The 56,167-nt window shown below is 63.2% G+C and carries 52 protein-coding genes and 1 other RNA gene (2 of these 53 only partly in view); 42 read left to right on the forward strand and 11 right to left on the reverse strand.

Annotated elements, in window-relative coordinates:
- The 5 genes from ACX3P0_RS00225 to ACX3P0_RS00245 form a co-directional block, all read left to right on the forward strand.
- Positions 1-263, forward strand: partial view of an ABC transporter ATP-binding protein gene (locus ACX3P0_RS00225; protein ID WP_459085841.1) — the 3' end only. It extends 568 nt beyond the left edge of the window; the window shows 263 of its 831 coding nt (coding positions 569-831); its start codon lies beyond the left edge, outside the window; it ends in the stop codon at positions 261-263.
- 124 nt (positions 264-387) lie between these two features.
- On the forward strand, positions 388-1,266 hold the full coding sequence (locus tag ACX3P0_RS00230; protein WP_459085842.1) for an ABC transporter permease: 879 nt from the start codon (positions 388-390) through the stop codon (positions 1,264-1,266).
- Positions 1,266-2,372 (forward strand): ABC transporter permease, encoded by a 1,107-nt coding sequence (locus ACX3P0_RS00235; RefSeq protein ID WP_459086835.1) that lies wholly within the window; start codon positions 1,266-1,268, stop codon positions 2,370-2,372. Before ACX3P0_RS00230 ends, ACX3P0_RS00235 begins: the two co-directional genes overlap by 1 nt.
- 25 nt (positions 2,373-2,397) lie before the next feature.
- Positions 2,398-3,363 carry an ABC transporter substrate-binding protein gene (locus ACX3P0_RS00240; protein WP_459079471.1) on the forward strand — a complete coding sequence of 322 codons (966 nt, stop codon included), beginning with the start codon at positions 2,398-2,400 and terminating at the stop codon, positions 3,361-3,363.
- Positions 3,364-3,533: 170 nt separating this feature from the next.
- Positions 3,534-4,814: a cystathionine gamma-synthase family protein gene (locus tag ACX3P0_RS00245; protein ID WP_459085843.1), complete on the forward strand. Its 1,281-nt coding sequence runs from the start codon at positions 3,534-3,536 to the stop codon at positions 4,812-4,814.
- Here the strand turns inward: ACX3P0_RS00245 and ACX3P0_RS00250 are convergent, their stop codons facing one another.
- From ACX3P0_RS00250 to ACX3P0_RS00260, 3 genes are all read right to left on the reverse strand, one after another.
- A complete protein-coding gene (locus ACX3P0_RS00250) occupies positions 4,815-6,464 on the reverse strand; it encodes a thiamine pyrophosphate-binding protein (protein ID WP_459085844.1) in 1,650 nt (549 codons plus the stop codon).
- Positions 6,461-7,633 (reverse strand): CaiB/BaiF CoA transferase family protein, encoded by a 1,173-nt coding sequence (locus tag ACX3P0_RS00255; RefSeq protein ID WP_459085845.1) that lies wholly within the window; start codon positions 7,631-7,633, stop codon positions 6,461-6,463. Before ACX3P0_RS00255 ends, ACX3P0_RS00250 begins: the two co-directional genes overlap by 4 nt.
- Before the next feature lie 85 nt (positions 7,634-7,718).
- Positions 7,719-8,648: an alpha/beta fold hydrolase gene (locus ACX3P0_RS00260; RefSeq protein ID WP_459085846.1), complete on the reverse strand. Its 930-nt coding sequence runs from the start codon at positions 8,646-8,648 to the stop codon at positions 7,719-7,721.
- A gap of 224 nt (positions 8,649-8,872) precedes the next feature.
- Here ACX3P0_RS00260 and ettA point away from each other — a divergent pair, with 224 nt between their 5' ends.
- The 4 genes from ettA to ACX3P0_RS00280 all read left to right on the forward strand — a co-directional run bounded on the left by ettA (position 8,873) and on the right by ACX3P0_RS00280 (position 13,210).
- Entirely contained in the window at positions 8,873-10,522 is a 1,650-nt protein-coding gene (gene ettA, locus ACX3P0_RS00265) for an energy-dependent translational throttle protein EttA (RefSeq protein ID WP_459079476.1), read from the forward strand.
- A 14-nt stretch (positions 10,523-10,536) separates the two neighbouring features.
- Complete coding sequence (gene tam / locus ACX3P0_RS00270) at positions 10,537-11,307, forward strand: trans-aconitate 2-methyltransferase (protein WP_459085847.1); 771 nt, start codon at positions 10,537-10,539, stop codon at positions 11,305-11,307.
- A 157-nt stretch (positions 11,308-11,464) separates the two neighbouring features.
- Entirely contained in the window at positions 11,465-12,586 is a 1,122-nt protein-coding gene (locus ACX3P0_RS00275; protein WP_459085848.1) for a beta-ketoacyl-ACP synthase III, read from the forward strand.
- 6 nt (positions 12,587-12,592) lie between these two features.
- A complete protein-coding gene (locus tag ACX3P0_RS00280; protein WP_459085849.1) occupies positions 12,593-13,210 on the forward strand; it encodes an MOSC domain-containing protein in 618 nt (205 codons plus the stop codon).
- Positions 13,211-13,222: 12 nt separating this feature from the next.
- Here the strand turns inward: ACX3P0_RS00280 and ACX3P0_RS00285 are convergent, their stop codons facing one another.
- From ACX3P0_RS00285 to tsaA, 3 genes are all read right to left on the reverse strand, one after another.
- Positions 13,223-14,170 carry an aminotransferase class IV gene (locus ACX3P0_RS00285; RefSeq protein WP_459085850.1) on the reverse strand — a complete coding sequence of 316 codons (948 nt, stop codon included), beginning with the start codon at positions 14,168-14,170 and terminating at the stop codon, positions 13,223-13,225.
- Between the two features lie 89 nt (positions 14,171-14,259).
- Entirely contained in the window at positions 14,260-14,577 is a 318-nt protein-coding gene (locus tag ACX3P0_RS00290; protein ID WP_459085851.1) for a DUF2293 domain-containing protein, read from the reverse strand.
- Positions 14,574-15,071 (reverse strand): tRNA (N6-threonylcarbamoyladenosine(37)-N6)-methyltransferase TrmO, encoded by a 498-nt coding sequence (gene tsaA, locus ACX3P0_RS00295; RefSeq protein ID WP_459085852.1) that lies wholly within the window; start codon positions 15,069-15,071, stop codon positions 14,574-14,576. The genes ACX3P0_RS00290 and tsaA overlap by 4 nt, the downstream gene beginning before the upstream one ends.
- A gap of 117 nt (positions 15,072-15,188) precedes the next feature.
- On the opposite strand from tsaA, the gene ACX3P0_RS00300 reads away from it, so the two are divergent.
- Positions 15,189-16,211 carry an ArsR/SmtB family transcription factor gene (locus tag ACX3P0_RS00300; protein WP_459085853.1) on the forward strand — a complete coding sequence of 341 codons (1,023 nt, stop codon included), beginning with the start codon at positions 15,189-15,191 and terminating at the stop codon, positions 16,209-16,211.
- Positions 16,211-17,125: a methylenetetrahydrofolate reductase [NAD(P)H] gene (gene metF / locus ACX3P0_RS00305; RefSeq protein ID WP_459085854.1), complete on the forward strand. Its 915-nt coding sequence runs from the start codon at positions 16,211-16,213 to the stop codon at positions 17,123-17,125. The genes ACX3P0_RS00300 and metF overlap by 1 nt, the downstream gene beginning before the upstream one ends.
- A 398-nt stretch (positions 17,126-17,523) precedes the next feature.
- Here the strand turns inward: metF and ACX3P0_RS00310 are convergent, their stop codons facing one another.
- The gene (locus tag ACX3P0_RS00310) at positions 17,524-18,702 is read right to left on the reverse strand and encodes a lytic murein transglycosylase (protein WP_459085855.1); all 1,179 of its coding nucleotides are present in this window, start codon (positions 18,700-18,702) and stop codon (positions 17,524-17,526) included.
- A gap of 72 nt (positions 18,703-18,774) precedes the next feature.
- Positions 18,775-19,566: a glycoside hydrolase family 25 protein gene (locus tag ACX3P0_RS00315; protein ID WP_459085856.1), complete on the reverse strand. Its 792-nt coding sequence runs from the start codon at positions 19,564-19,566 to the stop codon at positions 18,775-18,777.
- Positions 19,567-19,784: 218 nt separating this feature from the next.
- On the opposite strand from ACX3P0_RS00315, the gene ACX3P0_RS00320 reads away from it, so the two are divergent.
- From ACX3P0_RS00320 to ACX3P0_RS00355, 8 genes are all read left to right on the forward strand, one after another.
- Positions 19,785-21,164, forward strand: coding sequence for a serine hydrolase domain-containing protein (locus ACX3P0_RS00320; RefSeq protein WP_459085857.1), 1,380 nt, complete (start codon positions 19,785-19,787; stop codon positions 21,162-21,164).
- 141 nt (positions 21,165-21,305) lie between these two features.
- Positions 21,306-21,530, forward strand: a complete 225-nt coding sequence (locus ACX3P0_RS00325) for a hypothetical protein (RefSeq protein ID WP_459079487.1) — start codon at positions 21,306-21,308, stop codon at positions 21,528-21,530.
- A gap of 160 nt (positions 21,531-21,690) precedes the next feature.
- Complete coding sequence (locus ACX3P0_RS00330; RefSeq protein WP_459085858.1) at positions 21,691-22,410, forward strand: TerB family tellurite resistance protein; 720 nt, start codon at positions 21,691-21,693, stop codon at positions 22,408-22,410.
- Entirely contained in the window at positions 22,407-23,177 is a 771-nt protein-coding gene (locus ACX3P0_RS00335; protein ID WP_459079489.1) for an N-acetylmuramoyl-L-alanine amidase, read from the forward strand. The genes ACX3P0_RS00330 and ACX3P0_RS00335 overlap by 4 nt, the downstream gene beginning before the upstream one ends.
- A gap of 178 nt (positions 23,178-23,355) precedes the next feature.
- Positions 23,356-24,069 (forward strand): lytic transglycosylase domain-containing protein, encoded by a 714-nt coding sequence (locus ACX3P0_RS00340; protein WP_459085859.1) that lies wholly within the window; start codon positions 23,356-23,358, stop codon positions 24,067-24,069.
- 63 nt (positions 24,070-24,132) lie between these two features.
- Positions 24,133-24,556: RNase P RNA component class A (gene rnpB, locus ACX3P0_RS00345), an RNA gene on the forward strand.
- 177 nt (positions 24,557-24,733) lie between these two features.
- Positions 24,734-25,018: a type II toxin-antitoxin system ParD family antitoxin gene (locus ACX3P0_RS00350; protein ID WP_459085860.1), complete on the forward strand. Its 285-nt coding sequence runs from the start codon at positions 24,734-24,736 to the stop codon at positions 25,016-25,018.
- Positions 25,015-25,308: a type II toxin-antitoxin system RelE/ParE family toxin gene (locus tag ACX3P0_RS00355; RefSeq protein WP_459085861.1), complete on the forward strand. Its 294-nt coding sequence runs from the start codon at positions 25,015-25,017 to the stop codon at positions 25,306-25,308. Before ACX3P0_RS00350 ends, ACX3P0_RS00355 begins: the two co-directional genes overlap by 4 nt.
- Before the next feature lie 4 nt (positions 25,309-25,312).
- On the opposite strand, the gene ACX3P0_RS00360 is transcribed toward ACX3P0_RS00355, so the two are convergent.
- Positions 25,313-26,425, reverse strand: coding sequence for a cystathionine gamma-lyase (locus ACX3P0_RS00360; RefSeq protein ID WP_459085862.1), 1,113 nt, complete (start codon positions 26,423-26,425; stop codon positions 25,313-25,315).
- A 403-nt stretch (positions 26,426-26,828) separates the two neighbouring features.
- On the opposite strand from ACX3P0_RS00360, the gene mraZ reads away from it, so the two are divergent.
- The 23 genes from mraZ to ACX3P0_RS00475 all read left to right on the forward strand — a co-directional run bounded on the left by mraZ (position 26,829) and on the right by ACX3P0_RS00475 (position 53,783).
- Positions 26,829-27,281 (forward strand): division/cell wall cluster transcriptional repressor MraZ, encoded by a 453-nt coding sequence (mraZ, locus tag ACX3P0_RS00365; protein WP_459079494.1) that lies wholly within the window; start codon positions 26,829-26,831, stop codon positions 27,279-27,281.
- Positions 27,278-28,294, forward strand: a complete 1,017-nt coding sequence (rsmH, locus tag ACX3P0_RS00370; protein WP_459085863.1) for a 16S rRNA (cytosine(1402)-N(4))-methyltransferase RsmH — start codon at positions 27,278-27,280, stop codon at positions 28,292-28,294. The genes mraZ and rsmH overlap by 4 nt, the downstream gene beginning before the upstream one ends.
- Before the next feature lie 6 nt (positions 28,295-28,300).
- Complete coding sequence (ftsL, locus tag ACX3P0_RS00375; protein ID WP_459079496.1) at positions 28,301-28,669, forward strand: cell division protein FtsL; 369 nt, start codon at positions 28,301-28,303, stop codon at positions 28,667-28,669.
- The gene (locus tag ACX3P0_RS00380) at positions 28,669-30,378 is read left to right on the forward strand and encodes a peptidoglycan D,D-transpeptidase FtsI family protein (RefSeq protein WP_459086837.1); all 1,710 of its coding nucleotides are present in this window, start codon (positions 28,669-28,671) and stop codon (positions 30,376-30,378) included. Before ftsL ends, ACX3P0_RS00380 begins: the two co-directional genes overlap by 1 nt.
- Positions 30,379-30,439: 61 nt before the next feature.
- On the forward strand, positions 30,440-31,894 hold the full coding sequence (locus tag ACX3P0_RS00385) for a UDP-N-acetylmuramoyl-L-alanyl-D-glutamate--2,6-diaminopimelate ligase (RefSeq protein WP_459085864.1): 1,455 nt from the start codon (positions 30,440-30,442) through the stop codon (positions 31,892-31,894).
- On the forward strand, positions 31,891-33,315 hold the full coding sequence (locus tag ACX3P0_RS00390) for a UDP-N-acetylmuramoylalanyl-D-glutamyl-2,6-diaminopimelate--D-alanyl-D-alanine ligase (protein WP_459085865.1): 1,425 nt from the start codon (positions 31,891-31,893) through the stop codon (positions 33,313-33,315). Before ACX3P0_RS00385 ends, ACX3P0_RS00390 begins: the two co-directional genes overlap by 4 nt.
- Positions 33,316-33,339: 24 nt before the next feature.
- On the forward strand, positions 33,340-34,422 hold the full coding sequence (gene mraY, locus ACX3P0_RS00395; RefSeq protein ID WP_459079499.1) for a phospho-N-acetylmuramoyl-pentapeptide-transferase: 1,083 nt from the start codon (positions 33,340-33,342) through the stop codon (positions 34,420-34,422).
- 10 nt (positions 34,423-34,432) lie between these two features.
- The gene (murD, locus tag ACX3P0_RS00400) at positions 34,433-35,833 is read left to right on the forward strand and encodes a UDP-N-acetylmuramoyl-L-alanine--D-glutamate ligase (protein WP_459085866.1); all 1,401 of its coding nucleotides are present in this window, start codon (positions 34,433-34,435) and stop codon (positions 35,831-35,833) included.
- Positions 35,833-36,990: a putative lipid II flippase FtsW gene (gene ftsW, locus ACX3P0_RS00405; RefSeq protein WP_459085867.1), complete on the forward strand. Its 1,158-nt coding sequence runs from the start codon at positions 35,833-35,835 to the stop codon at positions 36,988-36,990. The genes murD and ftsW overlap by 1 nt, the downstream gene beginning before the upstream one ends.
- Positions 36,991-36,997: 7 nt before the next feature.
- A complete protein-coding gene (gene murG, locus ACX3P0_RS00410; RefSeq protein ID WP_459085868.1) occupies positions 36,998-38,125 on the forward strand; it encodes an undecaprenyldiphospho-muramoylpentapeptide beta-N-acetylglucosaminyltransferase in 1,128 nt (375 codons plus the stop codon).
- Complete coding sequence (gene murC, locus ACX3P0_RS00415) at positions 38,122-39,519, forward strand: UDP-N-acetylmuramate--L-alanine ligase (protein WP_459085869.1); 1,398 nt, start codon at positions 38,122-38,124, stop codon at positions 39,517-39,519. Before murG ends, murC begins: the two co-directional genes overlap by 4 nt.
- Positions 39,516-40,481 carry a UDP-N-acetylmuramate dehydrogenase gene (murB, locus tag ACX3P0_RS00420; RefSeq protein ID WP_459085870.1) on the forward strand — a complete coding sequence of 322 codons (966 nt, stop codon included), beginning with the start codon at positions 39,516-39,518 and terminating at the stop codon, positions 40,479-40,481. The genes murC and murB overlap by 4 nt, the downstream gene beginning before the upstream one ends.
- 254 nt (positions 40,482-40,735) lie before the next feature.
- Entirely contained in the window at positions 40,736-41,662 is a 927-nt protein-coding gene (locus ACX3P0_RS00425; RefSeq protein WP_459085871.1) for a D-alanine--D-alanine ligase, read from the forward strand.
- Entirely contained in the window at positions 41,650-42,588 is a 939-nt protein-coding gene (locus ACX3P0_RS00430; protein ID WP_459085872.1) for a cell division protein FtsQ/DivIB, read from the forward strand. Before ACX3P0_RS00425 ends, ACX3P0_RS00430 begins: the two co-directional genes overlap by 13 nt.
- Positions 42,585-43,889 carry a cell division protein FtsA gene (gene ftsA / locus ACX3P0_RS00435; protein WP_459085873.1) on the forward strand — a complete coding sequence of 435 codons (1,305 nt, stop codon included), beginning with the start codon at positions 42,585-42,587 and terminating at the stop codon, positions 43,887-43,889. The genes ACX3P0_RS00430 and ftsA overlap by 4 nt, the downstream gene beginning before the upstream one ends.
- Positions 43,890-43,956: 67 nt before the next feature.
- Positions 43,957-45,624, forward strand: coding sequence for a cell division protein FtsZ (gene ftsZ, locus ACX3P0_RS00440; protein WP_459079508.1), 1,668 nt, complete (start codon positions 43,957-43,959; stop codon positions 45,622-45,624).
- A 323-nt stretch (positions 45,625-45,947) separates the two neighbouring features.
- Positions 45,948-46,898, forward strand: a complete 951-nt coding sequence (lpxC, locus tag ACX3P0_RS00445) for a UDP-3-O-acyl-N-acetylglucosamine deacetylase (RefSeq protein ID WP_459079509.1) — start codon at positions 45,948-45,950, stop codon at positions 46,896-46,898.
- A 193-nt stretch (positions 46,899-47,091) separates the two neighbouring features.
- Positions 47,092-47,979, forward strand: coding sequence for an outer membrane protein assembly factor BamD (locus ACX3P0_RS00450; RefSeq protein ID WP_459085874.1), 888 nt, complete (start codon positions 47,092-47,094; stop codon positions 47,977-47,979).
- A 6-nt stretch (positions 47,980-47,985) separates the two neighbouring features.
- The gene (gene recN / locus ACX3P0_RS00455) at positions 47,986-49,662 is read left to right on the forward strand and encodes a DNA repair protein RecN (protein WP_459085875.1); all 1,677 of its coding nucleotides are present in this window, start codon (positions 47,986-47,988) and stop codon (positions 49,660-49,662) included.
- A gap of 131 nt (positions 49,663-49,793) precedes the next feature.
- The gene (gene ligA / locus ACX3P0_RS00460) at positions 49,794-51,944 is read left to right on the forward strand and encodes an NAD-dependent DNA ligase LigA (RefSeq protein WP_459085876.1); all 2,151 of its coding nucleotides are present in this window, start codon (positions 49,794-49,796) and stop codon (positions 51,942-51,944) included.
- 2 nt (positions 51,945-51,946) lie between these two features.
- Positions 51,947-52,636: a DUF2461 domain-containing protein gene (locus tag ACX3P0_RS00465; protein ID WP_459085877.1), complete on the forward strand. Its 690-nt coding sequence runs from the start codon at positions 51,947-51,949 to the stop codon at positions 52,634-52,636.
- Between the two features lie 110 nt (positions 52,637-52,746).
- Positions 52,747-53,490, forward strand: coding sequence for an AzlC family ABC transporter permease (locus ACX3P0_RS00470; protein ID WP_459085878.1), 744 nt, complete (start codon positions 52,747-52,749; stop codon positions 53,488-53,490).
- Entirely contained in the window at positions 53,487-53,783 is a 297-nt protein-coding gene (locus tag ACX3P0_RS00475) for an AzlD family protein (protein WP_459079515.1), read from the forward strand. The genes ACX3P0_RS00470 and ACX3P0_RS00475 overlap by 4 nt, the downstream gene beginning before the upstream one ends.
- A 235-nt stretch (positions 53,784-54,018) precedes the next feature.
- Here the strand turns inward: ACX3P0_RS00475 and ACX3P0_RS00480 are convergent, their stop codons facing one another.
- Positions 54,019-55,863 (reverse strand): aminopeptidase P family protein, encoded by a 1,845-nt coding sequence (locus ACX3P0_RS00480; RefSeq protein ID WP_459085879.1) that lies wholly within the window; start codon positions 55,861-55,863, stop codon positions 54,019-54,021.
- Positions 55,864-56,006: 143 nt separating this feature from the next.
- Positions 56,007-56,167: the 3' portion of a 50S ribosomal protein L11 methyltransferase gene (locus tag ACX3P0_RS00485; RefSeq protein ID WP_459085880.1), read on the reverse strand. Its footprint extends 715 nt past the window's final position; 161 of the gene's 876 nt are visible here — the last part of the coding sequence; the start codon falls outside the window, past its right edge; the stop codon is at positions 56,007-56,009.

Raw genomic sequence — 56,167 nt, forward strand, 5'->3', positions numbered from 1 at the left:
GCGACCACCTCAATGGGCAGTTGCTCGAATTGTGGGCGCGCACCGACAAGACGATCTGCTTCGTCACGCACTCCATTCCCGAGGCGGTCTATCTGTCGACCCGCATCGTCGTCATGTCGCCGCGTCCGGGGCGTGTCACCGACATCATAGAATCGACGCTGCCAAGGGAGCGCCCGCTCGATATTCGCGAGACGCCTGAATTCCTGGCGATCGCGGCGCGGGTTCGCGATGGCTTGCGGGCAGGGCATAGCTATGAGGATTGACGCGGCAATGTTGTGCGTCCTTCGAGGCTCGCTGCGCTCGCACCTCAGGATGAGGGCTGTTGTGGCATTCGAGCCCATGGTGTTGCGCGCTCGATGCACAAACGGAAGAGCGTTGGACGCTTAGATGGATCGCCTTCGCGACAAGATCGTCCCTGTCACCACGCTTCTGGCGCTGCTGGTTGTAGGCTGGTACGCGTTTGCCGTGGTGCTCAACGGCCCGTTCCAGCGCGATCTCGACAGGCGTGCTGGCGAAACGCCGAGCTATTCCGAGTTCCTGGTCAAAACGTGGTCGCAGCCGAAGCCGACGCTGCCTGCGCCGCATCAGGTGGCGCAGAATTTCTTCAAGACCACGTTCATGGTCAAGCCCTGGAGTGCGCGCAGCCTCATTTATCATTCGTGGGTGACGCTGTCCTCGACCTTTGTCGGCTTCGTCTTCGGGGCCGCACTTGGCATCTTGATCGCAGTCGGCATCGTGCATTTCGCCTCGCTCGACCGCAGCCTGATGCCGTGGATCATTACCTCGCAGACCATTCCCATCCTCGCCATCGCGCCGATGGTGGTGGTGGTGTTCGCCGCCATCGGCATTACCGGCCTGTTCCCGAAGGCGCTGATTTCCACCTATCTGTCGTTCTTCCCGGTGGCGGTCGGCATGGTGAAGGGGCTGCGCTCGCCGGACCTGCTCTATCTCGACCTGATGCACACCTATAACGCCAGCAAGCCGCAGATTTTCTGGAAGCTGAGGGTGCCGGCGTCGATCCCGTATCTGTTCGCTTCGATGAAGGTGGCGGTTGCCGCAAGCCTGGTCGGGGCCATCGTCGCCGAATTGCCGACCGGCGCGGTCGCGGGCATCGGCGCCAAGCTGCTGGCCGCTTCCTATTACAGCCAGACCATCGAAATGTGGGCAGCGCTTGTTGCCGGCTCGCTGGTCGCGGTGATCCTGGTGGCGCTGGTCGGCATTGCCGGGCGGATCACCGACCGCGCCATGGGCGGGAGGCCGGCATGATGTGGGGTTATTCCTGGCAAGCGATGGCTGCGCTGGTACTGGCACTTGCGGGCGCGGCCTTCGAAGCCGGTGCCGTGCAAGGGGCGGCCGATGTGTGGCCGTCGCTCGGTCTTGTCGCGGTGACGGCGGTTGTCTCGGCCCTGGCGACGGCTCGCCCGCGCGCCGAGGCGATGGCGCTTTTCATCGGCGCGCATCTGGCGGCCTGGCTGCTGCTTGCCGGGATCACCGGCCATGAGGGCAATGCGGGCGTTTCTTTCTACTTCGCGCTGGCTGGTGCGTGGTTGCTGGCTTGGCGCTGCGCGACGGTGCTTTCTTCGCTCAAACCGTCGGGCAGGGCAGAGTCCATCGCGCTCACGCTCATCATCCCGATCATCTTCGGCGCGTGGATACTGATCCTGTGGGAAGCCATTGTTCGCGGCGCGGGCATCCCGTTCCTGCTTTTGCCGCCGCCAAGCGCGATTGCGGTGCGGATGGCGGCTTCGGCTTCGGTGCTGGCCGCCGACGTTCGGCAGACGATCTTCAAGGCGGTGATCGCCGGCTATGTGATCGGCTGCGCTTCAGGTTTTGCTGCGGCGATTGCCGCCGACCGTTTCGTGTTCCTGCGGCGCGGGCTTTTGCCCATCGGCAACATGGCGGCAGCGCTGCCGATCATCGGCGTGGCGCCGATCATGGTGATGTGGTTCGGCTTCGACTGGCAGTCGAAGGCGGCCGTCGTCGTTGTCATGACCTTCTTCCCGATGTTGGTGAACACCGTTGTCGGCCTGACCGCATCCGGCCACATGGAGCGCGACCTGATGCGCACCTATGCGTCCGGCTACTGGCAGACGCTGTTCAAGCTCAGGCTGCCGGCGGCGATGCCGTTCATCTTCAACGCGCTCAAGATCAATTCGACGCTGGCGCTGATCGGCGCCATCGTCGCCGAATTCTTCGGCACGCCGGTCGTCGGCATGGGCTTTCGCATCTCGACCGAGGTCGGTCGCATGAACATCGACATGGTGTGGGCGGAAATCGCGGTTGCAGCCGTCGCCGGTTCGGTCTTCTATGGCGCAGTCGCCCTGGTGGAGAGGGCAGTGACGTTTTGGCATCCGTCTATCCGTGGTGGCTAGGCGAACTTCAGAGGTGGAAAAAACAATGAAAAGACTGATTGTTTCCATGCTGGCCGGCGCCATGTCGCTGGCGGCGGTACAGGCCTGGGCCGCGGACCAGGTGACGCTGCAGCTCAAATGGGTGGCGCAGGGTCAGTTCGCCGGCTATTTCGTGGCCAAGGACAAGGGGTTCTACAGCGACGAAGGCCTCGACGTCGACATCAAGCTCGGCGGGCCGGATATCGCGCCGGAGCAGGTGATTGCCGGTGGAGGCGCGGACGTCATCGTCACCTGGATGGCGGCAGCGCTTGCGGCCCGTGACAAAGGCGTCAATCTCGTCAACATCGCCCAGCCCTTCGCCAAGTCCGGCCTCGAACTGATCTGCCCCAAGGACGGCCCGGTCAAGACCGAAGCCGACTTCAAGGGCCATACGCTGGGCGTCTGGTTCTTCGGCAACGAATATCCGTTCTATGCCTGGATGAACAAGCTTGGGCTGCCGACCGAAGGCGGGCCGGACGGCGTCACCGTTCTCAAGCAGAGCTTTGACGTGCAGCCGCTGATCCAGAAGCAGGCGGATTGCATTTCGGTCATGACCTACAATGAATACTGGCAGGCGATCGATGCCGGCTTCAAGCCCGAAGACCTGATCGTGTTCAACTATACCGCGCTCGGTAACGACCTGCTCGAAGACGGGCTTTATGTCCTGGCCGACAAGCTCAAGGACCCGGCCTTCGACGACAAGATGGTCCGCTTCGTGCGCGCCTCGATGAAGGGCTGGCACTATGCCATCGAGCATCCGGACGAAGCGGCCGGCATGGTCATCGACGCCGGCGGGCAGGATGAGAACCACCAGAAGCGCATGGTCGGCGAAGTCGCCAAGCTGATCGGCTCAGGCAAGCTCGATCCAGTTACCTATGAGCGCACGGCCAAGGCGCTGCTCGACCAAAAGATCATCGCCAAGGCACCGGAAGGCGCCTACACGACGGAGATCACCGACAAGGCGCTCAAATAAGGCGCTTTATACCTGATACATAGGAACGGCGCTTCTGGCCATCGGTCAGAGGCGCCGTTCTTTTTTCGGGCAATGATTTGCGTGAAATCGGCTCCGGTTAGGCGCAAATAGCAGGACGATCCGTCACCAGTGGCGTAGCTTGGCGATGTTCAATTTCGAAGGACCCTGCCATGCCCGCGCCAAAACCGTCCCGAACCCATATCGGCAACCACCGTCTGCATCCGGAAACCATGATGCTGGGCTATGGCTACGATCCGCTTCTGTCGGAAGGCTCGGTCAAGCCGCCGGTGTTCCTGACCTCGACCTTCGTGTTCAAGAGCGCGGAGGAGGGCAGGGATTTCTTCGACTACACATCGGGCCGCAAGGAACCGCCGAGCGGCGGTGCGGGGCTGGTCTATTCGCGCTTCAACCACCCCAACAGCGAGATCGTCGAGGATCGGCTGGCGATCTACGAGGAGACGGAAAGCTGCATCCTGTTTTCGTCGGGCATGTCGGCCATCGCTACCGCCGTGCTGGCTTATGCGCGGCCGGGCGACGTGGTGCTGCATTCGCAGCCGCTTTATGGCGGCACGGAAACACTGATTTCGCGCACGCTGGCCGGTTTCGGCATCGGCGCGGTTTCGTTCTCGAACGGCGTTGACGCGGATGAGGTGCGCAAGGCGGCGGATGAGGCGGCTGCCAAAGGGCGGGTGTCGATCATCCTGGTCGAAACGCCGTCGAACCCGACCAACAGCGTCATCGACATCGCGCTTATGCGCGTGATTGCCGACGAGCTTGGCGAAAAACAGGGAAGCCGCCCGGTGGTGATGTGCGACAACACGCTGCTTGGGCCGGTGTTCCAGCGCCCGGTCGGGCTAGGGGCGGACCTGTCGCTCTATTCGCTGACCAAATATGTCGGTGGCCATTCGGACCTGATCGCCGGCGCTGTCATGGGTTCGAAGACGGTCACCCGCCCGATCAAGCTCTTGCGCGGGGCCATCGGCACGCAACTCGACCCGCATTCCTGCTGGATGCTCGGCCGCTCGCTGGAGACGCTGTCGATCCGCATGGAACGCGCCAACAGTAACGGCCGTCTGGTCGCTGAATTCCTGCGCGACCATGCCAAGGTCGGCAAGGTGCATTACCTGCCGTTCCTGGAGGAAAACACGCCGGCGGCGCGCGTCTTCAGGGCGCAGTGCAGCGGTGCCGGCTCGACCTTCTCCTTCGACATCGTCGGCGGGCAGGCGGCGGCATTCGCGTTTCTCAACGCGCTTCTGGTGTTCAAGCTGGCGGTCAGCCTTGGCGGCACGGAATCGCTGGCCAGCCATCCGGCGGCGATGACGCATTCGGGTGTGCCGGCAGATGTGCGCGAGCGCATCGGCGTGCTGGACTCGACCATCCGCCTGTCGATCGGCGTCGAGCATCCCGACGATCTCATCGCCGATCTGGCGCAGGCGCTGGTTAGCGCCTGATTACCGCTTGTCGCGGATGTCCGACAGCGTCCTTGTCGGCGTGATGGCTTCCGGGTCCAGCTTGATCTCGATCAGCGCCGGCTTGCCGCTGGCCAGCGCGCGCTCAAAAGCGGGTGCGAAGGCGTCGGTGGTTTCCACCGTCTCGCCATGGCCGCCATAGGCGCGGGCAAGGGCGGCGAAATCGGGGTTGTTGAGCGATGTGCCGGAAACCCGGCCCGGATAGTCGCGCTCCTGATGCATGCGGATGGTGCCGAAGATGCCGTTGTTGACGACAATGACGATGATCGGCAGCCCGTACTGCACGGCGGTGGCGAATTCCTGCCCGTTCATCATGAAACAGCCGTCGCCGGCAAAGGCGACCACTGTGCGGTCGGGATAGAGTGCCTTGGCCGCGACCGCTGCCGGCGTGCCGTAGCCCATCGAGCCGGAGGTCGGGGCCGATTGCGTGCCGTAGCCGCGGAAGCGGTGGTACCGGTGGATCCAGGTGGCGTAGTTGCCCGCGCCGTTGGTCAGGATGGCGTTTTCGGGCAGCGCCTTTTCCAGATAGTTCATGATCGGCCCCATATGGACCGCGCCGGGGCCGCTTTCTGGCGGGATCGACCAGCCGAGATAGTTCTCGTGCAGCGTTTTCGTCGCCTCGGCCCAGACCGGAGTCTGTGAAGGCTTCCTCTTGGCAAAAGCTTCCACGAAGGCGGCAGGCGATGCATTGATCGCCAGCGTCGGGCGGTAGACGCGGCCGAGTTCGCCGGCGTCCGGATGGATATGCACCAGCGGCTGATCCGGATAGGGGCTTTTCAGCAGCGTATAGTCGGAAGACGGCATTTCGCCGAAGCGGCCGCCCAAAAGCACCACGAGATCGGACTGCTTGATATAGTCCGACAGTTTCGGGTTGATGCCGATGCCGACATCGCCGGCATAGTTCGGATCGAGATGGTCGAACAGCATCTGGCGGCGGAATTCGACGCCGACCGGCAAGGCCCAGTCATGCGCCAGGGTGCGCATGGTCTCGAAGGCTTCATAGCCCCAGCGCGTACCACCAAGGATGAAGAACGGCCGCTTGGCCTTTGCGAGCAACGCCTCGAACTGGTCGAGTTCAGCGGTGCCGGGACCTGTTTCGACCGGCGTGAAGGGGAGGGCTGCAGGCGCGTCGACCAGATCGGTCAGCATGTCTTCCGGCAGCGCGATGACCACCGGACCCGGCCGCCCGGAGGTGGCGACGGAAAAGGCGCGCGTCAGGATTTCGGGGATGCGTGCGGCATCGTCGATCTCGGTCGCCCATTTGCAAATCGGGCCGTAGAAGGCGCGGTAATCGACCTCCTGGAACGCTTCTCGCTCGCGCGCCTTTCTGGCGATCTGGCCGATGAACAGGATCATCGGAATGGAATCCTGTCTTGCGATATGGATGCCCGGCGAGGCGTTTGTGGCGCCTGGACCGCGCGTGACGAAGCAGATGCCGGGCTTGCCCGTCAGCCGGCCCTCGCTGTCGGCCATCATGGCGGCCCCGCCTTCCTGGCGGCAGATGATGGTTTTTATGGCCGAATCGTGCAGCGCGTCGAGAACGGCGAGATAGGATTCGCCCGGAACGCAGAAGACCCGCTCCACTCCGTTTGCTTCAAGCGCTTCGACAATCAGTTTTCCGCCGGTCTTCATTTTCCGGTTTTCTCCAGTTCGGCAAGGATTTCCTGCGTGTGTTCGCCCAGCCGGGGCGAGGGGCGGTCGTACGCAAGCGTCGTCGCCGACATCAGCATGGGCGCGCGCACCGAAGGCAGCGCATTGCCGTGGCCGTCATCTAGGTCGAGCCGCATGCCGCGCGCGATCGTCTGCGGATCGGCAAATGCCTGGCCGATGGTGTTGATCGGGCTGGCCGGAACGTGGGCCGCTTCCAGTTTGGGCAGCAGTTCGTCGCGCGTGAGGGCGGCAAGTGGCGCAAGGATCGCTTCGCGCAACGCCGCGCGGTTGGCGACGCGGGCGGCATTGGTAGCGAAATCGGGATTATCGGCCAGGTCCTCAAGCCCGATCACGCCGCAGAATTTGCGGAACTGGCCGTCATTACCGACGGCGAGAATGAAATGGCCGTCCTTGACCGGCAGTACCTCGTAGGGCGCGATATTGGGGTGGGCATTGCCCATCTGCACGGGCGGGATGCCCGATACGAGATAATTCAGGTTCTGGTTGGCCAGCACCGAGATTTGCGCATCGAGCAGGGCCATGTCGATTTGCTGGCCTTCGCCGGTTTTTTCGGCATGGCGAAGGGCTGCCTGGATGGCGACGACCGAATAGAGCCCGGTGAAAAGATCGGTAACGGCAACGCCCACCTTTTGCGGCTCGCCGCCCGCCGGGCCGGTAATCGACATCAGGCCGGACATGCCCTGCACGATGAAGTCATAGCCTGCGCGCGGCGCATACGGGCCGGTCTGGCCGAAGCCGGTGATCGAGCAATAGACGAGGCGCGGGTTCGCCGCCTTCAGGCTGTCATAGTCGAGCCCGTATTTCTTCAGGCCGCCAAGCTTGAAGTTTTCGATCAGCACATCGGCGGTTGCGACCAGCTTGCGCACGGTTTCCGCCCCTTCAGGCGTCGAGAAATCGACGACGATCGAGCGCTTGCCGCGATTGCAGGCATGATAGTACGCGGCCGAGAGGTTCTCGCCGTCATGGCCGGTAACGAAAGGCGGGCCCCATTTGCGGGTGTCGTCGCCATCCGGGCTTTCGACCTTGACGACATCCGCGCCGAGATCGGCCAGCAACTGGCCCGCCCACGGTCCGGCAAGGATGCGGGCGAGTTCGACGACACGGACGCCTTTCAGCGGGGAATCGGCCATTTGACACCAGACGAGCGGGCGAAGGTTGAAGCCAAGGCTCTATCAACCCGGCACGAGGATGTCACGGTCCTTGAACTGTACCAGCCTATTTCAGTATTCGTTCGGCCCATGCCGCGAAATCCGCCATGATGGCATCGCGGTTCACCTCGTTCAGGCTTTCGTGGCGGGTTTCGGGGTAAACCGTTGAAACCAGATTCGAAAAGCCCATTTGCCTCATCCGCGCTGCGAGGTGTTCGACGGCCTTGCCGCCGTCGGTCGCCGGGTCCTTTGCACCGCCGACGAGATGGAAAGGCAATGCCTTGGCGACCTGGACAAAATTGGCGTCGTCGGCACCCTCGAAGATGAAGCCGAACAGGTCACGCCACAGCGACACCGACGCGTCGAAACCGCAGAGCGGATCGGCGATGTATTTCTGCACCTCCGCCGTATCGCGCGACAGCCAGTCGAAAGGGGTGCGGTGCCCGGGGATGGCTTTGCCCCATGCCTGGAAGGTCAGCTTCGGAAGCATCCGCGACGGCACGTCGGAGCCGAGCCGGAAGCGCTCCCATGCAAGCATGGCAAGTGCTGCGCGGCCGGCGAGCCCGGCCGAAAAATTGGCGTTCCAGATGGCGGCAGCATGGACGCGGCTTGAGTGACGCAGCACGAAATCGAGCGCGATCAGCCCGCCCATGGAATGGCCGAAGACGATGACCGGCAAATGGGGGTGTTGCTTTTCGATCAGGTCATGCACGGCAACGACATCGGAGATGACTTTTTCACTGCCGTCCGCCTGGGCGAAGCGGCCAAGTGGTGCGTCGGGGGCCGTGGTGAAGCCGTGGCCGCGATGGTCGTGCGCATAGACATGAAAGCCGCTATGGGCAAGAAAATCGGCGAAGCGCCCGTAGCGCAGCGCATGTTCGGCCAGGCCGTGGTTGATCTGGACGACGCCGCGGCCGATCCCCTCAGCAGGTTTGACGTAAAGATTGAGAAGCGCGCCGCTCGGTGACGCAAGCTTCATCTGGCGCTCGAACGGCATGCGGCGCTCCTCCCCTACTGACTTTTGGAGATGGCAAAGCCGCCGTCAAGCGCGGCGGGCTTCGCCGGTATCAAATCCTGAATGTCCATTGACCCTGATTCGTCACGATGGCCAAGCAGGGTGCGTCCGCGTCAAAACCGATTGCCGTTTGCCGCCCCATCGCCTACATAGCGCGCAACCTCCATCCATATTGACCTTCAAGTCACTGTACAGGGAACGCGCGCGTGGCACGCCAATTCATCTATCACATGGCCGGCCTCAACAAGGCCTACGGCACCAAGAAGGTGCTGGAGAACGTCCATCTTTCCTTCTATCCCGACGCCAAGATCGGCATTCTCGGCCCTAACGGAGCCGGCAAGTCGACCATCCTCAAGATCATGGCCGGGATCGACAAGGATTGGAACGGCGAGGCTTGGCTGGCCGAGGGTGCGACCGTCGGCTATCTGGCGCAGGAGCCGTCGCTCGATCCCGCGCTCGACGTGTTCGGAAACGTCATGGAAGGCGTTGCCGCCAAGACCGCGATCATCGAGCGCTACAATGAATTGATGATGAACTATTCCGACGAGACGGCCGACGAGTCGGCCAAGCTCCAGGACGAGATGGACCGGCTCAATCTGTGGGACCTGGAACAGCAGGTCGAGATGGCGATGGAAGCGCTCGGCTGTCCGCCCAAGGACGCCGACGTCACCAATCTGTCGGGCGGCGAGCGCCGCCGCGTGGCGCTGTGCCAGCTTTTGCTGCGCGAACCCGACCTTTTGCTGCTGGACGAACCGACCAACCATCTGGACGCCGAAACGACCGCCTGGCTGGAAAAGCACCTGCGCGCCTATAAGGGCGCGGTGATGATCATCACCCACGACCGCTATTTCCTCGACAACGTCACCGGCTGGATTCTCGAGCTGGATCGCGGCCGCGGCATTCCCTATGAAGGCAACTACACCAAATATCTTGAAGCCAAGGCCAAGCGTCTCAAGCAGGAAGGCCGCGAGGACGATTCCCGCCAGCGCGCCATCGGTCGCGAGCGCGAGTGGATCCAGTCGAGCCCGAAGGCGCGGCAGACCAAGTCCAAGGCGCGTATCCAGGCGTTCCAGGACCTTCTGGATGCGGCCGACAAGCGCCGTCCGAGCGATACGCAGATCGTCATTCCGCATGGCGAGCGGCTCGGCAATGTCGTCATCGAGGTCGAAGGCCTGTCCAAGGGCTTTGGCGACGATTTGCTGATCGAGAATTTGACCTTCAAGCTGCCGCCCGGCGGCATTGTCGGCATCATCGGCCCCAACGGCGCCGGCAAGACGACGCTGTTTCGCATGATCACCGGCCAGGAAACGCCCGATAGCGGTTCCATCCGCGTCGGCGAAACGGTCAAGCTCGGCTATGTCGACCAGAGCCGCGATACGCTCGACCCGGCCAAGACGGTGTGGGAGGAAATCTCGGGCGGGGCCGAAGTCGTCAAGCTCGGCAAGTTCGAGGCCAATACGCGCGCCTATTGCGCGTCGTTCAACTTCCGTGGCGGCGACCAGCAGCAGAAGGTCGGCAACCTCTCCGGCGGCCAGCGCAACCGCGTGCATCTGGCCAAGATGCTGAAGACCGGCGGCAACGTCCTGCTGCTCGACGAACCGACCAACGATCTCGATACGGAAACGCTGGCGGCCCTTGAAGACGCACTGGAAAATTTTGCCGGCTGCGCCGTCATTATCTCGCATGACCGCATGTTCCTCGACCGGCTGGCGACCCACATCCTCGCCTTTGAGGGCGACAGCCATGTCGAATGGTTTGAAGGCAATTTCGAAGATTACGAGCAGGACAAGATCCGTCGCCTCGGCGCCGAAGCCGTCAACCCACACCGCATGACGTACAAGCGCCTCACGCGGTAATCTAGGGGAAGAAAATGCCCGACTGGTCCGCCGCTCAATATCTCAAATTCGAGGATGAGCGGACGCGGCCGGCGCGCGATCTCGTGGCACAGATACCGGTGCCGAACCCGCAGCGCGTGGTCGATATCGGCTGCGGACCGGGAAATTCGACCGAGCTTCTGGTCGAGCGTTGGCCGCAGGCATCGGTCAGTGGCTTCGATAGTTCGCCCGACATGATCGAGAAGGCGAAAGCGCGGTTGCCTGGCGTTTCGTTCTCCTTGGGGGATGCCGGGACGTGGGCGCCTACGGAGCCGGTCGACGTGATCTTCGCCAATGCAGTGTTCCAGTGGCTGCCCGAGCATCCGGCGATCTTCCAGCGGTTGATGGGCTTTCTGGCTCCGGGCGGGGCGCTTGCGGTGCAGATGCCCGACAATATGGATGAGCCGTCGCATCGGTTGATGCGCGAAGCGGCTTCGGAAATGCCGTTTGCGGAAAAGATGGCGGGCGCAGCGCGCGAGAAATTGCCGCCGGTTGCCTTCTACTACGACCTGCTGTCGCCCTTGTGCGATCGGCTCGACCTCAGGCACACCCTCTACAATCATCCGCTGGCGAATGCCGGGGCCATCGTCGAATGGCTGAAGTCGACGGGGCTAAAACCGTTTCTCGACCCGCTGGACGAGCCGGAGCGTAGGCTTTTCCTTGAAAATTATACGGCGAAGATCGCAGAAGCCTATCCGGCGACCGTGACGGGGAAGGTGCTGCTGCGGTTTCCGCGCCTGTTTATTGTCACCCAAGTGAAAGCGTAGACCGGTTTCGAAATACAACACAAAATCGTGTCTCCGATAGCGCCCGTTCAGGAAACGATCGCGCGAAACGCCAAGTTGGCGTAAAGCGCGCTGGCGCATTGTTGCGCGGGGCGCGGGCGTGGCCCATATGAGGGCGTAGCGCACAGGCGGACAGACAATGCATCGCGTCATCATCAGCGGCCTCGGTGTCGAAATTCCCGAGACCTCCATCAGTAATGACGAACTCGTGGCAAGCTTCAACGCCTGGGTCGATGCCGAGAACCCGCGGCGCATTGCCACCGGCGAGCCGCCGCTGCAAAAATCCGACAGCGCCTTCATCGAGCATGCGTCGGGCGTGCGCAGCCGCCATGTCATCGAGCGCGAAGGCATTCTCGATCCGGCACGCATGGCGCCGCACATTGCGGCGCGCCCCGACGAGGCGCTTTCGCTACAGGCTGAATTCGGCGCCGCCTCTGCCCGCAAGGCGTTGCGCCAAGCGGACGTCAAGCCGGCCGACGTCGACCTTGTGATTTGTTCGTCGTCGCACCTGCAGCGGCCCTATCCGGCGATTGCCATCGAAATGCAGCAGGCGCTGGGTACGCGGGGTGCTGCGTTCGACATGGGGCTTGGCTGCTCGTCGGCGGTGGCGGCACTGCATGTGGCGGTCGGGTTGGTGCGCGCCGGGACGCACAAGCGCGTGCTGGTGACGACACCGGAAATCATCACCGGGCATCTCAATTTCCGCGACCGCCAGACGCATTTCATCTTCGGCGACGCCTCGGTGTCGATCGTGGTCGAGGGCCTGACGAAAGGCTCGGCGCGGCCGGGCCGGTTCGAAGTGCTGGATACGCGGTTGTGGACGCAGCTTTCCAACAATATCCGCACCAATTTCGGCTATCTGACCCGCACGGCGCAGGACGATCCCTACCAGATCGACCTCGAAGGCAACATGATCAAGCAGGTCGGCAACAAGGTGTTCAAGGAAGTCACCGTTGCCGGGCACAAGTTCATCGTCGAGTTTTTGGCCGAGCACGGGCTGACGCCGGAAGGCATCCGGCGCTTCTGGCTGCACCAGGCCAACGCCCGTATGAACGCCATGATCTTGCGGCTGGCTTTCGGCCACGATGTCGACCAGGACCGCGCGCCCATGGTGCTCGACCGGCTCGGCAACACGGCAGGGGCGGGCGCGATCGTGGCACTCTCGGAAAACCATGCCGACATGAAAGCCGGCGACTACGGCCTCTTATGCGCCTTCGGGGCAGGCTATTCGATTGGCGGCGCGCTGCTGAAAATGCTGTAGCCGATCATGCCTGATCTCTTCCCGGAAACCATGCCAGCGCCCGAAATCGTGCCCGGCAGGAAGCTGAAGGCGACGGCGGCCGGGATTTATGCGGCGCTTGGCGATGGTTTTCAAACCGCTGCGGTTGAAGCGCTACGGCTCGGCTTCGAGGGAATCGATGGCGATTTTCACGCCGGTTTCACCCGGCGCTCGGGTGGGCGCGAGCCATGGTATCCGCGCGGCACCGAAATGCGCAACGAACGGCAACTGACGCTTGTCGCGCCCGACGAACTGGCACTCGTTGCCGAGGGGATGGGATTGGCCGAGATCAAGCCTGAATGGATCGGCGCGAATTTTTTGATCGACGGTTTGCCCCAGCTTTCGATGGTGCCTGCCGGTACGCTGCTGTTCTTCGAAGGTGGCGCAACGCTGAAGATCGAGGGTCAGAACCATCCCTGCCGCATTTCCGGACGCTCGATTGCGGAGAATGCCGGCATGCCGGATATGGAAGCAGGCGCGTTGCTGTTCCCGAAAATGGCAAAGCGCCTGCGCGGTCTCGTTGCCTGGGTAGAAAAGCCGGGGACGGTCAGGCCTGGTGAGCCTATATCGGTGCGCGTGCCCGAACAGTGGATCTATCGGGCCTGAGGGTTTTCGCGCTTACGGATAGCGGACCGGCATCGACCAGTCCGGGTCGGCGTGCTTGTCCCAGTAAAGCTTGGTCAGGTGCCTGGTAATCGGGCCTACCTTGCCGTCGCCGATGGCCGCGCCGTCGACCCTGGTTACCGGCATGATGCCCCCGGCGGTGGAGGTGATGAATACTTCATCGGCCTGTTTTAGTGCAGGGACAGCGAGATCGGCGGCGTTTGCCCACAAGCCGGTCTCGGCGCAGAGGTCGAAGACGGTGCGCCGGGTGATGCCCTGCAGCACGCCTGCCGCCGGTGTCGTCAGCCTGCCGTCCTTCACCGCGAAGACGTTGAACCCTGGACCCTCGGCGACATTGCCGTTGAAGTCGAGGATCAGTGCCGTTTCGCCGCCATGGTCGTAAGCGTCGTAAAGGCCGCGGACCAGATCGAGCCAATGGTAATTCTTGATCGTCGGGTCGATGGAGGCCGGCGGAATGCGTACCCGGTCGCTGATGACCACATGCAGCCCACGCTGCATCTGCTCGGCATTGGCGACGGAGCCAAGCGGGATCGCGAAGGCCATGAAGCGGTTGACGGCCTCGCGCGGGTCGCGGCTGAAGGTCGGCGAGGTGCCGCGCGTGCACAGCATTTCCACATAGGCGGCGCGGTGGCCGGACAACGCCACGCAATCGTGCAGGATCTGGGCGACTTGCTCGCGGTCGAAGGGGATCGACATGCGGAGCTTGCCGAGGCCGGCAAAAAAGCGGTCGAGGTGCAGGTCGAGCCGGAAGAAGCGGCCGTTCCAGACATGCACGGTGTCATAGGTGGCGTCGGAATGCAGAAAGCCGAAGTCCAGCACCGAAAGCTTGGCCTGCGCCATCGGCAGATACTGGCCATCCATGAAGGCGATGCCATCGGGATAGCGGTGCGGGTCGACATGCTGGCTGGAAATGGCGGGCATGGCGGAAGCGGCGGTGTCCATGGCGTCCTCCGGAGGTGGCGACGGCCCCGTATCGGCCATACCCTGTCAATTCGGCAAGGCGCATGCGCCGGTTATCGATGTGCCATCATTCATTCCTCTTCGTCATCCGGGTCGAGCAGCCGGGTGGCGCGCCAGCGGGTCAGCACGCCGTTGGTCTCACCGATGACGAAGAAGCGCGCCGAATCGCGGTCGTAGCCCTCAGTGAGCAGCTTTTCGTAGTCGGTATGGACGTGGCGGACATGGGCGATGGTGGCGAGCCATACGGCGATGGAAGGCGGCAGCGTCTTCATATGGACCGCGCCGGCAGCCGTGCGGATACTTTCCATGTCGGCAAAAGGCGCTGCCGGCAGCAGTGCCGTGAGCGCCTTGGCGATGGCGCGGCGGCGGCCGGTCGGGGCGGGTTTCATCGCTCGGCAATCGTTGCTTCGGGGACGGCGTCGACCGAGGCGAAATAGGGCTTTATGTCGATGACCGGCGTGCCGTCGAGAACGTCGATGGCTTCGAGTTCCAGCCGCCCAGTGGCGCTGTCGAGCGAAAGCAGTCGGACGATATGGAGGCCGACAGGATTTGGCCGGGCAGGGGAGCGCAAGGCGAAAACGCCTTTCGATTCCGTGGTATGGCGCGGTTTTTGCACAATCAGATTCCGCATGGCGTGCTGCAGCCAGGAGAGCACGATGACGTGGCTGGCCTGCTCCAGCCCACGCAATCCGTCGCGGTAGGGCGCATCGATGACAAGGGAAGCCGGCTGCCCGGCTTCGCGCGCGGCGCGCATGTTCTTCGGGCAGGTTTCCCGCGACGTCCACGGCGAATTCATGTGGCCGATAAACACGATATGGCCGTCCAGCGGCATGATCGCTGGGTCAATGTCGAGGATTTCCTCGCCCTCACGCCGCTCGAACATGGTTTCGCTCCCGAGATGCCTGCGTCATTTTCGTGTCGATGAGCGACATTGGGCTTGCACGTTCTCCAAAATCGACATAAACATATCTTTATGTCTTTTTGAATGAGGGTGCCGTCCATGCACGTTCCGCTCGATACAATGGTAGATACGCTGAAGGCGGCCGCCGAATCCAGCCGGCTTCGCATTCTGGCGCTGCTGGCGCACGGTGACCTTACCGTTTCCGACATCACCGAAATACTGGGCCAGTCGCAGCCGCGCGTTTCGCGCCATCTGAAGCTCTTGATGGAGGCCGGGCTGATCGGCCGCTATCAGGAGGGCTCCTGGGCGTTCTTCCGGCTTTCGGATTCGGATGCCGCGCGCGACTTCGTGCTGGGCCTGATCGCCGGCATCAGCGGCGCCGATCCGCAAGTCGAGCGCGATCTGGAGCGTCTGGCCGCGGTCAAGCGCAAGCGCCAGGACCGCGCTGCCGAATATTTTTCGCAGAATGCGGCAAGCTGGGACCAGATCCGCCTGCTGCATGTGCCCGATCGCGCCGTGGAAGCCGCCCTTCTCAAGCTCGTCGGCAAACGGCCGTTCCAAGCGATGCTCGATCTTGGCACCGGCACCGGGCGGCTGCTGGAGATTTTTTCGCCGCTCTATCGGCGCGGCGTCGGCATCGACATGTCACGCGAGATGCTTAGCGTTGCGCGCGCCAATCTCGACAAGGCCGGCATCGCCAACGCGCAGGTGCGGCAGGGCGACATTTTTTCGCCGCCCGTGGAGCGCGACGCCTACGACCTCGTCACCATCCACCAGGTGCTGCACTATCTCGACGACCCGGCCCGCGCCGTGCGCGAAGCGGCCCGGCTGCTGCGGCCGGCGGGGCGGCTGGTGATCGTCGATTTCGCGCCGCACACGCTCGACTTCCTGCGCGAGGAACATGCGCATTTGCGTCTCGGCTTTGCCGACAAGCAGATTGTGGAGTGGTTCGCGGAAGCCGGCCTCGACCTTGAGGACAGCGAGGAATTCGAACCAAGCGGCGGCACGGAAGCCAGGCTGACGGTGAAACTGTGGCTTGGCCGCGACCGGCGCATTCTGATGGCCGATCCGTCCCGTGAACCGCAAGCAGCCGGCGTGCGCCCGGTAGGGGAAATTGCCTGATGAACCAGTTTCGCTTTTCCCGCCGTTCCGATCTCGGCGACAAGGTCCGCGTTTCGTTCGAGTTCTTCCCGCCGAAGAGCGACGAGATGGAGGCGAGGCTTTGGGATACGGTGACGCGGCTGGAGCCGCTCAAGCCGCAATTCGTGTCGGTTACCTATGGCGCGGGCGGCTCGACGCGGGAGCGCACGGCGCGCACGGTCAGGCGCATCCTGACCGAAGCGGCCATTCCGGCCGCAGCACATCTGACCTGCGTTGGTGCTACGCGAGGCGAGATCGACGCCGTTATCCGCGAATACCAGTCGTTCGGCATCAGCCGCTTCGTGGCGCTTCGCGGCGATCCGGCATCGGGCGTCGGTGCTGCCTATCGCCCGCATCCGGGCGGCTACGAAAACGGAGCCGATCTGGTCGCCGGCCTGAAGGCCGCTGGCGATTTCGATATTTCGGTTGCTGCATACCCGGAAAAGCATCCGCAAAGTCCGGACTTCGCCACCGATATCGAAATGCTGAAACGCAAGGTCGACAATGGTGCGACGCGCGCCATCACGCAATTCTTCTTCGATAACGACGCCTATGAGCGCTATGTCGAGCGCGTGCGCCGGGCCGGCATCTACATTCCCATCGTGCCGGGCATCCAGCCGATTCACAGCTTCCGGCAAGTCGCCAATTTCTCGTCGCGGGCCGGGGCCCATGTGCCGACATGGCTGGCCGAGCGTTTTGAGGGGCTGGAGAACGACCCGCAGACGCACGCGCTGGTGGCATGCGCGGTTGCGGCCGAACAGGTTCTGGACCTGGTCGAGCGCGGGGTCGGCGATTTCCACTTCTACACGATGAACAGGGCCGATCTGGTCGTTGCCATCTGCCATATGATCGGCATCCGCTCGCAGCCGGCGCTCGAGGGGTCGGCGGCGGCATAAAAGCAAAAAGGCCGGGAAAAACCCGGCCTTTTCAATTTTTTCTACTCTTTTTGACGGATCACAATCCGCCACTGCGGCCTATGGCAGGACACCCATAATTAGGGCCCCGATGAAGGCGAATGCAGCACAAATCATCAGTGCGTTGATTGGCCTTGTAAGTCCCATATATAGCCTCCTCTTAAAGAGCTATGAGTGGGAGTCTAGGAGCATTTCGGTCACAGGCAAGCGGAAATTTTTCCAGAATGCGACAGAATTGTGAAATTTTCGACCTGATCGTTGCCGTTAGATATTGAAATCGCTGTTCAAAAGCGGCGTTCACGGCTGTGAATAAATTGTGGTCAAATCTGGCAGAAAATTAGCGGATCGGTTCTTCCTTCCGTATGGGGAAGGGGACGCGCTTACAGTTTCGCCAGCAGTTCCTGCGTCGGCCAACCGTCCACCGGCAGGCTCAACCGCATCTGCTCCTGGCGGATCGCCTCGCGCGTGTTGGTGCCCAGAATGCCGTCGACGGTGCCGACGTCATGTCCCCTGGCTTCCAGCTTCGTCTGCAATTCCTTCATCTGGTCGCCGCTCAGGCCGATTTCGGCATTGCGGGGATCGAAGGCCGGTGCGCCGGCCAGCCGCGCCGCAAGGTTGGCGGCGGTCAGCGCATAGGTGATGGACTGGTTCCATTCGAGATAGACGTCGAAATTTTCATAGGTGAGGAAGGCTGGCCCGTTGCGCCCCATCGGCAGCGCCAGACCTGCCTTCAGGCCGTTGTCGGTCAGCGGCGTGCCGTTCGGGTTGGTGACGCCCCACTCGGCCCATTGGGTCAAGGGCAGTTTGTTGGTGCGGCCGGTCTGGTCCCATGGCATGTTTTCGGGCACGCGCACTTCCTCGATCCATGGCTGGTCGCGTTTCCAGCCCTTCACCTGAAGTTTTTTGGCGGTGGTCATTATGGCGTCGGGGGCGCTGCCGCGCAGATCGACCAGGCCGTCGCCGTCGCCGTCTGTGCCCTCGCCGAGATAATCGGACGGCAGGATCTGCGTCTGCCCGATCTCGCCGGCCCATGCGCCCTTGACGTCCGCCGGCACCACGCCGCGATCGATCAGCATCAAGAGCGGGATGAGCTGTTTGCGAAAAAGCTCGGGGCGGCGGCAATCATGAGCCAGCGTCACCAGCGCGTTCAACGTATTGAAATCACCCTGTACCGCGCCGAAATCGGTTTCCAGCGCCCAGAAGGCGGCAATGACCGGGCCCTGCACGCCGAATTGCTGGTCGGCGCGGGCGAAAACATCGGCATATTTTGTGAGGTTGGCCGCGCCCTGCTTCAGGCGGTAGTCCGAAATCATCCGCTTGGAGAACTGGATGAAGGTCTGGGTGAACACGCCTTGCGCGCGATCGCGGGCCAGCACCTTCGGATCGTGGGCGGCTGCGGCCAGCGCCGCGTGCCCGGCCGTGCCGATGCCGGCTGTGGTCGCTTCGGCCGAGACACCCTGGAGCCACGCCTCGAAGCCGCCGCCGCATTCCTGCGCCAGCGCGGGCACGGCCGTCGCGGTCACAAGCAACGCCGCGAGAAGTGTGGAGCGCAGTCGCATTGCCTTTTCTCCGGAAATTCGCGTGGCTGCACGCCGATCGCGCTTTTCGAAAAGCAGGCTATCGGTGCCCTGTCAACGGGTGTTCTGCCGCAGCCACTTGTGCCATGCGGCTTCGCTGCCGTTGAAAACATTGATGTCGGCGTTGCCTTTCACGCCGGGAACCACGCCCGTCCCGGTATATTGCCAGAAGGTGAAGGGGTGGCTGCCGTATCTCTGGCGCGGATGGCCGGCGACCGAGCGCAGCCAATAGGGATAGCCGCGAAAGGTCGAGAGATTGTTGTCGTCGAAGAAGTCGATCGACGTGTAGATGATCGGCTTCTTGCCGTAGTGTCGCTCGATCATGCCAAGGAAAATGCTCATTTCGCTGCGCACCGTCTCTGAGGGCGGACGAAGCTTGCAGGTCGGCGATTGCGGGTTCCATTCCATGTCGAGCACGGGCGGCATCGCTGAGCGGTCGTTCGGCACGTTTTCGATGAACCAGCGCGCCTGTTCCGCCGCCGGACGGCAGAAATAGTAAAAATGATAGGCCGCGCGCGGGATTCCGGCGGCTTTCGAATGTCGCCAGTGCTCGACGAAATACTCGTCGACGCGGTCGCCGCCCTCCGTCGCCTTGATGAAGGCGAAGGAAATACCGCTTGCCTTGGCGGACGGCCAATCGATCGAGGATTGGTATTTGGAGACGTCCGTTCCATGGACGGCGTAGTTCCACGGCGCACCGGAATCCCATTCGTGCGGGTCCGTGTCGGCAAAGCGCGGTGCGCGGCCTGTAGCTGTGGCGGCGCTGGGCGACAGGGGCGCAAGATCGTCCATTGTCGAGCAGGCGCTAAGGAAAGCCAGCATGGCGAGAGCCGCGAAACGACGCATTTTTTGGTCCCCAACCCGGTCAAGCCGGCCTATGCTCGATTGACGATGGTGGCTTGGCAGCACCACGGCGCATGCCGTGCCGCAGATGAGCATCCCGCACTCCCTCTCATCGCTCAACATGGTTGATTTTTGGTTGATGGCGCTCGACACGCTGCCAGAATTGCACGACGAATGGGCCTAAATCCATGGCCGAATCGAATAGCCGGGGAGAATGAGCCATGCGCGTATTCTGGAAGACCGCAAAATGGCTCGCCGGGATGGTCGTTCTGGCGGTGCTCGCCTTGGCTGCCTGGCTGGCAATCGCCCCGCCGGAATTGATCCGCATCGGCACCGGCTATTCGGCCAAGATCGTCTGCTCCAACGTGTTTCTGGCCGGCCGCGATGCGCAGGACGTGCTGGCGGTGGATGTGCAGGCACCCGGCAATCCGCTGTTGCGGCTGATGAAGGTTTCGGTGGACAGGGAGGCAGGAACGGTTTCCGCCGGTCTGCTTGGCGTCTTCGGCGAGAGCGTCGCCATCGTTCGCGACGGCCTTGGATGCACCAATATTCCCGACGGAAATATCGCCGAAGCTGCGAAGATCAAGGGTGCCGCGCTGACGCCGGCACCGGCGCTCGATGTGTCGTGGCCGCAAGGCGGGCATGTCGATGCTTCGCAGAACCCTGAAATTTCGGCGATCCTCGAGGACGCGGCGCTGACCGGTCCTGGCATGCGCGCCGTCGTGGTGGTCAAGAACGGGCGCATCGTCGGCGAGCGCTATGGCGACGGCTTTTCGGAAAAGACGCCGCTGCTTGGCTGGTCGATGACCAAGACGGTCAACGCGGCGCTGATCGGCACTGTGATCAAGGCCGGCAAGCTGGCTGTAGCCGACAAGGAACTGTTCGAGCCGTGGAAGGCGGACGGACGCGCGGCCATCAGCCTTGCCGATCTGATGGCGATGTCGAGCGGGCTTCAGTTCAACGAGGAGTATGGCGACGTCGCAGACGTCACGCGCATGCTTTATCTCGAGCCGGACATGGCCGGCTTTACCGAGGCCAAGCCGCTGGCCGGCGAAGTGGGCAAGGTGTTCAACTATTCGAGCGGCACGGCGGTGCTTTTGTCGCGGCTGTGGCAAAATGCGATCGGCGACCCGGAACAAGCATTGGCGTGGCCGCGGCTTTCCCTGTTCGATCCGCTCGGCATGCAAAGCGCTGTGCTTGAAACAGACGAGCACGGCACGTTCGTCGGCTCGTCCTACCTTTATGCAACGGCGCGCGACTGGGCGCGCTTCGGCCAGTTCCTGCTGCAGGATGGCGTTTGGAACGGCGCGCAGCTCCTGCCGGCTGGCTTTGTTTCGTGGATGCGCGAAAAGGCTCAGGCCAATGGCGTTTACAGCAGGGGACAGCTTTGGCTGGAAGGGCCGGGCGACGAGGGTCGGCCGGGTGCCGGTGTCACCGAGGGCCTGCCTTTCGGCACGTTCTGGCTGGAAGGGCACGACGGGCAGACCGTCGCCGTAATGCCGTCCAGGGGGCTGGTGGTGGTGCGCATGGGGCTGACGCCGGCCAGGCTCGGCTATCGGCCGCAGGCTATGGCGGCAACGCTGGTGAAGGCGCTGCCTTAGCGGCGGAAAAGTTGCGCCATCTGCCGCCTCGGCGATCTTCCCGTTACAGCGCGAAACGCAATGTTACGCAACGTATGCCGGCGTGCCGCATTTTCCCTTCGATCGCCCCCTATAAACGGGCGTTGTTGAAGGAGAGATGTCATGAAAAAACTCATTCTCGCGACTGTATCCGCCGTTGCCCTGCTGGGCGTTGCAGCCTGCAGCGATAGCGGGACCGACGATTCCACCACGCAGAGCACCAATCCGCCTGCCGCCGAAGAGCCGATGACGCCGACAACCCCGGACACCACGACATCGCCGCAGGCGACGCCGCCGGCAACGGATGGTTCGACACCTGCACCCGAGGCTCCGGCGCCCGCGCAGTAAGTTAGCGATGACACGAGTGGGAAAGGCCGGCTGTTGTCGGCCTTTTTCTTTGTGGGTTGGCTCCTTTGTGGGTTTGCCAGCAGATGCGGTGTCATCAAAAACCGGTGCCGGGTCTCGCGCCGGGTTGAAAAGGACGGTTGGTTCGCCCTAAGTAGCGCGCATGTCGATTTGGGACCGCCTCGGCGACTTCATTACGCGTTTATCGTCTTCGGCGACGTCGGGGGTGGCGGGGCTTGTCGAGGCGGTACGGACCCTGTTTTCCGGCGATGCGGACCTGCGCCGTCGCGTGGCGTTTTCGGTTGCCATGATCGCCCTGTCGGCGAAGATGGCCAAGGCCGACGGCGTCGTGACGCAGGACGAGGTCAGCGCCTTCCAGCAGATATTCGAGGTTCCACCCAAGGAAACGCACCATGTGGCGCGGCTTTTCGATCTGGCCAAGCAGGACGTGGCGGGGTACGAAACCTATGCACGGCAGATGGCGCGGCTTTGCGGTTCGGGCCATCCCAACTGCCTGATGCTGGAGGATATCCTCGACGGCCTTTTCCATATCGCCAAGGCCGATGGCGTGGTGCATGAGCGCGAGGGGCAGTTCCTGCATCGCATCGCCGACATCTTCGGCATCGACGAGGCGCATTACCAGAGCATCCTTGCTCGCCATGTCAGTCTGGGGACAGGCGATCCCTATGTGGTGTTGGGCGTCGAACGCGGCCAACCTTTCGAAGTCGTGCGCAAGCGCTATCGCAAGCTGGTGCAGGACAACCACCCCGATCGGCTGATCGCGCGCGGGCTGCCGCAGGAGTTCATCAAGATAGCCACGAGCCGCATCGCCGCGATCAATACCGCCTATGAAATGATCGAACGTGGATTGAAGCGCGCATGAGCGGCTTTTCACCCGACCAGCCCGGCGCCGACATAAGGGTGTCGCCGAATTTCGGGCCGAGACGCGAACCGCTCAAGCCGGACATGATCGTGCTGCACTATACCGGCATGGCGACCGGCGTGGCGGCGGCGCGCTGGCTGTGCGATCCGGCAAGCGAGGTGTCGGCGCACTACCTCGTCCATGAGGACGGTGGCATTGTACAGATGGTACGCGAAAGCGACCGTGCCTGGCATGCCGGCAAAAGTTCGTGGCGCGGCCAAACAGATATCAATTCCTGCTCGATCGGCATCGAGATCGTCAATCCGGGCCATGGGTTTGGCTATCCGGCCTTTCCTGCGCGACAGATCGGGGCGGTCATCGACCTGTGCGGCGGCATCGTTGCCCGACATGCGGTTTTGCCGGAAAGGGTGCTTGCTCATTCCGATATCGCACCCGGCCGCAAGATCGATCCGGGCGAAAGGTTTCCCTGGCGGCGTTTGTTCGAGGCCGGCATTGGACATCTGATCGATGCCGCGCCCATCCGGAGGGGGCCGGTACTCAAGGCAGGCGACAGCGGCGAGCCGGTCGAAGATCTGCAATCAATGCTGGCGTTCTACGGCTACGGTGTGGAGATCACCGGCATTTTCGACAGGCAGAGCGAGATCGTGGTGGAGGCGTTCCAGCGCCATTTCCGGCCGCGCCGGGTGGATGGGGTGGCCGATCGGTCGACATTGCGGACGCTGCGGCGCCTGCTGGATTCGATGGCGAAAAGTCTCGCCGAAGCGTAGTTTCGAAACCGCTAAATTACATTGTGTCACTTAAAGTGACTTGCTCTGCCTTCTTTGCCGCTAATTGAGCCGTCAAAGCGAGGCCACACCGATGCCGGATTCAATGCTTTCGCTATTCCGGCCTCCAGCGAGCACCGTCGCACGGATATCTTCGCGCGATTCTTAAGAACAGGACAGCATGTACAAATTGACTGGTGTAACGGCAGCCCTTGCTGCCGGCGTGATGAGTTTTGCCGTAACTGTGGCGCATAGCGCGCCACCGAATTTCCGTACGGATCAGGGTGCCATCCCTGCCCAGGCGCACAAGACAAAGGCGGCCGACGCCAAGAAGACAGGCGACAAGACCACAAAGCAAAAGGTGGCGAAGAAGACCGGAACGAAGACGGCAAAAGCGGCCGCCAAGCGCAAGGCCGTCAGAAGCAAAACCGCCAGAAAAAAGACCGCCATCGACAGAACGACCACCGCGTCAATCGGGCCGGTGAACGCAGCCAAATCCGCCAAGGCGGCGGTTCCCTATTCCGCCATCGTTGCGCGCTATGCGGCAAGCTATGGTGTGCCTTTCTCGCTGGCGCGGGCTGTCATCAGGGTCGAGAGCAATTATCGTCCGCATTTGACGGGCAGTGCCGGCGAGGTCGGCCTGATGCAGATCAAGCCGGCGACGGCGCGCATGATGGGCTATAGCGGCTCGGTCAAGGGGCTCTACGACCCGGAAACCAACATCAAATACGGCATGAAGTATCTGGCCATGGCGCAAGGCCTTGGCGGCGGCACCACCTGCGGCACCATCCTCAAATACAATGCCGGCCACGCCGCGAAGCGAATGAACCCGGTGTCGTCCGCCTATTGCAGCAAGGTCAAGGTGCATATGGCGAGGCTCGGGACGTCCATCTGATCGCTGGCGTCCGTCGGCTTTTTCGTTTGCGTTTTCCGCGACAAACCCCTTTATACGCCCCTGTCAGCTGGCCGGGCGGCCGCACCTACAATCGCCGAAAGGCCGTGGGTGAGGAAAGTCCGGGCTCCATGGAAATACGGTGCCGGTTAATGGCCGGCGGGGGCGACCCCAGGGAAAGTGCCACAGAAAGTAAACCGCCTCGGCCGGCCGGTGTCCGCAAGGAGATCGGCCGTCGGGGTAAGGGTGAAAGGGTGGGGTAAGAGCCCACCGCGCGACTGGCAACAGGAGCGGCACGGTAAACCCCACCGGGAGCAAAACCGAATAGGGACGGTGCGGGGGGAAACCCTTGAGGGCTGTTTCCGGCTCACCGTTCGGGTAGGTTGCGTGAGGCGCATGGCAACATGCGTCCAAGATGAATGGTCGCCACGTTCTCGCCCCGCAAGGGGCGAGGGCCATACAAAACCCGGCTTACAGGCCAGCTGACATTTTTTCATCTCCTGAATAATGTTTATATTATCAATTGGTTGGCGGCTCCGGCGAGCACATTGAATCAAGCACCTCAGGCGTTGATTCAGGCTGCTTCGCCCATGTGCGGGCATGAGTTTGCTTGAATATGGTGCGATTAAATCGTACCATATTCGAAAAGCGATGACGGAGTGAAGCCATGGGCCAGGTCGATAAACGCAGCATCACGCTTTCGCGGGAACTTGCAGCAGTGGTCGACGACGTTGTCGCCGCCGGCGAATATGCGTCCGCAAGCGAGGTCGTGCGCGATGCCTTGCGACAGTGGAAGGACAGGCGCGACCTGTTCGGCTACACTCTCGAAGAGTTGCGGACGCTGGTGCAGGAGGGCATCGACAGCGGGCCTGCCCAGGATGGCCCTCCGATCATGGAACGGTTGCATGCTAAATATTCGGGCATGATTGCCGGTGCAGGCCTGAAAGAGTGAAATACCGTCTGCTCCCACGAGCGGAAGTCGATATCGAGGAAATCGGCGATTATATCAGCAAGCAAAGTCCTCAAGCCGCCGTCAGGATGATCGAGGCCTTCGAGCAGCGCTGGAACTTGCTGGTTCTTTACCCCTTTTCCGGCGCGCCGCGTGACGATATTTCGGCGGGTGTTCGCCATATCGTCGTAGGCGAGTATCTGACGCTCTATCGTGTCGGCACCGAGGCGATTGAAATCCTTCGCGTGCTGCACGGCAGACGCAGCATCGACCGGGACGAGGTCGACGGCTGATTGGTCAACCCGCTAGCCGGTCCAGCGATTCCTGGATCGCGTTCCACAATTCTTCCGCCGGCTCGCAGCCGACCGACAGGCGCACGAAGCCGGGCGGAACCGCGTCGCCGCGCCGCGTTCGGCGCTCCGCCGAAGTATGGACGCCGCCGAACGAGGTGGCCGCCTGCATCAGGGCGCAGCCATTGATGAAATCCTCGGCCTTGTCTTCTGTGTCGAGTATGAGACTGATGAGGAAGCCGAAACGCTCCATCTGGGCGCTGGCGAGGTTGTGCGAGGGGTCGGTTTCGAGGCCCGGATAGCGCACGCTGTGCACAGCCGGATGCGCCTGCAAGCGCCGCGCGATCAGCCCGGCGCTGGTGCACATGCGCTCGAAGCGGACGTCGAGCGTTTCCAGTCCGCGATGCAGCATCCACGCATCGAAGGGGCTGGGAATGCTGCCGGATGTCTTGCGCCAGTCCTGGATCGCGGTGACGATCTCGGGATCGCGGCTGGCGACATGGCCGAACAGCACGTCCGAATGGCCGTTGGGCGCCTTGGTGTCGGCCGCGACGACGATGTCCGCGCCATGATCGAGTGGGCGTTGGCCGAAGGGCGTCATGGTCGTGTTGTCCACGGCCAGCAGCGCGCCTGCGGCGTGCGCTGCCTTGGCGACGGCTGCGATATCGCAAATGTCGAGACCGGGATTGGAAGGCGTCTCGACGAAGGCCAGACGATAGCCGTCAAAGCCTCCGTCCAGAAACGAGGCCGTCGGCCGCACATCGCACTCGACGCCGAAGCCCTTCAGGTAGCGGTCGGCCACGCCGCGCGATGTCGGATAGCCGTCCGACGGCAGCAGCACCCGGTCGCCGGATTTGAGTAGGCCGAAAAACACCGACGAGATCGCCGCCATGCCGGAGGGGAACGCCACGCATGGCGCGCCCTCCAGATGCTCCAGCATATGCTCCACCGCCGCCCATGTCGGATTGGAAAACCGGCCATACTGGTTGAAACCGGTGGCGTCGCCCGGCGCATGGAAGATCGAGGCCATGGTGAGCGGAAGCGCGATCGGATCGCCCTTGGCGAAGTTGCTGTTGCGCAAGTGGGGAAGGGCGGCGGCGCGCCTGGCGGTTTCGGACATCAATCGTGAACCTGGGACTCTGATGAGAATGCGCCGACGCTATGCCTGCTTGCGGCGTGCGGCAAGCCATGGCGGGTGCCCAGCTTCATTTCTAAACGGTTCGTTAGGCTTAATGGAGGATAAAGACGACAATGCCCCCAAAGCCGTTTTTACGGCCTCGGGATGCCGATCCACCCTAGCTGTTCCCGTTGACGCCCATAGTGCCCCATGTTATCCCGTTTCGATACTCAAGCCTTCGTTTCGTGTGATGGTGAAGCGTACGCCACTCGGGCCGCCGCTGTGGCCGGGCGTTTGCCGATTTCCAGCTGCGCGGACGATGGCGAAAAGAGCATGAAACCGCCTCGCGACCGCGCTGGCGGCAAACTGGGGAAGGGTGCGGTTGCCCAGGCGATCGCAAGGCGTCATGGACCGTTTTCTGTCGAGCGCCGTCAACCGGATCGATGCCAAGGGGCGGGTTTCCGTGCCGGCGCATTTCCGCTCGGTGGTGCAGAAACGCGGCTACTCGGAGCTTTATGCGCTGCGTTGCCTGGATATCCCGGCGATGGATGTCGGCGGGCTCGACCTGCTCGACCGCTACGAGCAGCGCATCGCGCAGGAAGACCCGTTTTTGCAGACGGCGCACGATATGTCGTTCTTCTGCCATGGCGACGGCACGTTTTTGAAACTCGACCAGGACGGCCGCATCACGGTGACCGATTTCATGCGCGAACATACCGGCATTGCGGGCGAGGTGGCCTTTGTCGGGCGTGGGAGCTTTTTTCAGATGTGGGAGCCGGACCGGCTTGCCGCCTATGGGGCGCAGGCGCGGGCGCGGCTGTTGCAGCTTCGGCAGGGGACGAGGGAGCGACCGGAATGACGACGGGCCATGGCGATGACCATCACGCCGCTGGCGGACCGGCCCGTCACATTTCTGTTCTTCTCGCCGAAGTGCTGGAGGCGCTGGCGCCCAAGCCCGGCGAGGTGATCGTCGATGGCACGTTCGGTGCCGGCGGCTATAGCAGGGCGATCCTTGCAACCGGCGCAAATGTAATAGGCATCGACCGCGACCCCGATGCGATCGCGGCGGGCAGGGCACTTGAGGACCAGTCCGGCGGGCGGCTCCGGCTTGTGCACGCGCCATTCTCGACGCTGGACGAACATGTCGAAGGTGCTGACGGCGTGGTGTTCGACATCGGGGTTTCTTCCATGCAGATCGACGAGGCGGCGCGCGGTTTTTCCTTCCGCGCCGACGGCCCGCTCGACATGCGCATGGCGCAGGCGGGCGTGAGTGCCGCCGATGTCGTCAACGGCTTCAAGGCCGGCGACCTGGCACGCATTATCGGCTTTCTGGGCGAAGAGCGCCATGCCGGGCGTATTGCCCGCATGATCGAAACGCGCCGCGAAAAGCATCCGTTCGAGCGCACGCTCGACCTCGCGGACGCCATCGAGACGCATGTCGGCCGCAAGCCGGGCGACAAAATCCACCCGGCGACGCGCGTGTTCCAGGCGTTGCGCATCTATGTCAACGACGAGCTTGGCGAATTGGCGAAGGCGCTTTTCGCCGCCGAACGGGCGTTGAGGCCCGGTGGCCGGCTCGTCGTGGTGACGTTTCATTCCTTGGAAGACCGCATCGTCAAGCGCTTCGTCGCCGACCGTGCGGATGCCGCTTCCGGTTCGCGCTACATGCCGCAGGTGCAGGAAAAGCCGGCGACCTTTCTCAAGGCGGGCGGCGGGATAACGCCCGGCGACGCTGAAATCGCGCTTAATCCCCGGGCGCGCTCGGCCCGGCTTCGGGCTGCGGTCCGCACCGATGCGCCGGCGCGCGCTGGCGATTTTTCCATTTTCGGCCTTCCAAAACTTCCAGTCATCGGCCAGTCGGGCGAGAGGTAAGCGTTCATGTTTCGAACCAGTGACATCGTGTTGATTGCGGTCATGGTCGCCGCTGCCGCCATGACCTACACGATCAAGCGCAACGCCGAAGTCCAGGTGGCGGTGGTGCACAAGCTGAAGGCGCAAATTCATACGGAAGAGGACACCATCGATCTGCTGAAGGCGGACTGGAGCCTGCTGACGCAGCCGGAACGCCTGCAGAAACTGGCGGCAATCTATCAACCGCAACTGGAACTGGCTCCGGTCACCGGCCACCAGATCGTTGGCTTGGATCAGTTGCCGCCGCGCACGCTGACCATCGAAAAGCTGATGGCCGAACAGCCGGACGTGGCCGCAAACGGCAAGGATGCGATCGTTACCGGAGGCATCCAATGATGATCGGTAAAATGCTGCGGCGCAGTGAAAAAGCCCAGGACTCCGGTTCCATCGTCGTCGACGGGGCGCGCAAGGCAACCGGCGGCAGGGCCAGGACCCGCGTGCTGATGACCATGGCGGTCTTCTTCGGCATTTACGCGGTCATCACCGGCCGGCTCGTCTATCTGGGCTTCCAGGATGCGGACAATTCCGGCGCGCCGGCAAGCCGGGTTACGGCGTCGCGGCCCGATATTGTCGACCGCAACGGCGAATTGCTCGCCACGGACATCAAGACGGCATCGCTGTTTGCGGAGCCGCGCCATATCGTCGATGCCGACGAGGCCATCGAACGACTTGCAACGGTGCTCCCCGAAATCGACTACGAGCAGACCTATCACAAGCTGAAAAGCGGCGCGGGCTTCGTCTGGCTGCAACGCCAGCTGACGCCCAAGCAGCAGAACGACATCCTGCAACTGGGCATTCCCGGTATCGGATTCCGCACGGAAAAGCGCCGTTTCTACCCCAGCGGCAGCACCTCGGCTTACATTGTCGGCCTGACCAATATCGACAATAAGGGCATCTCCGGCATGGAGAAGTATATCGACAATCAGGGCCTCAGCGCGCTCCAGGCGTCGGGTCTCGCGGTCGCCAAGGATCTGGAGCCCGTCAAGCTGTCGATCGACCTGCGCGTCCAGCACATCGTGCATGACGAGATCGCTACCGGCATGGAAAAATACCATGCCATCGCAGCGGGCGCGGTCGTTCTCAATGTCAAGACCGGCGAAGTCCTGGCCATGGCCTCCGTGCCGGATTTCGATCCGAACAATCCTTACAATGCGCAAGACAAGGACAAGCTTAACCGCATGTCAGCCGGCCTCTACGAGATGGGCTCGACCTTAAAGAGCTTCACCACGGCCATGGCGCTCGATTCCGGAAAAATGACGTTGGCGAGCAAACTGGATGCGACGCGCCCGATCCGCATCGCTGGCCAGACCATCCACGATTTTCACGGCAAGGGCCGTTGGCTGACGGTGCCGGAAGTCTTCATCTACTCGTCCAACATCGGTTCGGCCAAGGAGGCCGAAGCGGTTGGCATCGAAGGGCACCGCGAATTCCTGCATCGCCTCGGCTTGCTGGATAGGATGCAGACCGAATTGCCGGAAGTCGCGCGCCCGACGGAGCCAAGGGTATGGAAGCTGATCAATTCGATCACTATCGCCTTCGGTCATGGTATTTCGACGACGCCGCTGCAAACGGCGGTCGGCTGCGCCGCCTTAATGAATGGCGGCTACCTCATCGAACCGACCTTCCTGGCGCGCACGCAAGAACAGGCAATGACGGTTGCCAAGAAAGTGGTGAGCGACAAGACCAGCGACGCGATGCGCTATGTCTATGCCCTGAACGCCGAAAAAGGATCGGGTCGCAAAGCGCGGGTTCCCGGCTATCGGGTCGGCGGCAAGACGGGCACGGCGGAAAAGGTGGTCAACGGCCGCTACTCGAAGGACAAGAACTTCAACGCGTTTGTTGCCGCGTTCCCGATGGACGATCCGCAATATATCGTGCTGACCATTGCCGACGAGCCGAAGCCGGAAAAGCCGGGCATGGGTGGGACCGCCGCTTACAATGCCGGGGTCATGGCCCACAACATCATTGCCCGTTCGGCGGCGTTGCTTGGCGTGAAGCCGGATTTCAGCCATGAAAACGGTGCAACGCTGGTTTCCATGGAGTGATTCTCCTCGACGCGCCGGCAACAGCGCGTCGTTTTTGCAAACGGTGGGACGACGGATTTCCATGAAGCTGAAAGCACTTGCCGGTATCCTGCCCGTCGAAGGCGCCGCGTCCTTTGACCTGGAGATTGCCGGTATTTCCTCCGATTCCCGGCAGGTCGTGCCGGGAACGCTGTTTTTTGCGTTGGCGGGCACCAAGGCGGATGGCGCCGCCTATGCCACCGATGCAGCCCGGCGCGGAGCCGTGGCGGTCGTCGCCGCCAAAGACAGTACACTGGCCGGCCTGTCGGTTCCGGTTCTGACGGTGGACGATCCCCGCCTTGCGCTGGCGCTTGCCGCTGCACGTTTCTTCGGTGCGCAACCGGAGACGATGGTGGCGGTGACGGGCACCAGCGGCAAGACGTCGGTCGCAGCCTTCACGCGCCAGATCTGGGAACATGCCGGCCTGTCGGCTGCTTCGATCGGCACCACCGGGGTCGTTGCGCCCGGCCGCAACGAATACGGTTCGCTGACCACGCCTGATCCGGTGGCGCTGCACAGGCTGCTGGCCGAACTGGCGCAGGCCGGCGTGACGCATGCCTCGATGGAAGCGTCCAGCCACGGCCTCGACCAGCGCCGGCTTGACGGCGTGCGGCTGAAGGCCGGCGGCTTCACCAATCTCGGCCGCGATCACATGGATTATCATCCGACCATCGAGGATTATCACCGCGCCAAGCTGCGCCTGTTCGATACGCTGCTGCCGAAAGGCGCGCCGGCGGTGATTTTTGCCGACGACCCATGGTCGGAGCCGACCATCCGCGCCGCGCGCGCGGCAGGGCTGGACGTGCTGACGGTCGGGCGGCAGGGGGCCTTCCTGAAGCTCAAGCGCGTCGAGCACGAGCGCCACCGCCAGCGGGCGGAGGTCGAAGCCGATGGCGTCCTGCATGAGATCGACCTGCCGCTGGCCGGCGACTTCCAGATATCGAACGCGCTGGTCTCTGTCGGTCTTGCCATCGCCACCGGAACGCCCACCGTCCGGGCGATCGCGGCGCTGGAGAAATTGAAGGGCGCGCCGGGCCGGCTCGACCTCGTCGGCACCACGGCCAGCGGCGCGCCGGTCTATGTCGATTATGCCCACAAGCCCGATGCGCTGGAAAACGTGCTGGCTGCCGTGCGGCCTTTTACCACCGGCAAGGTGGTCGTGGTGTTCGGCTGCGGCGGCGACCGCGACCGGGGCAAGCGTGCGATCATGGGCGAGATCGCCACGCGGCTGGCCGATGTCACCATCGTTACCGACGACAATCCCCGCTCGGAAGCGCCGGCGTCCATTCGCGCCGCCATCCTGGCTGCGGCCCCCGGCGCCATCGAGATCGGCGACAGGCGACAGGCCATCCACGAGGCGGTCGCCATGCTTCACGCCGGCGATACGCTGATCGTCGCCGGCAAGGGGCACGAGGAAGGCCAGACGATCGGGGCGGAAACGCTTCATTTCTCCGACCATGAGGAAGTGCGTGCGGCGTTGAAGGATCGTGCCGCATGAGCCTTTTGTGGTCCTGCGAGGCGCTGGTCGCCGCCATGGACGGCAGGCCGCTCGGGCCGATGCCGGAAGGCGTCGGCGGCATTTCCATCGATACGCGCAGCCTGCAACCGGGGGACGCCTTCTTCGCCATCAAGGGCGAGACGATGGACGGCCACGACTTCGCCACTGCCGCGATCAAGGCGGACGCAGGCGTGCTGGTCGTTGCGGAAGGCAAGCTGCCGGCGCTCGGCCGGCTGCTGACGGCCCCGATGATCGTCGTGCCGGACGTGCTGGAAGCGCTGGAGAAGCTGGGCGTTGCAGCGCGTGCCCGCTCGCAGGCGAAGATCATCGCGGTTACCGGGTCGGCCGGCAAGACCACCACCAAGGAGGCGCTGCGCCACACTCTGTCCACCGTGGGCAAGGTGCACGCATCGGACAAGTCGCTCAACAACCATTGGGGCGTGCCGCTGACGCTGGCGCGGATGCCGGACGACTGCGATTACGCGGTGTTCGAGATCGGCATGAACCACCCCGGCGAGATCAGGCCGCTGGTCAAGATGGTGCGGCCGCATATCGCCATCATCACGCTGATCGCTGCCGCGCATCTCGGCTTCTTCCGCAACCTGGAGGAGATCGCCAAGGCCAAGGGCGAGATTTTCGAGGGATTGGAACCGGGCGGCACAGCGCTGCTCAACCGCGACGATCCGCGTTCGAAACTTTTGGAGAAACTGGCCACGGCGCTGGGCGTCGAGCATATTGCCGGCTTTGGCGAGCATAAGCGGGCGACCTATCGGCTGCTCGAATTCGCGCTTCATGCGGACCATTCCACGCTTGTCGCCAGCATCGGGGGGCAGGAGATTGTCGCGCGCATCGGCGCGCCGGGCCGGCATATCGTGCAGAATGCCGTTGCCGTTCTGGGGGCGGCGCATCTTGCGGGCGCGGATGTCGGCCAGGTGGCGCTGGCACTAGGCAGCCTTTCGGCCGAGGCCGGACGGGGACAGCGGCATGTGCTGCGCCATGGCCAAGGCTCGTTCACGCTGATCGACGAAAGCTACAACGCAAACCCCGCCTCGATGGCGGCGGCACTGGCCCTGCTCAACGCGACGCCGGTAGCGGGCAATGGCCGCCGCATCGCGGTGCTCGGCGACATGCTGGAATTGGGCGAGCATTCGGCCAAGCTGCATGCGGACCTTGCCGAACTGATCGTCGGCACCGGCACCGAGACCGTGTTCCTGGGCGGGCCGGAAATGAAGGCGCTCGCCGAAGCGCTGCCCGGCGACATCGCCACCGCCTATCGCGGAACCGTCGACGAACTGAAACCGATGCTCATGGGCGCCATCGGCCCCGGCGACGTGGTCATGGTCAAATCATCCAAGGGCATCGGCTTTTCGAAACTTGTCGACGCGCTGCTCAAGAAATTTCCGGCGCAAGGCGATCGCTGAAGCCGGTTCGGGGAAAGACATAGCATGCTGACATTGCTCGTTGATTTTGCGGACCGTTTCGCGGCCTTCAATGTCTTCCGCTACATCACCTTCCGCACCGGTGGTGCGCTGATTACCTCGGCGCTCGTCGTCTTCATTTTCGGGCCGGCGATCATCAATTCGCTGCGGCTGCGGCAGGGCAAGGGCCAGCCGATCCGCGCGGACGGCCCGCAGACGCATTTCAAGAAGGCCGGCACACCGACCATGGGCGGCCTGATGATCATGACGGGCATCATCATTTCGGCGCTGCTGTGGGCCAATCTGCGCAGCGTCTATGTCTGGGTCGTGCTTTTCGTGACCATCGGTTTCGGCGCGATCGGCTTCTACGACGATTACCTGAAAGTGACCAAGCAGTCGCATCTGGGCTTTTCGGGCAAGGCCCGGCTGGCGCTTGAGTTCCTGATCGCCGGCATTGCCAGCTGGGCGATCATGCATGCCGGGCAGGAACCGTTCTCGTCGTCGCTGACCTTTCCGTTCGCCAAGGAGTTCCTCATCAACCTGGGCTGGTTCTTCATCCCGTTCGGAGCCTTCGTGATGGTGGGCGCGGGCAACGCCGTCAACCTGACCGATGGGCTGGACGGGCTGGCCATCGTACCGATCATGATCGCCGCCGCATCGTTTGGGGTAATTGCCTATCTCTCGGGTAACGCGGTATTTGCCGAATATCTGCAGATTCATTTCGTTCCAGGCACCGGCGAACTGGCGGTGATGCTGGGCGCGGTGATCGGCGCGGGGCTCGGGTTTCTATGGTTCAATGCGCCGCCAGCGGCCATTTTCATGGGCGACACCGGCTCGCTGGCGCTCGGCGGCCTGATCGGGACGGTCGCGGTTTCGACCAAGCACGAGATCGTGCTGGTCATCGTCGGCGGCCTCTTCGTGGTGGAGATATTGTCGGTTATAATTCAGGTCGGCTACTTCAAGATGACGGGCAAGCGGGTGTTCCTGATGGCGCCCATCCATCACCATTTCGAAAAGCTCGGCTGGACCGAAAGCCAGGTGGTGATCCGGTTCTGGATCATCGCGGTCATCCTGGCGCTGGTCGGCCTTTCCACCCTCAAGCTCAGATAGGAACCGGGCCGTGATCCCCGCCGCAACATTCTCAGGCAAGCGTGTCGGCCTCTTCGGACTGGGTGGCTCCGGCATCGCGACGGCGCGCGCGCTGATCGAGGGTGGCGCGGACGTGCTGGCCTGGGACGACAATCCGGGCAGCGTCGCTACCGCCGAAGCGGAGGGCATTCCGACCGGCGATCTGCGCGGCGCGGACTGGGCGCGGTTTTCGTCCTTCGTCCTGTCGCCCGGCGTGCCGCTGACGCACCCGAAGCCGCATTGGTCGGTGGAACTGGCGCGCGGCGCCGGCGTCGAGATCATCGGCGATATCGAGCTTTTTTGCCGCGAGCGGATCGCCACGGCGCCGGACGCGCCCTTCATCGCGATCACCGGCACCAACGGCAAATCGACGACGACGGCACTGACCGCGCACATCCTGAAATCAGCCGGCCGCGACGTCCAGATGGGCGGCAATATCGGCCGTGCGGTGATGACGCTCGACCCACCGCAGCCAGGCCGCCACTACGTGGTCGAATGCTCGTCCTATCAGATCGATCTCGCGCCTTCGATCGATCCCACGGCGGGCGTGCTGCTCAACCTTACGCCCGACCATCTCGACCGCCACGGCACCATGCAGCACTACGCCTCGATCAAGGAAAGGCTGGTGGCTGGCAGCGAAACCGCGATCATCGGCATCGACGATAGCTGGTGCGTCCAGATCGCCGACCGGCTCGAGCGTGTCGGCAAGGAGGTCATTCGCATTTCCAAGCGGCTGCCGCTGACCGACGGCTATTTTGCCGATGGCAGCGATCTCATGGAGGCGGTTCACGGGCGCTACAGCCGTATCGGCTTTCTCGAGGGCATCGGTTCCCTGCGCGGCCAGCACAATGCGCAAAACGCGCTCGCCGCGGTCGCCGCCTGCCTAAAGGTCGGGCTGGACCTCGGTGAAATCCAGTCGGGGCTGGAAAGCTTTCCGGGCCTGGAACACCGCATGGAACAGGTCGGCAAGAAAGGGCACGTGCTGTTCGTCAACGATTCCAAGGCGACCAACGCCGATGCGGCGGCTCCTGCGCTTTCCAGTTTTCCCCGCATCTACTGGATCGCCGGAGGCCTGCCCAAGGAGGGCGGCATCGAACCGTTGCGCGGGCTGTTTCCCCGCATCGCCAAGGCCTACCTCATCGGCGAGGCCGCGCCTGCCTTTTCCGCGACGCTTGGCGAGGCCGTGCCTTACGAAATATCGGGCACGCTGGCGGCCGCTGTCGAGCATGCCGCACGCGATGCCGAAAGCGACGATAGCGGCGAGGTGGTGGTGCTGTTGTCGCCGGCCTGCGCCAGCTTCGACCAGTTCAAGAATTTCGAGGTTCGCGGCGTTACCTTCAGGCAAGCTGCGCGCGCTATTGATGGTGTCAAGGCAATCGGAGCACAAAACTAATGGCACAGCGCAGCCGTCTCGATACAAGCCCGGTTGCAAATTGGTGGTGGACCATCGACCGCTGGTTTCTGGCGGCGTTCCTGTCTTTGATGGGCCTTGGCATCATTCTTTCCTTTGCGGCAAGCCCTTCCGTTGCGCTGCGCATCGGCCTCGGTCCCTTCCATTTTGCCGAGCGCCAGATCATCTTCACCATTCCAGCGCTCGGCGTGATGCTGGCCGTGTCGTTTCTGGAGCCGCGCCAGATAAGGCGCGTGGCGCTGGCTCTGTTGTGCGTGATGCTCGTCCTGATGGTGGCGGTGCTTTACATCGGCATAGAAGTGAAGGGCGCGCGCCGCTGGGTCTCGCTCGCCGGCCTGTCGATCCAGCCATCCGAATTCCTCAAGCCCGCCTTCGTCATCATCTGTGCGTGGCTGTTTTCCGAGCACAAGCGACGGCCTGACATTCCCGGCAATCTGTTCGCCATGATCCTTGTGGCGCTGGTGGTTGCGCTGCTGGTGGCGCAGCCGGATTTCGGCCAGACCATGCTCGTCGCCGGCACCTGGGGCGTGATGTTCTTCATGGCCGGCCTCTCATGGGTATGGATCGTCATGCTGGGCGCTGCCGGCATAGGCGGCGTGTTCGCCGCCTATGAAGTGTTTCCGCATGTCGCCGGCCGCATCGACAGGTTCATGACCGGCGAGGGCGACACTTTCCAGGTGGATATGGGCAAGGAAGCGCTGATCCATGGCGGCTGGTTCGGGGTCGGGCCGGGCGAGGGTACGATCAAGCGCGTCATTCCCGATAGCCATGCCGATTTCGTGTTCGCGGTCGCGGGCGAGGAGTTCGGCCTTATCATGTGCTTCTTCATCATGGTGATCTTCGGCTTCATCGTGTTGCGCGGCCTGAATACCGCGCTCAAGGAGCACGACGATTTCACCCGCTATGCGGTTGGCGGTCTTGTCACCGTGTTTGGCCTGCAGTCGGTCATCAATATGTGCGTGAACCTGCAATTGATGCCGGCCAAGGGCATGACGCTGCCCTTTATTTCCTATGGTGGCTCCTCGCAGATCGCCATCGCGCTTTCCATGGGAATGGTGCTGGCGCTGACACGCAGGAAGCCTGAAAAGCGCATGCAGATGGGGTATTCCGCCGCGTCGCGGGCAATGCCGGCGGAATAGGGCTTTCATGGGCAAGGGAACGATCCTGCTGGCGGCCGGCGGAACCGGCGGCCACCTGTTTCCGGCTGAAGCGCTGGCGCATGAACTGGCGGCGCGCGGCTGGAGCGTGCATCTGGCGACCGACGACCGGGCTGGGCGGTTTGCCGGCCAGTTTCCGGCCGTCGCCATCCATCCGATCCGTTCGGCCACCTTCGGCTCGAAGAACCCGCTGGCGTTGGCCGGCGCGTTCTGGAAAATCTGGCGCGGCGTTCGCCAGGCATCCGCGCTCATTGGCCGGTTGAAGCCGAATGTGGTGGTGGGTTTCGGCGGCTATCCGACCCTGCCGCCACTCTATGCCGCGACGCGACGCCGAGTGCCGACGCTGATTCACGAACAGAACGCGGTGATGGGCCGCGCCAACCGCGCCTTGGCGCGAAGGGTGAGCGCGATTGCCGGTGGATTCCTGCCGGAAGACAAAAGCACAGCTGGAAGCAAGACCGTCACCACCGGCAATCCGGTGCGGCCGGCGGTGCTGGACGCGGCTAAGACACCCTACGCGCAATCCGCTGCCGGCGAGCCGTTTTGCCTGCTGGTGTTCGGCGGCAGCCAGGGCGCGCAATTCTTTTCCGATGCGGTGCCGGCGGCCGTGGCCCTGTTGCCCGAAAGCCGGCGCAAGCGGCTCGTAGTCACGCAGCAGGCGAGAGCCGAGGACGCCGACAGGGTCAAGGCAGCCTATGCAGCACTTGGCGTCGATGCGCAGGTGTCGCCGTTTTTCACCGACATGGCCGGGCTGCTGGCCGCGGCGCATCTGGTGGTCTCGCGTTCGGGCGCATCCACCGTGTCTGAAATCGCCGTCATCGGCCGGCCAGCCTTGCTGGTGCCCTATCCGCATGCGCTCGACCATGACCAGGCGGCGAATGCGGCAGCGCTTGCCACAGTGGGCGGGGCGCAGGTGCATCCGCAGTCGACGCTGTCGCCGGAACGGGTCGCTGCCCTGATCGGCGATCTCATGGACGACCCGCAAAAGCTTGGCGTCATGGCGGCTGCGGCGAAATCGGCCGGAAAGCCAAACGCTACGCAGTTGCTCGCCGATCTCACAGAGGCTATTGCGTCAGGCAAATCAGCAGCGGAATTCAAGAAAGAGGTGCGCCCATGAAAATGCCGCAGACGATCGGGCTTGTGCACTTCATCGGCATAGGCGGCATCGGCATGAGCGGCATTGCCGAGGTGCTGCATAATCTCGGCTACAGGGTGCAGGGCTCCGACCAGGCCGACGGCGCCAATGTGCAGCGCCTGCGCGACAAGGGCATCGAATGTTTCGTCGGCCATGCCGCCGAAAACCTGGGCGATGCCGAGGTGGTGGTGGTGTCGACCGCGATCAAGAAATCCAACCCGGAACTGATGGCGGCGCGAGAACGGATTTTGCCCATCGTGCGCCGGGCTGAAATGCTGGCCGAACTGATGCGCTTTCGCCAGGCGGTCGCCATCGGCGGCACGCATGGCAAGACCACGACGACCTCGATGGTGGCGACGCTGCTCGATGCCGGCGGGCTCGATCCGACCGTCATCAATGGCGGCATCATCAACGCCTATGGCACCAATGCGCGCATGGGCGACGGCGAGTGGATGGTGGTGGAGGCCGACGAGAGCGACGGCAGCTTCCTGAAGCTGCCGGCCGACATCGCCGTCATCACCAATATCGATCCCGAGCATCTCGACCATTACGGTTCGTTCGACGCGGTGCGCGAGGCGTTCCGACAGTTCGTCGAAAACGTGCCGTTCTACGGCTTCGGCGTCATGTGCACCGATCATCCGGAAGTGCAGGCGCTGGTCGGCCGCATCGAGGACCGGCGCGTCATCACCTATGGCGCGAATGCGCAGGCCGACGTGCGCTTCAGCAACCACCGCATGGACGGCGCGTCTTCCGAATTCGACGTGGTGATCCGCGACCGCAAGGGCGGCCAGACGGAAATCGCGGGCTTGCGCCTGCCGATGCCGGGTCGCCACAACGTCTCCAATGCGACCGCCGCGATTGCGGTCGCGCATGAGTTGGGCCTGTCGCCCGAGGCGATCCGGAAGGGCCTTTCCTCCTTCGGCGGCGTCAAGCGCCGCTTCACCCACACCGGTGTGTGGAACGGCGTCGATATCTTCGACGACTACGGCCACCATCCGGTCGAGATCAAGGCCGTGCTGAAGGCCGCGCGCGAATCAACCAAGGGCAGGGTCATCGCCATCGCCCAGCCGCACCGCTTCACCCGGCTCCATGACCTGTTCGACGATTTTGCCACCTGCTTCAACGATGCCGACACGGTGATGGTCGCGCCGGTCTATACGGCGGGGGAAGACCCGATCGAGGGCGCGACCTCGGAGGCGCTGGTGGCGCGCATACGGGCGAGCGGGCACCGCGACGCCCGCTACATCGAGGGGCCGGCCGCGATTGCGCCGATCGTGCGCGAACTGGCCAGGCCCGGCGACTTCGTCATCTTTCTCGGCGCGGGCAACATCACGCAATGGGCCTATGCGCTGCCCAAGGATTTGAACGGATCATGACGCGCGGCGAAACGCTCCTTGCCTCACTGGGAAACCGGCTTGCCGGACTGCGCGGGCGTATCACGCCAAATGCCGAAATGGACAAGGTCACCTGGTTTCGCGCAGGCGGGCTGGCCGATGCGCTGTTCCAGCCGGCGGACGAGGAAGACCTTGCCGCCTTCCTGAAGGCTGTGCCGGAAGACGTGCCGCTGATGGTGGTCGGCATCGGCTCCAACCTTCTGGTGCGCGATGGCGGCATTCCGGGCTTCGTCATCCGGCTGTCGGCCAAGGGGTTCGGCGAGGCGGAAGTGCTTTCGCCGACGCGCATACGGGCAGGGGCCGCCATTCCCGACAAGCGCCTCGCAACTGTGGCCCATGAAGCCGGCATTGGCGGGTTTCATTTCTACCACGGCATTCCCGGCGCCATCGGCGGGGCGCTCCGGATGAATGCCGGCGCCAACGGCGTCGAAACGCGGGAGCGTGTCGTCGAAGTGCGCGCGCTCGACCGCAAGGGCAATCTCCATACGCTGTCGAATGCCGACATGGGCTACGCCTACCGCCACTCGTCGGTGCCGGCCGATTTCATTTTCGTCTCGGCCGTTTTCGAAGGCTTTGCCGAGGACAAGGATGCGATCAAGGCGGCGATGGATGCGGTGCAGCATCATCGCGAGACGGTGCAGCCGATCCGCGAAAAGACCGGCGGCTCCACCTTCAAGAACCCGGAAGGGCATTCCGCCTGGAAGGTGATCGACGAGGCAGGATGCCGGGGGCTGATGGTGGGCGGCGCGCAGATGTCGCCGATGCACTGCAACTTCATGATCAATACGGGATCGGCGAGCGGCTACGAACTCGAATATCTGGGCGAGACAGTGCGGACGCGGGTGCTGGAGTATTCCGGCATAAGGCTGCAGTGGGAAATCAAGCGCATCGGCAATTTCCGACCCGGCCATGCCGTGCAGGAATTTTTGGGCCAGCTACTTTAGCTTCGGCGCAACCGTGGTGGAAAAGACTCAATCGGTCACTTTTTGTCACGAAAACTCCCGAAAGTGAATCGCCGGGAATCGTAAGCCCTTGCCACCGAATCAACTCTCTGATTCTCTGCCCTAAAGCGTTTCCTGATTTGAGTCGTAACGACGCGTTAAAGCGTTTTCCGTCTGGAGGGGCAACCTGCCGGGAGACTCGGACTCACTTCAGCGGAACGCCGATTGAAAACCCGCCGCAAAGGGGAAGACGGGCAATGAAAAACAAGCACGTTGCGGTTCTCATGGGGGGCTTTTCGTCGGAGCGGCCTGTTTCGCTCTCTTCTGGAAACGCCTGTGCCGCAGCGCTCGAGCAGGAAGGCTACAAGGTCACGCGCGTCGATGTCGGGCGTCACGTCGGTGCCGTGCTTCTCGCGCTCAAGCCCGACGTCTGCTTCAACGCGCTGCATGGCCCTTTCGGCGAGGACGGCACCATCCAGGGCGTCCTCGAATATCTGGCCATTCCCTACACGCATTCGGGCGTGCTGGCCTCGGCACTGGCGATGGACAAGGAACAGGCCAAGAAGATTGCCAAGGCTTCCGGGATTCCGGTGGCGGAATCGAAAGTGGTCAACCGTTTCGACATTCGCGACAAGCACCCGATGAAGCCGCCCTATGTGGTCAAGCCGGTCAATGAGGGGTCCAGTTTCGGTGTCGTGATCGTGCAGGAGGAGCAGACCCATCCGCCGCAGCTTATTTCCTCCAAGGAATGGGGATTTGGCGACCGCGTCATGGTGGAGCGCTATGTGCATGGACGCGAGCTGACCTGTGCGGTCATGGGCGATGTGGCCATCGGCGTCTGCGAGATCATTCCGACCGGCCATTCCTTCTACGATTATGATTCGAAATATGTCGCCGGAGGCTCAAAGCACGAATGCCCGGCAAAAATTTTACCGAATATTTACCAAAAAATACAAACACTGTCGCTCAAGGCTCACCAAGCGATCGGCTGCCGGGGCGTCTCCCGGTCTGACTTCCGTTACGACGACCGTCATTCGGAAAATGGCGAAATTGTCTGGCTGGAAATCAACACGCAGCCGGGCATGACGCCCACGTCGCTGGTGCCTGAGATCGCCGCCCAGGCTGGGCATTCATTCGGCGAGTTGTTGAGTTGGATGGTGGAGGACGCGTCTTGTCTGCGGTGAATTGGCGTCAGGGAAGAAGGGCTGCGGCCGGACCGACGCTGTTCGGGGTGACCCTGTCGTTTGATCACTTCGTTTTGCCGCGGCTGCTTCGTCGGCCGGTGCGCATGCTCGCGCGGCTGGGGCATGGCGATTTTACGCCGCCCCGCTTTGCGGCAACCGCGCTAACCGGGATGTTGCTGGCGTCGAGCAGCGCCTACGGCGCCTATGTTGGCGGTCATGCCGACGCCGTCGTGCAGGGCTTTACCGCCCGTACCGGATTCGCGGTCGATCAGATCAAGGTGGTTGGCAATCGCGAGACATCCGAAATCGATATTCTGGGCAGTCTCGGCCTCGATGGCTGGACTTCGCTGATAGGCTTTGATGTGGATGCGGCGCGCGATCGCATCGCGACGCTTCCCTGGGTCGAGGCAGCGACGGTGCGGAAAATCTATCCGCATACGCTGGAGGTTCATGTCGAGGAGCGGCAGGCTTTCGCTCTCTGGCAAAAAGGCGGCGAGCTTTCGGTCATCGAGCGCTCGGGCCGCGTGATCACGCCCTATTCGGGGGGCAGGCAGGCTTTGCTTCCCCTCTTCGTCAGCGCCGATGCGCCGATGCACGCTCCCGAACTGCTTGCCGTGATGAACAAGTTTCCCGACCTTTCCACGCGCGTCAAAGGCTATGTGAGCATTGCCGGGCGGCGCTGGGACTTGAAGCTGGAAAACGGCATTACGGTCAAATTGCCGGAAGTCGGCGCGGACCGGGCTATCGACAGGCTGGTTACGCTCGACCAGGAAGACGGGCTTCTGGCACGCGATATTCTTGCCGTCGACATGCGGTTTTCCGACAGGCTCGTCGTGCAGCTTTCGCCCGAGGCGCAGACCGCCAGGCAGGCGATGCTGACGGCCAAGGCGAAATCCCCCAAGCGCAAGGCGGAGACGAAAATATGAACTGGCTTGGCGGCCATGGCGATTCTGCGCACCAGTCCGGCACCTTGACGGTGCTGGACGTCGGGTCCAGCAAAGTCTGCTGCGTCGTGGCGAAGCTGAAGCCGTGCGAAGACGGCAAGCTTTTGCGCGGGCGCTCGCATCGCATCCAGGTAATTGGCATCGGTCACCAGAAATCGGAAGGCGTGAAGTCGGGCGTCGTCGTCGATCTCGACCGGGCCGAGCATGCGGTTCGCCTTGCCGTGGACGCTGCCGAACGGATGGCGGGGCTGACCGTCGATTCGCTGATCGTCAACATGACGGCCGGGCGGCTGAAGAGCGAAACCTTTTCCGCCACGATCAATCTGGGCGGGCACGAGGCGGGCGAGGGCGACGTCAAGCGCGTGCTTGCCGCCGGCGCCAAGCAGGCGCTCAAGTCGGAGCGCGAGGTCGTGCATTCGCTTCCCGTCGGGTTTTCGCTGGACGGCGAACGCGGCATCCGCGATCCGCGCGGCATGGTCGGCGACGCGCTCGGCGTGGACATGCACGTCCTGACCGGCGATTCGGCGCCGATGCGCAATCTCGAACTGTGCATCAACCGCACGCATCTGTCGGTGGAGCGGCTGGTGGCGACGCCCTATGCCGCCGGGCTGGCGGCGCTGGTCGACGACGAACTGGAAATGGGCGCGGCCTGCATCGACATGGGCGGCGGCACGACGACGATTTCGGTTTTTGCCGAGGGCAAATTCGTTCACGCCGACGCGCTTGCCATCGGCGGTAATCATGTGACGCTGGACCTGGCCAAGGGCCTGTCGACGTCGATCGCGGCGGCGGAGCGCCTGAAGGTCATGCACGGGTCTGCCCTACCGGGCAGCGCCGACGACCGCGATCTCGTTACAATCCAGCCGATCGGCGAGGACGGCGACGTGGCGGCGCAGGTGCCGCGTTCGATGATGACGCGCATCATTCGCGCCCGCGTCGACGAGACGTTGGAGTTGCTGCGCGATCGCATCAACAAGTCCGGTTACGGCAGCGTCGTCGGCAAGCGTGTGGTGCTTACGGGTGGTGCGAGCCAGCTCGCCGGGTTGCCGGAAGCGGCACGTCGGGTTTTGGGGCGCAATGTGCGCATCGGTCGGCCGCTCGGCGTGGCGGGCCTGCCGGAGGCGGCCAAGGGTCCGGCCTTTTCGGTGCCTGTCGGGCTTTTGATCTATCCGCAGATGGCGGCGTTCGAAAGCCGCCCAGTACAGGGAATGGCCCGTCTGAAAATGACGGGCACGGGCGGGAGACTGTACCGGATGGGCGAGTGGTTGCGAGACAGTTTTTAATTTCAGGGGACAGCCCCATTAGGCGGCCGCGGCGGCGAAGCGGCGGGAAAGGCAAAGGACGAGGACAATGACCATCAATTTGCAAAAGCCGGACATCACCGAGCTTAAGCCACGCATCACCGTGTTCGGTGTCGGCGGCGGCGGCGGCAACGCCGTCAACAACATGATCACCGCCGGCCTGCGCGGGGTCGAGTTCGTCGTGGCCAACACGGACGCCCAGGCGCTGACCACGTCCAAGGCCGAGCGGCTGATCCAGCTCGGCGCGCATGTCACCGAGGGACTTGGCGCCGGGTCGCAGCCGGAAGTCGGCCGTGCCGCCGCGGAAGAGTGCATCGACGAGATCGTCGACTATCTTTCCAACACCCATATGTGCTTCGTCACCGCCGGCATGGGCGGCGGCACCGGCACGGGCGCCGCCCCCGTCGTCGCGCGCGCCGCTCGCGAAAAGGGTATCCTCACCGTCGGCGTCGTCACCAAGCCGTTCCACTTCGAAGGCCAGCGCCGCATGAAGACGGCGGATCTCGGCATCGAGGAATTGCAGAAATGCGTCGATACGCTGATCGTCATTCCCAACCAGAACCTGTTCCGGCTGGCCAATGACAAGACCACCTTTGCCGATGCCTTCGCCATGGCCGACCAGGTGCTCTATTCGGGCGTTGCCTGCATTACCGATTTGATGGTCAAGGAAGGCCTCATCAATCTCGACTTCGCCGACGTCCGCTCGGTGATGCGCGAGATGGGCAAGGCGATGATGGGCACCGGCGAGGCGTCCGGCGAGGGCCGCGCAATGGCCGCTGCCGAAGCCGCGATCGCCAACCCGCTGCTCGATGAAACCTCGATGAAGGGCGCCAAGGGCCTGCTGATCTCGATCACCGGCGGCCGCGACCTGACCCTGTTCGAGGTCGATGAAGCCGCAACCCGCATCCGCGAGGAAGTGGACCAGGACGCCAACATCATTCTCGGCGCGACTTTCGACGAGGATCTCGAAGGCGTCATCCGCGTTTCGGTCGTGGCCACCGGCATCGACAAATCGGCCGAGCAGATCGCCGCCGCGCCTATCGCCATCCGCATGCCAACACAGAAGCCGGCTCCGGTTCGCGCCGCTGCCCCGGTCACCGAAATCCGCCAGGTAGCGGTTGCCCAGCAGCCGGCGCATGAGATCGCCGGCGATCCGGTCGCCGAGGCCATCCAGATGGCCGAGGCCAATGCCGCCGAGATGGCGCAGGCGCGTCCAGCACCTGCCCATCATGCCGATGAATTCCGGCCGGTGAACAAGCTGTTCCAGGCACCGCCCGCGCAGCCGCAGATGCAGTTCGCGGCGGCACAGGCGGTTCAGCAGGCTGCTCCGCGCGAGGCGCCGCAGCCGATTGCCGCCGCGCCACAGCGCATGCCGCGCGTCGAGGACTTCCCGCCGCAGGTGAGGGCCGAGGTGGAAGCCAAGGCGCATCCGCTCGACCAGGAGGATCGGGGCCCGATGGGTCTGCTCAAGCGGCTGACTAACGGGCTTACCCGCCGCGAGGAGGAGCCTGCGCGCCTGCAGCCGGCCCAGCCGCGCGAACCGCGCCTGCGCCAGGCAGCGCCGGAAGCGCGCCGCGTGGCTAGCCAGGAGGCGCAACTCTACGCGCCGCGCCGCGGCCAGTTGGACGATCATGGCCGTCTGACACCGCAGAGCCGGGCTGCTCAGGAAGACGATCAGTTGGAGATTCCGGCTTTCCTTCGCCGGCAAGCGAACTGATCCGTCAACGCACGGCAACAAAAACAAGCGGGCGAACGGGAAACCGTTCGCCCGTTAACTTTTATAATCCATGTAAAATAGCTGGTTACGCCCAGTCCGGTTTCTCCTTCGCCGTTACAACAGGATAAAAACCGTGATTTGGAGACGGCCTGCCTCGCCATTATCTTCGCCACCTGGAATAATGGTTGGCGAGCTTGGCGGGGAAAAGAGCTCGGTTGCCAGGAGCATTGGGCTGAAAAGCGGCGACGGTTTTCGGATCGTTCTGATGCTCTAGAGTATGCATGTCGTAGAGCCGGTATCGGCGAAAGCGGCAGCCAAGGCACATGGGGCTCGATTTGCACGACTATCAGACGACACTGAAATCGCGCGTGACGCTTACCGGTATCGGCGTTCACAGCGGGAAGCAGGTCAGCGCTCACTTTTTGCCTGCCGACGCCGACACGGGCGTCGTCTTCCACGTGATTGACGACAAAGGGGCGGAGCATGTGTTTCACGCGCTGGTTTCCGAAGTCGGCGCGACCGATCTTTGCACCATGCTCGGCGATCCCGCCGGCCAGCATGTCGCGACGGTGGAACATCTGATGGCGTCGCTGTTCGGTTACGGCATCGACAACGTCGTGGTCGAGATCGAGGGCGGCGAAGTGCCGATCCTCGACGGCAGCGCCGAAGGCTTTGTCGACGCGTTCGACCAGGCCGGCATCGAGCAGCTTGCGGTCAAGCGCCGCTATATTCGCGTGACGAAGCCCGTGCGCATCGAGAACGGGGCATCGTGGGCCGAGTTCCGCCCCTATTCCGGCACGCGCTTCGAGGTCGAGATCGATTTCGAAAGCCCGGCCATCGGCCGCCAGCTATTTGCCTCCGACATGAATGCCGATGTATTTCGCCGCGATATTGCGCGCTCGCGCACCTTCGGTTTCATGAAGGACGTGGAGCGGCTTTGGGCGGCGGGCTATGCGCTGGGCTCGTCGCTGGAAAATTCCGTGGTAATCGGTCACGACAACCGCGTCATCAACATGGAAGGCTTGCGCTTTCCCGACGAATTCGTGCGCCACAAGACGCTCGACGCCATGGGCGATCTGGCGCTGGCCGGGGCGCGGTTCATCGGCTGCTTCCGGTCCTACCGGGGCGGACACCGGCTGAATGCCGCCGCGTTGCGCCGCCTCCTGTCGGACCGCACCGCGTTCGAGATTGTCGAGACGACGCGGCATGAACGCGGTCGCACCGTCGAGATCAGCGCGGTGAGCGGGCCGGTCTACGCGCCCTGGACGCTTTGACCTGGACGGGTGACGCCGCGACACCTGTTGCAAGGATGCACCACGGGCAACCCAAATCGCATAAGTTCCGACGCTGCTGGAGCCGGCCACAAAAATGCACGATTGCCGGACGATAGCGTTGCCGCGCAAGGCTGTTATGGGCTATGGCTGCGTGCCGACGAGAGAAATCGCGCCGAAAGGGCAAAACCGGATCATGTTTTTCCAAAGAACGGGCCACTCGAAGGCTTCGGCGCAATCGAACAATCCCGCACGGTCGGTCTTTCTGGCGCTCTGCGTAGCTGCCGCTCCGCTGTTGCTGTCGGCGTGCATGTCGTCGGAAAAGGATATCGACCTGTCGACTTATGTCGAGCAGACGGAACCTGCCGATGTGCTCTACAATCAGGGCCTGGCCAACCTCAACGCCGGGCGCCTCGAGGAGGCGAGCAAGAAGTTCGACGCGGTCGACCGCCAGCATCCCTATTCGGAATTCGCCCGCAAATCGATGGTGATGGGCGCATTTGCCGATTACCGCCAAGGCAATTACGACGAAGCCATCGGTTCGGCCAAGCGCTATCTGACCCTCTATCCCTCGACCCCGGACGCGGCCTACGCCCAGTACATTATCGGCCTCAGCTATTTCCGGCAGATCAAGGACGTCACGCAGGACCAGAAGGAAGCCCGCCAGACCTTGCAGGTGATGCAGGACCTGGTCACGCGCTGGCCCGATTCGGAATATGTCGAGGACGCCAAGGCCAAGGTTCGTTTCGCCAACGACCAGTTGGCCGGCAAGGAAATGCAGATCGGCCGCTATTATCTCGAGCGGCGCGAATATATCGCGGCCATCAAGCGGTTCCGCGCCGTAGTGGAAAACTACTCCAACACGCGCCATGTCGAGGAAGCGCTTTCGCGTCTGGTCGAAGCCTATTATGCGATGGGCCTGACCGACGAGGCGCAGACGGCGGCGGCCGTGCTTGGGCATAACTATCCGGTCAGCCCGTGGTACAAGGACTCCTACAAGCTGCTGCAGAGCGGCGGGCTTGCGCCGCGCGAGAATGCCGGCTCGTGGATTTCCAAGGCCGGGAAACTGATTACCGGCGCCTGACGGCCAATGCTCGCCAGGCTGTCGATCCGCGATATCGTTCTGATCGAAAAACTGGACATCGACTTTTCGTCCGGCCTTTCCGTGTTGACCGGCGAAACGGGCGCCGGCAAGTCGATCCTTCTCGATGCTCTTTCCCTAGCACTTGGTGCACGCGGCGACGCCTCGCTGGTGCGCCACGGCGCGAGCCAGGGCCAGGTGACGGCCGTATTCGACGTGCCGCGTAACCATCCCGCCCGCACGCTTTTGGCCGACAACGCCATCGAGGACGATGGCGACATCATCCTGCGCCGCTTGCAGACGGCGGATGGGCGCACCCGCGTCTTCGTCAACGACCAGCCTTCCAGCGTCACCCTGATGCGCGACATCGGCCATGCGCTGGTGGAAATCCACGGCCAACACGACGAGCGCGCGCTGGTCGATCCGGGCGCGCATCGCGACCTGCTGGATGCGTTCGGCGGCCATGTCGGCGCGGCCCGTTCGACAGCGGAAGCCTGGCGGTTCTGGCGCGCGGCCGAGCAGGAATTTTCACGCCACCGCGCCAAGGTGGAGGCGGCCGCCCGCGAGGCAGACTATTTGCGCGCCTCGGTGGCCGAACTCATACGGCTCGACCCGCAGCCGGGCGAGGAAACCGATCTGGCAGAACTGCGCGCCTCGATGATGCGGGCCGAAAAGATCGCGTCCGAAATCCAGGATGCGCAGGACGTGCTTTCCGGCCCCGCTTCGCCTCTGCCGCAACTGGCAAGCCTGCTTCGCCGCCTTCAGCGCAAGCTGACGGACGCGCCGGGCCTGCTCGACGAGGTGGTCAATTCGCTGGACGAAGCGATGCTGTCGCTGGACGCCGCGCAATCGGGCGTCGAGGCGGCGCTACGGGCTGCCGAATACGATCCACAGCGTCTGGAAAAGGCCGAGGAACGGTTGTTTTCGCTGCGTGCCGCCTCGCGCAAATACGGCGTTCCCGTCGACGATCTGGCGCAGCTGCGCGATACGATGTCGGCCGATCTTGCCGATCTGGACGCAGGCGAGGGGCGGCTGCACGAGCTGGAGAAACAGGCGGCGGCGGCGCGCGACGCCTATGACGTTTCCGCAGCCCATCTTTCGGCGCTTCGCCATGGCGCTGCCGCTGGACTGACCAAGGCGGTGATGGCCGAACTGCCGGCACTGAAGCTGGAGCGGGCCGAATTCATTGTTGGCCTGACCAGCGAAGCCGGCAGCCGCATGGAAGAGGGCATCGACAGCGTCGAATTCAGGGTGCGCACTAACCCCGGCACGCGCCCCGGCCCGATGATGAAGGTGGCGTCCGGCGGCGAGCTTTCGCGATTCCTTCTGGCGCTGAAAGTGGCGCTTGCCGATCGCGGCTCCGCACCTACTCTAGTGTTCGACGAGATCGATACCGGTGTCGGCGGTGCCGTTGCCGACGCCATCGGCCAACGCCTGGCGCGGCTGTCGCAGCGCGTGCAGGTGCTGTCGGTGACGCATGCGCCGCAGGTGGCGGCGCGCGCGGCCACGCATTTCCTCATTTCCAAGTCGGGCGGTGCCGATCGCGTCGCGACCGGCATTGCCGAGATGGACATGGCGGCACGGCAGGAAGAGATCGCCCGGATGCTGGCGGGTGCTACCGTCACCGTCGAAGCGCGCGCCGCCGCCGAGCGGCTGCTCAGGGAAAATACGCTGGCTGCTTCCTAACCGAGTATGCAGATGGGAAACTGATTCAGGGGATGGCAGTATCCTGCTGTTCTCCCGTTATTTTTAGATGAGTGCTCTCGCCTCAGCCCGAATCTGACTTATTGTTACGCTCCAATTTTCGGATCGAAGCCATGCCTGAAACGCCCGTCGATACACTGACTGAAAGCGAGGCCATTGCCGAACTGGAGCGGCTGGCCAACGAAATCGCAGGCCACGATCTGCGCTATCATGCCGACGACGCCCCGACGATTTCGGATGCCGAATACGATGCGCTGCGGCGGCGCAACCTTGCCATCGAGCAGCGCTTTCCCGATCTGGTGCGCGCGGATTCGCCGTCGCGCAAGGTCGGTGCCGCACCTTCCGGCACGTTCGGCAAGGTGGTCCATGCCGTGCCGATGCTGTCGCTCGACAATGTCTTTTCCGACGAGGACGTGCGCGACTTCGTGGCCAGCGTGCGCCGCTTTCTGGCCTTTCCGGCTGATGACAGGATCGTCTTTACTGCCGAGCCGAAGATCGACGGCCTGTCGATGTCGCTGCGCTACGAGAACCGGCGGCTGGTGAGCGCGGCGACGCGCGGCGACGGAACCACCGGCGAGAACGTCACCGCCAATATCCGCACCATCGGCGAAATTCCCGATCACCTGCCCAAGGACGCGCCGGAGGTGGTGGAGGTGCGCGGCGAAGTCTATATGCGCCGCGACGATTTTTTTGCGCTGCAAAAGCGGCTTGCCGAGACCGGCCAGTCAATCGCCAATCCGCGTAACGGCGCTGCCGGCAGCCTGCGCCAGAAAGACCCGGAAGTGACGCGCTCGCGCCCCTTGAGGTTCTTCGCCTATGCCTGGGGCGAAACCAGCGCGCCGCTTGGGCAAACGCAGTACGACGTGGTCAAGCGGTTCGGCGACTGGGGTTTTCCGACCAACGACCGCATGGTGCGGTGCAGTTCGGTCGAGGAAATTCTGGCGCATTATCATGCCATCGAGGCCGAGCGGACCGAAATCCCCTACGATATCGACGGCGTCGTCTACAAGGTGGACCGCCTTGACCTGCAAGAGCGGCTGGACTTCCGGTCGCGCAGCCCGCGCTGGGCGACCGCGCACAAATTTGCCGCCGAAAAGGCGATGACGGTGCTGAACGGCATCGACATCCAGGTCGGCCGCACCGGCGCGATGACGCCGGTGGCGCGGCTGGAGCCGGTCACGGTCGGCGGCGTCGTCGTCACCAATGCCACCCTGCACAATGAGGACTACATCAAGGGAATCGGAAATAGCGGCCAGCCGATCCGCGACGGCCGCGACATCCGGGTCGGCGATACGGTCCTTATCCAGCGCGCTGGCGACGTTATTCCGCAAATCCTCGACGTGGTGCTGGAAAAGCGCCCCGAAAATGCCGTACCTTATGAATTTCCGCATGTCTGCCCTGCCTGCGGCAGTCATGCGGCGCGCGAGGAGGGTGAGGCGGTGTGGCGCTGCACCGGCGGGCTGATCTGCCCGGCGCAGGCGGTGGAGCGGCTTCGCCATTTCGTGTCGCGCGGTGCGTTCGACATCGAAGGGCTTGGCGAAAAGCAGATCGAGTTTTTCTTCCATGCCGAAGACCCGGCGCTCAAGATCCAGTCGCCTGCTGACATCTTTACGTTGAAGGCGCGGCAGGCGGCTTCGCTGACCAAGCTGGAAAACATCGACGGGTTCGGCGCGACATCGGTCGGCAAGCTTTATGCGGCCATCGACGAGCGACGCAAAATCGCTTTTTCGCGGTTCCTCTTCGGGCTGGGCATCCGCCATATCGGCGATACCAACGCCAAGCGGTTGGCGCGCCATTTCCTGTCCTTCGCAGCCCTTCGCGAGGCCGGCCAAAACGCGGTGATGCCGCAGGGCAAGGGCGATTCCGGAAACACTGCATGGCAGGAATTGAACGGCATCAACGGCATAGGCGGGGTGGTGGCCGAGGCGGTTGTCGATTTCTTCGGCGAGGAACACAATCGGCAGGTCGTCGACGCGCTGCTGGCCGAGGTGACGCCGCTGGACGAGGAGCGCATCGGTGCCGTGGAAACGCCGGTTTCCGGCAAAACCGTGGTGTTTACCGGAGCGCTGGAAAAAATGTCGCGCGACGAGGCCAAGGCGATGGCCGAAAGGCTGGGCGCCAAGGTTGCCGGCTCGGTATCGAAGAAGACCGATCTCGTCGTGGCCGGGCCGGGCGCCGGATCGAAGCTCAAGCTTGCCGCCGAACTCGGTATCGAAGTGATAGACGAGGACGCGTGGTTCGAGCGGATCGGCAAGGGAACCTGACGGTGGGCGACTTTCAAGGTTTTGGCGAAAAGGCCATTCCCTTCCTGAAGGCGCTCGACTTTCACCAGAGCCGGGAATGGTTCCTTGAAAACAAGGATCTGTTCGAGCGCGAACTGCGCGAGCCTTTGGGCGACCTGGTCGAAACGCTCACGGAGCGCTTTTCTGTGGCCGATCTTGGCCTGAAGGGCGACCGCAAGAAATCGCTGTTTCGCATCAATCGCGACGTGCGCTTCGCCAAGGACAAGCGGCCTTACAACCGGCATCTGTCTGCGATTCTGTCGCGGGACGGCACCAAGATGGAGCAGGGTGTCTTCTTCGTGCATATCGGACTTGAGCGTTGCTATGCTGCAATCGCCTGGTGGCAGCCGGAAGCGGCGTTGTTGCTGGCCATGCGGCAGGCCATCGCGAACCGTCCGACAGAATTCCGCGCGGTGGTCCGTTCGTTGCGCGAAAATGGCCTGGAACTGGACCCTGAGGGGTGCCTGAAGCGCCTGCCGCGCGGCTTCGAGCCTGTGGCAGATGCCGATCTCGGCGCTGCCATTCGCAACCGGAACTTCGTCGTTCGCCACACCATCGACCCGAACGGTATCCACAGACCGGCGCTGGTCGATGAATTAATGGAGTTCACGCAACGCGCCAGGCCGCTGCTGGATTGGGGCCGGGCCATCGAAGCCAAGGCCGGTCAGCGATAGCCGGACTGCCGTCTCTCCTCGCATCACTTCCGTTGATTGCTTGGGTCAAGCGAATTCGTGTGACAAGCCGGGTGGCGAATCCTACATAGCGACCCTCGATGGAGCGGCGCATGTCTGTGGGTACGATGGAAAATTCGGCGGCCGGCGATTTCTGGCAGGGCGTACGCCTGTCCCTGCCGGTGGTGGTGGCGTCGGCACCGTTCGCTATGTTGTTCGGGGCGCTGGCCATCGACAATGGGTTTTCGGTGTTCGAGGCCTTTTTGATGAGCGCTACCGTGTTCGGCGGCGCCAGCCAGATGGTCGGCATCGAACTGTTCGGCCACCATGTCGCGCCGTGGCTGATTGTGCTTTCGATCTTTGCCGTGAATTTTCGCCATGTGCTCTATTCGGCAGGCATCGGGCGGCGCATCGCGCACTGGCCGTTCGTGCAGCAGGCCTTCGGCTATTTCATCCTGACCGATCCGCAGTTCGCCATTGCCGAGGCGAGGGCGGAGGCGGGCAAGCAGGTTGGCTTCGTCTGGTATCTGGGCCTTGGCCTGCCGGTCTATGTATTCTGGGTGGCCGAAACCTTGATCGGGGCGCTGCTTGGCAAACTGATCCCCGATACCGGAGCGCTGGGCATCGATTTCCTGCTGCCGATCTATTTTCTCGGGCTTGTGATGGGCTTTCGCAAGCGGCCCTTGTGGCTGCCGGTGGTCATCGTCAGCGCGGCGGCATCGATCCTGGCCAACAAGACGATCGGCTCGCCTTGGCATGTAACCGTGGGCGCGCTGGCGGGCGTGCTGCTGGCGGTCATCCTGCCGCCGCATCACAGCGGCGTCACGCGCCCGCTGGCGACGGAGCAGGAAGTATGAGCACCACAGTCTGGATCATCCTGTTTGCGGCGGTCGCGACCTACCTGACCCGCATTGGCGGGCATCTGGTGATTTCGCGGTTCGAAACCATTCACCCACGCGTCGAAGCCGGGCTGAATGCGGTGCCGGCGGCGGTGCTGACCACGCTGGTCGCGCCTGCGGTGCTGACGGCCGGCCCTGCCGAATGGGCGGCGCTGATCGTGACCGCGCTCGCCTCGCTGCGCGGGGGCCTGATGACGATGTTCCTGGCCGGGGCTGCCGTGTTGATTATTTGCCGGCAGTTTGTGGGTTGAGGCCTTGTGCGTCCTTCGAGGCTCGCTTCGCTCGTACCTCAGGATGAGGGGTCTTTGTGCGCTCCGTGTCGTCTGTGATGTCCGACAAAGATTCCGCTCACACCTCAGGATGAGGGCGGTTGGTGCTGATCTTCCTCATCTCAAGGGGCGTGCAAGATAAGGGCGGTTTGCGCTGACCTCCTCATCCTGAGGTGCGAGCAAAGCGAGCCTCGAAGGACGCACTGAAAAGAAGGTGTCAGCCTTTTTCGTCGTGCGGCAGCGGCGCTGTCGCCTGTTCCAGCCACGCCAGCGTCTCGCCGTCCAGAATCGGGCCGATTTCGGCCAGAACGCGGGCATGGTAGGCGTCCAGCCATTGCAATTCTTCGCGCGTCAGAAGGTCGGCCACGATCAGGCGCTTGTCGATGGGCGCGAGCGTCAGTGTCTCGAAATCGTGCATCGGCAGGTCGCCGCGATCGATCATGGAAGCCGGCGTCACCAGGATCAGGTTTTCGATGCGGATGCCGTAGGCGCCTTCCTTGTAGTAGCCGGGTTCGTTGGAAAGCATCATGCCTTCCAGCAGCTTTTCCGTGCCGGTGCGGGCGATGCGCTGCGGCCCTTCATGCACCGCGAGATAGGAGCCGACGCCGTGACCGGTGCCATGGGCGAAGTCACAGCCATGCTTCCACAACGCCATGCGCGCCACCGCGTCGATCTCCGAGCCGCGCGTGCCGACGGGGAAACGTAGCGTCGAAATGCCGATCATGCCCTTTAGCACCAGCGTGAAGCGCTCGCGCATTTCCTCGGTCGGCTGGCCGACCGGCACGGTGCGAGTAATGTCAGTGGTGCCGTCCTGATATTGTGCGCCTGAATCGAGCAGGAACAGTTCGCCCTTGCCAAGCTTGCGGCTGGTGGCGCGCGAGACGCGGTAATGCATGATCGCGCCGTTCGGGCCGGCGCCGGAAATCGTGTCGAAGGAAACGTCGCGCAGTGGCATCTGCATTTCCTCGCCGGTGAGGCGGCGGCACTCCTCCAGCTTGGTCACCACGGCGATTTCGTCCAGCGAGCCGGGTTTCTGGCGATCGAGCCAGCACAAAAGCTTGGTGACCGCCGCACCGTCGCGGCGGTGCGCGGCGCGCGAACCGGCGATCTCCGCCTGGTTCTTGGTGGCGCGGGGGATGCGCGCCGGGTCGGCGGCGGAAACAACAGTGCCGCCGCTTTCCTCGATCAGCATTTTCAGCTTCTCGGCCGCCAGCACCGGGTCGAGCGCGATCTTCGCGCCGCTTTTCGCCAGATCGGAAATCGCCGTTTCGAAATCGCCCGGTGTGTGAAGTTCGGCAAGCTGCGTCAGATAGGCGGCAACGGTGCGTGAAAATTTCTCCGGGTCCATGAACAGGCGATGGCCGCCATCGGCTGCGAGCACGGCGAAGCCGAGCGCCAGCGGCGTATGCGGAACGTCGCGGCCACGAATGTTGAAGGCCCAGGCGATGGAGGCGGGGTCGGTCAGCACGGCGTGCGTCGCGCCGTCGTGCTCGATGCTGGCGGCGAGCCGCGCCAGCTTGTCCTTGGCAAGTTCCCCGGTAAAAGCGATTGGGTGGATTTCAACCGGCTCCACGGGGGCTGCCGGCTGGTCTTCCCAGATGGCGTCGATCGGCTTGCGGTCGAGCGGCACCAGCGTCGCCCCGACCTTGTCGGTGGCGGCTTTCAGCGCCTTTGCTTCGCTCAGCGTATGCAGCCACGGGTCGAAGCCCAGCCGCGCGCCCTTGCGCAAATTGTCCTTGATCCACGCCGGCGGCGGGTTGTCGACAAGGCTCTCAATGGCGAAGATTTCGAGATCGACCTCGTTGCGCACCTGCAGCGTGTAGCGCCCATCGACGAAGACGAAGGCGCTGTCCTTGAGCACGATGGCGACGCCGGCCGAGCCGGAAAAACCGGTCAGCCATTTCAGCCTTGCGGCGCGGGCAGGGACGTATTCGCCCTGATGCTCGTCGGCGCGGGGCACGATGAACCCGTCCAGTCCGTTTTTCGCCAGCCATTCGCGCAGGAGGGCTACGCGCGGTTTGCCGACCGAAGGATCGCCGGCGGAATCGAAAGTCTGGAACATGGATGCAACGCCTTTGCCGGATTTGTTATGCGCGAAACTAGCGGTCTCGCCATCGGCTGACAATCGGCGGCGTGTGGGCCAACGGTGTCTATCGCCTAGGGAAGGTACCCTGACCGCAATAGGATGCTATGGACCTGCCGCGCTCAGCGCTTGAGGTGGATCGTCACCCAGCCTTCGAGGTGGATGGTGCTGATGTGTTCGAATTTTTGCGCGACATAGGCAGACACTACCGCATCGTGCTGACGGTCGAGGATGCCAGACAGGATCAAGGAGCCGCCCGGCGTCAGATGCGCTGCCATGTCGG

The sequence above is a fragment of the Mesorhizobium sp. A556 genome (genome assembly GCF_054489545.1).

What these genes read in the sequence shown, in the direction of transcription:
- ftsA (WP_459085873.1), top strand. Translation starts at nt 42,585, where the DNA reads ATGAACTGGCTTGGCGGCCATGGCGATTCTGCGCACCAGTCCGGCACC.
- ACX3P0_RS00470 (WP_459085878.1), top strand. Translation starts at nt 52,747, where the DNA reads ATGTCTGTGGGTACGATGGAAAATTCGGCGGCCGGCGATTTCTGGCAG.
- ACX3P0_RS00300 (WP_459085853.1), top strand. Translation starts at nt 15,189, where the DNA reads ATGCACGTTCCGCTCGATACAATGGTAGATACGCTGAAGGCGGCCGCC.
- ACX3P0_RS00285 (WP_459085850.1), bottom strand. Translation starts at nt 14,170, where the DNA reads ATGGACACCGCCGCTTCCGCCATGCCCGCCATTTCCAGCCAGCATGTC.
- ACX3P0_RS00290 (WP_459085851.1), bottom strand. Translation starts at nt 14,577, where the DNA reads ATGAAACCCGCCCCGACCGGCCGCCGCCGCGCCATCGCCAAGGCGCTC.
- ACX3P0_RS00230 (WP_459085842.1), top strand. Translation starts at nt 388, where the DNA reads ATGGATCGCCTTCGCGACAAGATCGTCCCTGTCACCACGCTTCTGGCG.
- ACX3P0_RS00450 (WP_459085874.1), top strand. Translation starts at nt 47,092, where the DNA reads ATGTTTTTCCAAAGAACGGGCCACTCGAAGGCTTCGGCGCAATCGAAC.
- tsaA (WP_459085852.1), bottom strand. Translation starts at nt 15,071, where the DNA reads ATGTTCGAGCGGCGTGAGGGCGAGGAAATCCTCGACATTGACCCAGCG.
- ligA (WP_459085876.1), top strand. Translation starts at nt 49,794, where the DNA reads ATGCCTGAAACGCCCGTCGATACACTGACTGAAAGCGAGGCCATTGCC.
- ACX3P0_RS00340 (WP_459085859.1), top strand. Translation starts at nt 23,356, where the DNA reads ATGTACAAATTGACTGGTGTAACGGCAGCCCTTGCTGCCGGCGTGATG.
- murB (WP_459085870.1), top strand. Translation starts at nt 39,516, where the DNA reads ATGACGCGCGGCGAAACGCTCCTTGCCTCACTGGGAAACCGGCTTGCC.
- ACX3P0_RS00425 (WP_459085871.1), top strand. Translation starts at nt 40,736, where the DNA reads ATGAAAAACAAGCACGTTGCGGTTCTCATGGGGGGCTTTTCGTCGGAG.
- lpxC (WP_459079509.1), top strand. Translation starts at nt 45,948, where the DNA reads ATGGGGCTCGATTTGCACGACTATCAGACGACACTGAAATCGCGCGTG.
- mraY (WP_459079499.1), top strand. Translation starts at nt 33,340, where the DNA reads ATGCTGACATTGCTCGTTGATTTTGCGGACCGTTTCGCGGCCTTCAAT.
- ACX3P0_RS00245 (WP_459085843.1), top strand. Translation starts at nt 3,534, where the DNA reads ATGCCCGCGCCAAAACCGTCCCGAACCCATATCGGCAACCACCGTCTG.
- ACX3P0_RS00350 (WP_459085860.1), top strand. Translation starts at nt 24,734, where the DNA reads ATGGGCCAGGTCGATAAACGCAGCATCACGCTTTCGCGGGAACTTGCA.
- ACX3P0_RS00330 (WP_459085858.1), top strand. Translation starts at nt 21,691, where the DNA reads ATGTCGATTTGGGACCGCCTCGGCGACTTCATTACGCGTTTATCGTCT.
- ACX3P0_RS00380 (WP_459086837.1), top strand. Translation starts at nt 28,669, where the DNA reads ATGATCGGTAAAATGCTGCGGCGCAGTGAAAAAGCCCAGGACTCCGGT.
- ACX3P0_RS00335 (WP_459079489.1), top strand. Translation starts at nt 22,407, where the DNA reads ATGAGCGGCTTTTCACCCGACCAGCCCGGCGCCGACATAAGGGTGTCG.
- ACX3P0_RS00235 (WP_459086835.1), top strand. Translation starts at nt 1,266, where the DNA reads ATGTGGGGTTATTCCTGGCAAGCGATGGCTGCGCTGGTACTGGCACTT.
- ACX3P0_RS00480 (WP_459085879.1), bottom strand. Translation starts at nt 55,863, where the DNA reads ATGTTCCAGACTTTCGATTCCGCCGGCGATCCTTCGGTCGGCAAACCG.
- ACX3P0_RS00385 (WP_459085864.1), top strand. Translation starts at nt 30,440, where the DNA reads ATGAAGCTGAAAGCACTTGCCGGTATCCTGCCCGTCGAAGGCGCCGCG.
- ACX3P0_RS00280 (WP_459085849.1), top strand. Translation starts at nt 12,593, where the DNA reads ATGCCTGATCTCTTCCCGGAAACCATGCCAGCGCCCGAAATCGTGCCC.
- ACX3P0_RS00390 (WP_459085865.1), top strand. Translation starts at nt 31,891, where the DNA reads ATGAGCCTTTTGTGGTCCTGCGAGGCGCTGGTCGCCGCCATGGACGGC.
- ACX3P0_RS00275 (WP_459085848.1), top strand. Translation starts at nt 11,465, where the DNA reads ATGCATCGCGTCATCATCAGCGGCCTCGGTGTCGAAATTCCCGAGACC.
- ACX3P0_RS00360 (WP_459085862.1), bottom strand. Translation starts at nt 26,425, where the DNA reads ATGTCCGAAACCGCCAGGCGCGCCGCCGCCCTTCCCCACTTGCGCAAC.
- ACX3P0_RS00315 (WP_459085856.1), bottom strand. Translation starts at nt 19,566, where the DNA reads ATGCGTCGTTTCGCGGCTCTCGCCATGCTGGCTTTCCTTAGCGCCTGC.
- ACX3P0_RS00320 (WP_459085857.1), top strand. Translation starts at nt 19,785, where the DNA reads ATGCGCGTATTCTGGAAGACCGCAAAATGGCTCGCCGGGATGGTCGTT.
- ACX3P0_RS00325 (WP_459079487.1), top strand. Translation starts at nt 21,306, where the DNA reads ATGAAAAAACTCATTCTCGCGACTGTATCCGCCGTTGCCCTGCTGGGC.
- tam (WP_459085847.1), top strand. Translation starts at nt 10,537, where the DNA reads ATGCCCGACTGGTCCGCCGCTCAATATCTCAAATTCGAGGATGAGCGG.
- ftsZ (WP_459079508.1), top strand. Translation starts at nt 43,957, where the DNA reads ATGACCATCAATTTGCAAAAGCCGGACATCACCGAGCTTAAGCCACGC.
- mraZ (WP_459079494.1), top strand. Translation starts at nt 26,829, where the DNA reads ATGGACCGTTTTCTGTCGAGCGCCGTCAACCGGATCGATGCCAAGGGG.
- recN (WP_459085875.1), top strand. Translation starts at nt 47,986, where the DNA reads ATGCTCGCCAGGCTGTCGATCCGCGATATCGTTCTGATCGAAAAACTG.
- ACX3P0_RS00310 (WP_459085855.1), bottom strand. Translation starts at nt 18,702, where the DNA reads ATGCGACTGCGCTCCACACTTCTCGCGGCGTTGCTTGTGACCGCGACG.
- ftsL (WP_459079496.1), top strand. Translation starts at nt 28,301, where the DNA reads ATGTTTCGAACCAGTGACATCGTGTTGATTGCGGTCATGGTCGCCGCT.
- ftsW (WP_459085867.1), top strand. Translation starts at nt 35,833, where the DNA reads ATGGCACAGCGCAGCCGTCTCGATACAAGCCCGGTTGCAAATTGGTGG.
- ACX3P0_RS00255 (WP_459085845.1), bottom strand. Translation starts at nt 7,633, where the DNA reads ATGGCCGATTCCCCGCTGAAAGGCGTCCGTGTCGTCGAACTCGCCCGC.
- metF (WP_459085854.1), top strand. Translation starts at nt 16,211, where the DNA reads ATGAACCAGTTTCGCTTTTCCCGCCGTTCCGATCTCGGCGACAAGGTC.
- ACX3P0_RS00475 (WP_459079515.1), top strand. Translation starts at nt 53,487, where the DNA reads ATGAGCACCACAGTCTGGATCATCCTGTTTGCGGCGGTCGCGACCTAC.
- murG (WP_459085868.1), top strand. Translation starts at nt 36,998, where the DNA reads ATGGGCAAGGGAACGATCCTGCTGGCGGCCGGCGGAACCGGCGGCCAC.
- rsmH (WP_459085863.1), top strand. Translation starts at nt 27,278, where the DNA reads ATGACGACGGGCCATGGCGATGACCATCACGCCGCTGGCGGACCGGCC.
- murC (WP_459085869.1), top strand. Translation starts at nt 38,122, where the DNA reads ATGAAAATGCCGCAGACGATCGGGCTTGTGCACTTCATCGGCATAGGC.
- ACX3P0_RS00250 (WP_459085844.1), bottom strand. Translation starts at nt 6,464, where the DNA reads ATGAAGACCGGCGGAAAACTGATTGTCGAAGCGCTTGAAGCAAACGGA.
- ACX3P0_RS00240 (WP_459079471.1), top strand. Translation starts at nt 2,398, where the DNA reads ATGAAAAGACTGATTGTTTCCATGCTGGCCGGCGCCATGTCGCTGGCG.
- ACX3P0_RS00260 (WP_459085846.1), bottom strand. Translation starts at nt 8,648, where the DNA reads ATGCCGTTCGAGCGCCAGATGAAGCTTGCGTCACCGAGCGGCGCGCTT.